This window comes from Frateuria edaphi, from assembly GCF_021117405.1.
GTDB lineage: Bacteria > Pseudomonadota > Gammaproteobacteria > Xanthomonadales > Rhodanobacteraceae > Frateuria_A > Frateuria_A edaphi.
On record NZ_CP088251.1, the window covers coordinates 3,552,501 to 3,608,439 of the forward strand.

The 55,939-nt window shown below is 69.2% G+C and carries 49 protein-coding genes (2 of these 49 only partly in view); 27 read left to right on the forward strand and 22 right to left on the reverse strand.

Annotated features, from left to right (window positions below; all coding sequences use genetic code 11):
* Together LQ772_RS16385 and LQ772_RS16390 are read left to right on the forward strand one after the other, a co-directional pair.
* Positions 1–1,238 carry the 3' portion of an OapA family protein gene (locus tag LQ772_RS16385; RefSeq protein ID WP_231322419.1) on the forward strand. The gene continues 205 nt to the left of window position 1, outside the view, so only the last 1,238 of its 1,443 coding nucleotides appear in the window; its start codon lies beyond the left edge, outside the window; its stop codon occupies positions 1,236–1,238.
* Between the two features lie 9 nt (positions 1,239–1,247).
* Complete coding sequence (locus tag LQ772_RS16390) at positions 1,248–2,378, forward strand: anhydro-N-acetylmuramic acid kinase (protein ID WP_231322421.1); 1,131 nt, start codon at positions 1,248–1,250, stop codon at positions 2,376–2,378.
* A 10-nt stretch (positions 2,379–2,388) separates the two neighbouring features.
* Here the strand turns inward: LQ772_RS16390 and LQ772_RS16395 are convergent, their stop codons facing one another.
* The 3 genes from LQ772_RS16395 to LQ772_RS16405 all read right to left on the reverse strand — a co-directional run bounded on the left by LQ772_RS16395 (position 2,389) and on the right by LQ772_RS16405 (position 4,868).
* Complete coding sequence (locus tag LQ772_RS16395) at positions 2,389–2,646, reverse strand: hypothetical protein (protein ID WP_231322422.1); 258 nt, start codon at positions 2,644–2,646, stop codon at positions 2,389–2,391.
* A 163-nt stretch (positions 2,647–2,809) separates the two neighbouring features.
* Positions 2,810–4,108 carry an AmpG family muropeptide MFS transporter gene (locus LQ772_RS16400; RefSeq protein WP_231322424.1) on the reverse strand — a complete coding sequence of 433 codons (1,299 nt, stop codon included), beginning with the start codon at positions 4,106–4,108 and terminating at the stop codon, positions 2,810–2,812.
* Positions 4,098–4,868: an exodeoxyribonuclease III gene (locus tag LQ772_RS16405; protein ID WP_231322426.1), complete on the reverse strand. Its 771-nt coding sequence runs from the start codon at positions 4,866–4,868 to the stop codon at positions 4,098–4,100. Before LQ772_RS16405 ends, LQ772_RS16400 begins: the two co-directional genes overlap by 11 nt.
* Positions 4,869–4,942: 74 nt before the next feature.
* On the opposite strand from LQ772_RS16405, the gene pyrE reads away from it, so the two are divergent.
* Positions 4,943–5,590 (forward strand): orotate phosphoribosyltransferase, encoded by a 648-nt coding sequence (gene pyrE, locus LQ772_RS16410; protein ID WP_231322428.1) that lies wholly within the window; start codon positions 4,943–4,945, stop codon positions 5,588–5,590.
* Positions 5,591–5,690: 100 nt separating this feature from the next.
* Entirely contained in the window at positions 5,691–6,332 is a 642-nt protein-coding gene (locus tag LQ772_RS16415; protein WP_231322430.1) for a DUF4124 domain-containing protein, read from the forward strand.
* A 262-nt stretch (positions 6,333–6,594) separates the two neighbouring features.
* On the opposite strand, the gene LQ772_RS16420 is transcribed toward LQ772_RS16415, so the two are convergent.
* The 3 genes from LQ772_RS16420 to coaBC are packed head-to-tail and all read right to left on the reverse strand — an operon-like array spanning position 6,595 to position 10,606.
* Entirely contained in the window at positions 6,595–8,910 is a 2,316-nt protein-coding gene (locus LQ772_RS16420; protein WP_231322432.1) for a phosphomannomutase/phosphoglucomutase, read from the reverse strand.
* Between the two features lie 38 nt (positions 8,911–8,948).
* Positions 8,949–9,404, reverse strand: a complete 456-nt coding sequence (gene dut, locus LQ772_RS16425; protein WP_231322433.1) for a dUTP diphosphatase — start codon at positions 9,402–9,404, stop codon at positions 8,949–8,951.
* A complete protein-coding gene (coaBC, locus tag LQ772_RS16430) occupies positions 9,401–10,606 on the reverse strand; it encodes a bifunctional phosphopantothenoylcysteine decarboxylase/phosphopantothenate--cysteine ligase CoaBC (protein WP_231322435.1) in 1,206 nt (401 codons plus the stop codon). The genes dut and coaBC overlap by 4 nt, the downstream gene beginning before the upstream one ends.
* Positions 10,607–10,704: 98 nt before the next feature.
* On the opposite strand from coaBC, the gene radC reads away from it, so the two are divergent.
* From radC to LQ772_RS16450, 4 genes are all read left to right on the forward strand, one after another.
* Complete coding sequence (gene radC / locus LQ772_RS16435) at positions 10,705–11,376, forward strand: RadC family protein (RefSeq protein ID WP_231322437.1); 672 nt, start codon at positions 10,705–10,707, stop codon at positions 11,374–11,376.
* A 489-nt stretch (positions 11,377–11,865) separates the two neighbouring features.
* Complete coding sequence (gene argS / locus LQ772_RS16440) at positions 11,866–13,554, forward strand: arginine--tRNA ligase (protein WP_231322438.1); 1,689 nt, start codon at positions 11,866–11,868, stop codon at positions 13,552–13,554.
* Positions 13,554–14,246 carry an SPOR domain-containing protein gene (locus tag LQ772_RS16445; protein WP_231322440.1) on the forward strand — a complete coding sequence of 231 codons (693 nt, stop codon included), beginning with the start codon at positions 13,554–13,556 and terminating at the stop codon, positions 14,244–14,246. Before argS ends, LQ772_RS16445 begins: the two co-directional genes overlap by 1 nt.
* Before the next feature lies 1 nt (position 14,247).
* A complete protein-coding gene (locus LQ772_RS16450; RefSeq protein ID WP_231322441.1) occupies positions 14,248–15,000 on the forward strand; it encodes an SDR family NAD(P)-dependent oxidoreductase in 753 nt (250 codons plus the stop codon).
* A gap of 39 nt (positions 15,001–15,039) precedes the next feature.
* Here the strand turns inward: LQ772_RS16450 and LQ772_RS16455 are convergent, their stop codons facing one another.
* Complete coding sequence (locus LQ772_RS16455; RefSeq protein ID WP_231322443.1) at positions 15,040–15,825, reverse strand: 3-hydroxybutyrate dehydrogenase; 786 nt, start codon at positions 15,823–15,825, stop codon at positions 15,040–15,042.
* Positions 15,826–15,972: 147 nt separating this feature from the next.
* Positions 15,973–17,853, reverse strand: coding sequence for a biosynthetic arginine decarboxylase (gene speA / locus LQ772_RS16460; protein WP_231322445.1), 1,881 nt, complete (start codon positions 17,851–17,853; stop codon positions 15,973–15,975).
* A gap of 262 nt (positions 17,854–18,115) precedes the next feature.
* Between speA and speE the strand changes: the two genes are divergently transcribed.
* Positions 18,116–18,967, forward strand: a complete 852-nt coding sequence (gene speE, locus LQ772_RS16465) for a polyamine aminopropyltransferase (protein ID WP_231322446.1) — start codon at positions 18,116–18,118, stop codon at positions 18,965–18,967.
* Positions 18,968–19,043: 76 nt separating this feature from the next.
* Here speE and LQ772_RS16470 read toward each other — a convergent pair whose 3' ends face one another.
* Positions 19,044–19,244, reverse strand: coding sequence for an antitermination protein NusB (locus LQ772_RS16470; RefSeq protein WP_231322447.1), 201 nt, complete (start codon positions 19,242–19,244; stop codon positions 19,044–19,046).
* Between the two features lie 162 nt (positions 19,245–19,406).
* On the opposite strand from LQ772_RS16470, the gene LQ772_RS16475 reads away from it, so the two are divergent.
* The 5 genes from LQ772_RS16475 (at position 19,407) to LQ772_RS16495 (ending at position 24,193) form a co-directional block, all read left to right on the forward strand.
* On the forward strand, positions 19,407–20,435 hold the full coding sequence (locus LQ772_RS16475) for a hypothetical protein (RefSeq protein WP_231322448.1): 1,029 nt from the start codon (positions 19,407–19,409) through the stop codon (positions 20,433–20,435).
* A gap of 129 nt (positions 20,436–20,564) precedes the next feature.
* Positions 20,565–21,194, forward strand: a complete 630-nt coding sequence (locus LQ772_RS16480; protein WP_231322450.1) for a ParA family protein — start codon at positions 20,565–20,567, stop codon at positions 21,192–21,194.
* A gap of 8 nt (positions 21,195–21,202) precedes the next feature.
* On the forward strand, positions 21,203–21,673 hold the full coding sequence (locus LQ772_RS16485; RefSeq protein WP_231322452.1) for a SixA phosphatase family protein: 471 nt from the start codon (positions 21,203–21,205) through the stop codon (positions 21,671–21,673).
* Positions 21,673–22,227 carry a YceI family protein gene (locus LQ772_RS16490; RefSeq protein WP_231322454.1) on the forward strand — a complete coding sequence of 185 codons (555 nt, stop codon included), beginning with the start codon at positions 21,673–21,675 and terminating at the stop codon, positions 22,225–22,227. The genes LQ772_RS16485 and LQ772_RS16490 overlap by 1 nt, the downstream gene beginning before the upstream one ends.
* 76 nt (positions 22,228–22,303) lie before the next feature.
* Positions 22,304–24,193 carry a phospholipase D-like domain-containing protein gene (locus LQ772_RS16495; RefSeq protein WP_231322457.1) on the forward strand — a complete coding sequence of 630 codons (1,890 nt, stop codon included), beginning with the start codon at positions 22,304–22,306 and terminating at the stop codon, positions 24,191–24,193.
* Positions 24,194–24,315: 122 nt separating this feature from the next.
* Here LQ772_RS16495 and LQ772_RS16500 read toward each other — a convergent pair whose 3' ends face one another.
* Both LQ772_RS16500 and LQ772_RS16505 read right to left on the reverse strand, forming a co-directional pair.
* Positions 24,316–24,831 (reverse strand): energy transducer TonB family protein, encoded by a 516-nt coding sequence (locus tag LQ772_RS16500; protein WP_231322459.1) that lies wholly within the window; start codon positions 24,829–24,831, stop codon positions 24,316–24,318.
* A 16-nt stretch (positions 24,832–24,847) separates the two neighbouring features.
* Entirely contained in the window at positions 24,848–26,131 is a 1,284-nt protein-coding gene (locus LQ772_RS16505) for an acetyl-CoA C-acetyltransferase (RefSeq protein WP_231322461.1), read from the reverse strand.
* A gap of 126 nt (positions 26,132–26,257) precedes the next feature.
* Here LQ772_RS16505 and LQ772_RS16510 point away from each other — a divergent pair, with 126 nt between their 5' ends.
* Positions 26,258–27,382: a hypothetical protein gene (locus tag LQ772_RS16510; RefSeq protein ID WP_231322463.1), complete on the forward strand. Its 1,125-nt coding sequence runs from the start codon at positions 26,258–26,260 to the stop codon at positions 27,380–27,382.
* A 161-nt stretch (positions 27,383–27,543) separates the two neighbouring features.
* Entirely contained in the window at positions 27,544–30,066 is a 2,523-nt protein-coding gene (locus tag LQ772_RS16515) for a sensor domain-containing protein (protein WP_231322465.1), read from the forward strand.
* Positions 30,067–30,084: 18 nt separating this feature from the next.
* On the opposite strand, the gene LQ772_RS16520 is transcribed toward LQ772_RS16515, so the two are convergent.
* The 5 genes from LQ772_RS16520 to LQ772_RS16540 all read right to left on the reverse strand — a co-directional run bounded on the left by LQ772_RS16520 (position 30,085) and on the right by LQ772_RS16540 (position 34,778).
* Positions 30,085–30,549 carry a GNAT family N-acetyltransferase gene (locus LQ772_RS16520; RefSeq protein ID WP_231322467.1) on the reverse strand — a complete coding sequence of 155 codons (465 nt, stop codon included), beginning with the start codon at positions 30,547–30,549 and terminating at the stop codon, positions 30,085–30,087.
* Between the two features lie 199 nt (positions 30,550–30,748).
* Positions 30,749–32,122 (reverse strand): nitrogen regulation protein NR(I), encoded by a 1,374-nt coding sequence (gene ntrC / locus LQ772_RS16525; protein WP_231322469.1) that lies wholly within the window; start codon positions 32,120–32,122, stop codon positions 30,749–30,751.
* Between the two features lie 71 nt (positions 32,123–32,193).
* Positions 32,194–33,189, reverse strand: coding sequence for a two-component system sensor histidine kinase NtrB (locus LQ772_RS16530; protein ID WP_231322472.1), 996 nt, complete (start codon positions 33,187–33,189; stop codon positions 32,194–32,196).
* A gap of 204 nt (positions 33,190–33,393) precedes the next feature.
* Complete coding sequence (locus LQ772_RS16535; RefSeq protein ID WP_231322473.1) at positions 33,394–33,873, reverse strand: group I truncated hemoglobin; 480 nt, start codon at positions 33,871–33,873, stop codon at positions 33,394–33,396.
* Positions 33,874–33,887: 14 nt separating this feature from the next.
* A complete protein-coding gene (locus tag LQ772_RS16540) occupies positions 33,888–34,778 on the reverse strand; it encodes a DUF3034 family protein (protein WP_231322476.1) in 891 nt (296 codons plus the stop codon).
* Positions 34,779–34,951: 173 nt separating this feature from the next.
* Here LQ772_RS16540 and LQ772_RS16545 point away from each other — a divergent pair, with 173 nt between their 5' ends.
* Complete coding sequence (locus LQ772_RS16545; protein ID WP_231322478.1) at positions 34,952–36,463, forward strand: DUF2235 domain-containing protein; 1,512 nt, start codon at positions 34,952–34,954, stop codon at positions 36,461–36,463.
* A 69-nt stretch (positions 36,464–36,532) separates the two neighbouring features.
* Here LQ772_RS16545 and glnA read toward each other — a convergent pair whose 3' ends face one another.
* Positions 36,533–37,942: a type I glutamate--ammonia ligase gene (gene glnA, locus LQ772_RS16550; RefSeq protein ID WP_231322480.1), complete on the reverse strand. Its 1,410-nt coding sequence runs from the start codon at positions 37,940–37,942 to the stop codon at positions 36,533–36,535.
* A 260-nt stretch (positions 37,943–38,202) separates the two neighbouring features.
* On the opposite strand from glnA, the gene LQ772_RS16555 reads away from it, so the two are divergent.
* Positions 38,203–39,000 (forward strand): undecaprenyl-diphosphate phosphatase, encoded by a 798-nt coding sequence (locus LQ772_RS16555; protein WP_231322482.1) that lies wholly within the window; start codon positions 38,203–38,205, stop codon positions 38,998–39,000.
* A gap of 18 nt (positions 39,001–39,018) precedes the next feature.
* Here LQ772_RS16555 and LQ772_RS16560 read toward each other — a convergent pair whose 3' ends face one another.
* A complete protein-coding gene (locus tag LQ772_RS16560) occupies positions 39,019–39,726 on the reverse strand; it encodes an energy transducer TonB (RefSeq protein WP_231322484.1) in 708 nt (235 codons plus the stop codon).
* A gap of 209 nt (positions 39,727–39,935) precedes the next feature.
* Between LQ772_RS16560 and LQ772_RS16565 the strand changes: the two genes are divergently transcribed.
* A complete protein-coding gene (locus LQ772_RS16565) occupies positions 39,936–41,843 on the forward strand; it encodes a CHASE3 domain-containing protein (RefSeq protein ID WP_231322486.1) in 1,908 nt (635 codons plus the stop codon).
* A 9-nt stretch (positions 41,844–41,852) separates the two neighbouring features.
* Here LQ772_RS16565 and LQ772_RS16570 read toward each other — a convergent pair whose 3' ends face one another.
* Positions 41,853–42,812 carry a LysR family transcriptional regulator gene (locus tag LQ772_RS16570; RefSeq protein WP_231322488.1) on the reverse strand — a complete coding sequence of 320 codons (960 nt, stop codon included), beginning with the start codon at positions 42,810–42,812 and terminating at the stop codon, positions 41,853–41,855.
* Between the two features lie 148 nt (positions 42,813–42,960).
* Between LQ772_RS16570 and LQ772_RS16575 the strand changes: the two genes are divergently transcribed.
* The 3 genes from LQ772_RS16575 to LQ772_RS16585 all read left to right on the forward strand — a co-directional run bounded on the left by LQ772_RS16575 (position 42,961) and on the right by LQ772_RS16585 (position 49,037).
* The gene (locus LQ772_RS16575; RefSeq protein ID WP_231322490.1) at positions 42,961–44,157 is read left to right on the forward strand and encodes an efflux RND transporter periplasmic adaptor subunit; all 1,197 of its coding nucleotides are present in this window, start codon (positions 42,961–42,963) and stop codon (positions 44,155–44,157) included.
* A gap of 88 nt (positions 44,158–44,245) precedes the next feature.
* On the forward strand, positions 44,246–47,434 hold the full coding sequence (locus LQ772_RS16580) for an efflux RND transporter permease subunit (RefSeq protein WP_231322491.1): 3,189 nt from the start codon (positions 44,246–44,248) through the stop codon (positions 47,432–47,434).
* 202 nt (positions 47,435–47,636) lie between these two features.
* Entirely contained in the window at positions 47,637–49,037 is a 1,401-nt protein-coding gene (locus tag LQ772_RS16585) for an efflux transporter outer membrane subunit (RefSeq protein ID WP_231322494.1), read from the forward strand.
* 137 nt (positions 49,038–49,174) lie between these two features.
* On the opposite strand, the gene LQ772_RS16590 is transcribed toward LQ772_RS16585, so the two are convergent.
* On the reverse strand, positions 49,175–49,636 hold the full coding sequence (locus LQ772_RS16590) for a nuclear transport factor 2 family protein (RefSeq protein WP_231322497.1): 462 nt from the start codon (positions 49,634–49,636) through the stop codon (positions 49,175–49,177).
* Between the two features lie 205 nt (positions 49,637–49,841).
* Here LQ772_RS16590 and LQ772_RS16595 point away from each other — a divergent pair, with 205 nt between their 5' ends.
* From LQ772_RS16595 to LQ772_RS16615, 5 genes are all read left to right on the forward strand, one after another.
* Positions 49,842–50,957: a sensor histidine kinase gene (locus LQ772_RS16595; RefSeq protein ID WP_231322499.1), complete on the forward strand. Its 1,116-nt coding sequence runs from the start codon at positions 49,842–49,844 to the stop codon at positions 50,955–50,957.
* The gene (locus tag LQ772_RS16600) at positions 50,954–51,694 is read left to right on the forward strand and encodes a LytR/AlgR family response regulator transcription factor (RefSeq protein WP_231322502.1); all 741 of its coding nucleotides are present in this window, start codon (positions 50,954–50,956) and stop codon (positions 51,692–51,694) included. The genes LQ772_RS16595 and LQ772_RS16600 overlap by 4 nt, the downstream gene beginning before the upstream one ends.
* Positions 51,695–51,921: 227 nt before the next feature.
* Positions 51,922–52,893 carry a TolB-like translocation protein gene (locus LQ772_RS16605; RefSeq protein WP_231322505.1) on the forward strand — a complete coding sequence of 324 codons (972 nt, stop codon included), beginning with the start codon at positions 51,922–51,924 and terminating at the stop codon, positions 52,891–52,893.
* A 15-nt stretch (positions 52,894–52,908) separates the two neighbouring features.
* Positions 52,909–53,700, forward strand: a complete 792-nt coding sequence (locus tag LQ772_RS16610) for a hypothetical protein (protein ID WP_231322508.1) — start codon at positions 52,909–52,911, stop codon at positions 53,698–53,700.
* A complete protein-coding gene (locus LQ772_RS16615) occupies positions 53,700–54,605 on the forward strand; it encodes a TolB-like translocation protein (RefSeq protein ID WP_231322511.1) in 906 nt (301 codons plus the stop codon). The genes LQ772_RS16610 and LQ772_RS16615 overlap by 1 nt, the downstream gene beginning before the upstream one ends.
* Positions 54,606–54,614: 9 nt before the next feature.
* On the opposite strand, the gene LQ772_RS16620 is transcribed toward LQ772_RS16615, so the two are convergent.
* Together LQ772_RS16620 and LQ772_RS16625 are read right to left on the reverse strand one after the other, a co-directional pair.
* Entirely contained in the window at positions 54,615–55,757 is a 1,143-nt protein-coding gene (locus LQ772_RS16620; RefSeq protein ID WP_231322513.1) for an AI-2E family transporter, read from the reverse strand.
* Positions 55,754–55,939, reverse strand: the 3' portion of a protein-coding gene (locus LQ772_RS16625) for a hypothetical protein (protein ID WP_231322515.1). It continues 111 nt past the right edge of the window; 186 of the gene's 297 nt are visible here — the last part of the coding sequence; the start codon falls outside the window, past its right edge; the stop codon is at positions 55,754–55,756. The genes LQ772_RS16620 and LQ772_RS16625 overlap by 4 nt, the downstream gene beginning before the upstream one ends.

Here is a 55,939-nt window from a genome sequence, read left to right on the forward strand (position 1 = left end):
TGCCCGCCTGGGCCAGCGCGATGCGGCCCGATCCGCAGCCCGCCGCCCACACCCTGTTGCCGCTCACGCTGCCGAAGGTTTCGCCGGTGGTCGCGTCCACCCGCGCGATGGAAGACTGGCATGTGGTGCAGGTACAGCCCGGCCAGACACTGTCGGATATCTTCCAGGACCAGGGCCTGACGCTGGCCGACCTGCAGCGCGTGATGGACGCGGCCGGCGCCGCCAAGGGCGCGTTCCACAACATTCGCCCGCATCAGGAATTCGACTTCCTGCTCAGCGGCGACGGCAGCCTGAAGGGCATCCGCTTCGACAAGGATGAAGCCAACCGCGCGGTGGTCCGCTTCGACGGCGATCAGGCCACGCTGAACATCCAGCCGCGCGCGATGGAGACTCGCGAACACGTTTCCCACGGCACCATCACCAGTTCGCTGTACGCCGCCGCGGCCAGGGCGGGCATGAGCCAGGGCATGGTCGGCAAGCTGGCGGACCTGTTCAAGTACGACATCGACTTCGTGCAGGACCTGCGCGACGGCGACAGCTTCACGGTCATCTACGATGACGTCTACCGCGACGGCAGCTACTTCGCCGAGGGCGATATCGTCGCCGCCGAGTTCGTCAACCAGGGCCATCGCTACACGGCGTACCGCTTCAAGAAGGCCGACGGCCGCTACGGCTGGTTCAGCGAGGACGGCCGCCCGATCCAGAAGTCGTTTCTGCGCATCCCGGTGGACTTCACGCGCATTTCCTCGCGCTTCAGCGCCGGCCGCATGCACCCGATCCTGGGTCGCATGCGCGCACACAAGGGCGTGGACTATGCGGCCCCCAGCGGCACGCCGATCCATGCCGCCGGCGATGGCGTAATCAAGTTCAAGGGCTGGATGCGCGGCTACGGCAATTTCGTGGTGATCCAGCACAACACGAACATCAGCACGGCCTACGGCCACATGTCGCGCTTCGCCAAGGAGCGCGTGGGCCAGCACGTCAGCCAGGGCCAGGTGATCGGCTACGTGGGCATGACCGGCCTGGCGACCGGCCCCCATCTGCACTACGAATTCCGCGTCAATGGCGTGCAGCGCGATCCGCAGACGGTGACCCTGCCCAAGCCGCAGCCGCTGCCGGCTGCACAATTGGCCCGCTTCGAGAGCCAGGTCGTGCGCCCGCAGCTGGCGCGCCTGAAGGCAATGGACGCCAACGTCAAGCTCGCCCAGCTGCACTCGGCCACGCGCAACGACGACTGACGCCGGCCCTTGGCTACCGCGGATGACGCATCGGCCCTCTATCTGGGGCTGATCTCTGGCACCAGCGCCGACGGCATCGACGTCGCGCTGGTGTCTTTCGAACAAGGCTTGCCGCGACTGCGCGCGGCCCTCACCCACCCGTGGCCCGCTGCCTTGCGCGAGCGCGTGCTGGCGTTGGCGCAGGACCTGACCGCTTTCAATCTGGACACCTACGGGCGGCTGGATGTCGCCGTCGGGCGCCACTTCGCCGATGCCGCACAGGCGCTACTGGAGATCAACGCGATCGCCCGGTCCGCCGTACGCGCGATCGGCTCGCACGGCCAGACGGTGCGCCATCGCCCAGGCGGCGAGGCGCCCTTCACGCTGCAGATCGGCGATCCCACGGTCATCGCCGAGAACTGTGGCATCGACGTGGTCGCCGATTTCCGCCGCGCCGATGTCGCGGCCGGCGGCCAGGGCGCGCCGCTGTTGCCGGCAGTGCACGCCATGTTGCTCGGCCAGCCGGGGGCCACCCGCGTGGTGCTCAACCTGGGCGGCATCGCCAATATCACCGTGCTTGGGCCTGAAGGGCAGGTGCTCGGCTTCGATACCGGCCCCGCCAATGGCCTGCTGGATGCCTGGTGCCTGGAACAACGCGGCGAGCCGTTCGACCGCGACGGCGCGTTCGCCGCTGCGGGCAAGGTGGACGCGCCGCTGCTCGAGGCCCTGCTGGCCGATGCCTACTTCGCGCTGCCACCGCCCAAGAGCACCGGCCGCGAGCATTTCCACCTCGCCTGGTTGTTGCGCCAGCCGCGCGTGGCGCTGTTGTCGCCGGCCGACGTGCAGGCCACCTTGCTGGAATTGACGGCGCATACGGTGGCCGACGCGATCGAGGCCCATGCGCCCGCGGCGACGGACGTACTGGTGTGCGGCGGCGGCGTACACAACTCTCGATTGATGGCGCGACTGGCCGAGTGGTTGGCGCCTCGACGCGTGGCAAGCACCGCCGAGCACGGCATCGATCCGGACTATCTGGAAGCGGCGGCGTTCGCCTGGCTGGCGCGCCAACGGGTACTCGGGCTGCCCGGCAACCTGCCGGCGGTTACCGGCGCGCACGGCCAGCGGGTGCTCGGCGCGCTGTACCTGGCTCCGCGGGAATGATCGCGGCGGTTTAGCTCAGCTTCGCAACGCGGGCGGGCGCCAGCTGCGTCGGTCGAGTCAGCGAAAGCGCCTGGATGGCTTCCTGGAAGGCCGCCTTCTCGGTCAGATCCCAATGCCCACCCAACACCAGGCTGCCCGGGTCGAGCATGGCCTCGCTGGAGATCTGCCCGGCGGCGCTCAGGCCCAGGCCGTGCCGCAAGGCATGCAGCACGACATCGTTGATGGACCAATGGCGGTCCTTCGCGAGCATCTTGATCCGCTCGGCCATCAAGCTGTCGATGTGTCGTATGACGAGGTCCGGCACGTGCGTCGCTCCGTGTCACGCATGCCCAGCTGGCAGCGCATGGTGGCACAGACCCGTGGGGTTTGCAGCAGGCCTCTCGGCACGCCCGGCACCCCTACCCGGGCGGCCCCGGTGCCGGTCGCCGAAGCTAGCCTTCGGCCTGTTCGGCGGCGCGGAAGCGGCGCCACAGCAGGACATACAGCAACATCGCCGGGATCAGTGCCACCACCGTGAGCACGAAGTAACCGCCATAGCCCGCGGCCGTGGCGATGCCGCCGGCGAAAAAGCCCAACAGCTTGCCCGGCAGGTTCACCAGCGAGCTGAGCAGGGCGTACTGGGTCGCGGTGTGCTGGCGGTTGACCAGCATCGACAGGAACGCCACCGTCGGCGGGCCCAGCATCCCGAGCGTGAGGTTCTCGGCGGAGATCACCAGGGTGAGCGCCACCAGGTTGCCCGGGTGGCTGATCAGCACGAGGTAGAACAGGTTGCTGCAGCCGCAGAGCACGATCGTCACGCCCAGCGAACGCCACGCACCCCAGCGCGCTACCGCCGCGCCGCCAAGGAACACGCCGACGATGCCGATCCAGACGCCGTAGATCTTGGTGATCGCTCCGATCTCGGTCTTGGAGAACTGCATGTCCCGATAAAACGGGCTCATGATGCCGCCGATGGTCGCCTGCTCGGGAACCTTGAACAGCAGGATGAACAGCAGCACCAGGCCCGCCGCCTGCCAGCCATAGCGCCGGAAGAAATCGGCAAACGGATCGACCACGCTCTCGCGCATGGCCACGCGCCAGCTCTCCGGGCGCGTGCGCAGCACGTCCGGCTCGCGCGCCAGCAAGGTGGTGGCGATCGGAATCGCCATCGAGGCGGCCATCACGAGGTAGACCACGGACCAGGGCACATGGTCGGCCATGATCAGCGCCACCGCACCGGCCAGCAGTAACCCGATGCGGTAACCCAACGCGTAGGTCGCCACCAGCGCGCCCTGCACGTGCGATGGCGCGATCTCGATGCGGTAGGCGTCCACCGCGATGTCCTGCGTCGCGCCGAAGAACGCCACCAGCAGCGTGGCCGCCACGAAAGGCCACAACTGGCTGGGCGTCAGCAGCGCCATGGCCAGCAGCCCGGCGGTGACGCACAACTGCGCGAACAGCAGCCAGCCGCGGCGCTGGCCCAGCCGCGCGAAGCCGGGGATCCGCCAGTGGTCGAGCAGTGGCGCCCACACAAACTTGAACGCGTAGGTCAGACCCGCGCTGGCGATCATCGTGATCTCCTCCAGCTTGATCCCGTTTTCCTTCAGCCAGTACGCCAGCGTGCCCGCCACCAGCAGGAACGGCAGGCCCGACGAGAATCCCAGCAGCGCCATCGTGCCCGCCGCCGGTTGCGCGAAGGCGCGCCAGATCGACGGCTTGGATGGTGCAGCGGCGACCGGCTCAGTCGGCATAGTCGACCGTGTACGGCGCATGGTCGGAGAAGCGCTGTTCGCGGTAGACGGAGCAGGCGCGCATGCGCTCGCGCAGGCCCGGCGTGCAGACCTGGTAGTCGATGCGCCATCCGACGTTGTTCTCGCGCGCCCGGCCACGGTTGGACCACCAGGTGTATTCGACCGCATCCGGCTTGATCGCCCGGAAGCTGTCGACCCAGCCGCGGGTATGGAACAGCAGGTCCAGCCAGGCGCGTTCGGCAGGCAGGCAACCGGAATTCTTCTGGTTGGACGTCCAGTTCTTGATGTCGTTCTTCGTGTGGACGATGTTCCAGTCGCCGCAGATCACGTAGTCGCGGCCGCTGTTGAGCCACTCATCGAAGATGGGTGCCAGGAAATCCATCGCCTTGAACTTGAACTGCTGGCGTTCCTCCCCCGAGGAACCCGAAGGCACGTACAGCGAGACCACCGACAGGTTGCCGAAGCGCGCCTCGATGTAGCGTCCTTCGCAATCGAACGGCTCCCAGCCGAGCTCGGTGAGCACCGCGTCGGGCTCGCGCCGCGCGTAGATCGCCACGCCGCTGTAGCCCTTCTTGCAGGTCGCGTCGCGATAGAAGCAATGGTGGCCGTCCGGGCGGAACATCGCATCGGTGAGCTGGCCTTCCTGCGCCTTGGTTTCCTGCAGGCAGACCACGTCGGCCTGCTGCGTGCGTAGCCAGTCGAACACGCCCTTGCTGGCGGCCGAGCGGATGCCGTTGGCGTTGAGCGTGACGATTCTCATGCGGGGCGGACTCTTCGGCTTGGGGAACCCATGGATAATAGCCGTCGATTCCCGAATCTCCATGCCGACAACCCATGCAACCCTACCAACGCGACTTCATCGAACTGGCGCTCGCACGCGACGTGCTGCGCTTCGGCGACTTCACACTCAAGTCCGGCCGCCAGAGCCCGTACTTCTTCAACCTTGGCCGGATCGATTCCGGCGCCGCGCTGGCGCGGCTGGGCGAGGCCTACGCCGCCGCGCTGGTGCGTGCAGGGCTGCCGGTGGACATGCTGTTCGGCCCGGCCTACAAGGGCATCGCCCTGGCCGCCGCCACCGCCATCGCGCTGGCCACCAGCCACGGCCGCGACCTGCCCTGGGCGTACAACCGCAAGGAAGCCAAGGACCACGGCGAAGGCGGGCTGCTGGTCGGCGCACCGCTGGCAGGACGCGTGCTGATCGTCGATGACGTGATGACTGCCGGCACCGCGGTCCGCGAGTCGCTGGCGCTGATCCGTGCGCATGGCGCTACCCCGGCCGGCGTGCTGATCGCGCTGGACCGGCAGGAGCGTGGCCAGGGCGAGCTTTCCGCCGCGCAGGAAGTGGCTCGCGACCATGGCATCCCGGTGATTGCCATCACCGGCTTGGACGAGGTGCTCGCGTATGCCGGCGAGCGCCCGGAGCTGGCCGCCGAACACGCGCGCCTGCTCGACTATCGCGGTCGCTACGGCGTGTCCGCATGACCCAAGTGGCGAACGACGTCACACGCCCGACCGCGCCCTTCGTCCACGCTTTAGGCGGTTGCCGCACGGTGGCTATACTGCCCGCCAGGAGGGGGTATCCATGCGCAAGCTCGTTTACGTCGTTGCCATCGCCCTGGCGACGACGGTCCTGACCGCCCACGCCCAGAAGGCCGCCGGCATCCGCTACCACTGGCGCGACGCCAAGGGCCTGTCGCATTACAGCGACAGTCTCACCGCCGAGGCCATGAAATACGGGTACGACCTGGTCAACGACCAGGGCTACGTGGTGCGCCACGTCGAGCGCCAGCTGAGCCCCGAGGAACGCGCCGCCGCGGACAAGGTCGCCGCCGAACAGGCCGCCCAGCGCCGCGCGGAGGAAGCGCGCCGCCGCGCCGACCTGCAGATGCTCAACGCCTATGGCGACGAGGCCTCGCTCAAGCAGGCGCAGCAGGAGGAACTGGACAGCATCGACCAGCAGATCAACACCACGCGCCTGAACCTGCACAGCCAGGAAAAGACCCTGGCCGACCTGCTCGGACGCGCCGCGGATATCGAGCGCGCCAAGGAGAAGGTGCCCAAGTTCCTGGTCGACAGCATCGCCGACCAGCGCAATGTGGTTTCCAGCCAGCGCGGTACGCTGGAGCGGCTGCAGGATCGGCGGGACAAGGCCGAAAAGGATGCCGCACAACAGCTGGAGCATTACCGCGCGTTGAAGAAGTCGCAGGACGAGCAGCGGCACTAGCAGCTGCCGCGCCATGCAGGCCTTTCGCGGGGTGCCCTCCGCGTGCCGCCGGAACGGCAGTTGCAGGCGGATCGATCGAAAACATCTGCTCGCGAAGCGCCTTTACGAAGCGCATGGTGCCGTCAGGAAATGCCGCCTCCGCGGCGCAGGAGAATCTTCCATGCAGGCGCGCACTGTGCGCGACCGGTAGTCCCACGGTCGCGCACAGATGCGCGGAAGCAACGGTTTTCGGCGAGCGGTGGGCGGCCCACCGCTGCCGTCGTCAGAACGGCAGCTTCAGGCCCGGATCGACCAGGAACAGCTGTTCGCGGAACGCCTGCTGGATGCGCTTGAGCGCCGCCGGGTTATCCGCATCGAAGCGCAACACCAGCACCGGCGTGGTGTTGGAGGCGCGCACCAGGCCCCAGCCGTCCGGCCAGTCGGCGCGCACGCCGTCGATGGTGGTCAGCGTGGCGTCGCCGAAGGTGGCCTTGTCCTTGAATTTCTCGATGAAGCGGTAGTGCTCACCCTCTTCGAGCGGAATCTTCAGCTCCGGCGTGGAGACGCCCTTGGGGCAGGTGGCGAAGACCTGTTCCGGCGTGCGCCCCTCGATGTCGCCGGCGAGGATCTCCAGCAGCCGCGCGCCGGCGTAGATGCCGTCGTCGAAGCCGAACCAGCGCTCCTTGAAGAAGAAGTGGCCGCTCATTTCGCCAGCCAGCTCCGCCTGCGTCTCGCGCATCTTGGCCTTGATGAGCGAATGGCCGGTACGCCACATCAGTGGGCTGCCGCCAGCCTCGAGCACCTGGCCCTTCAGATGACCCGTGCACTTGACGTCGTAGATGATCGTGGCGCCCGGCTGGCGCGACAGCACGTCGCGCGCGAACAGCATCAACAGACGGTCGGGGTAGATGATCTCGCCCTCCTTCGTGACCACGCCCAGGCGATCGCCGTCGCCGTCGAAGGCGATACCCAGGTCCGCGCCGGTCTGGCGCACGGCATGGATGAGGTCGTCCAGGTTGTGCGGATCGGATGGATCCGGATGATGGTTCGGGAAGGTGCCGTCCACCTCGCAGTACAGCGGCACCACTTCGCAGCCGATGCCCTCGATCACCTGCGGCGCCAGCGCGCCTGGGATGCCGTTGCCGCAGTCGACCACGACCTTCAGGCGCCGCTCGGCCTGCACGTCGGAAATGATCCGCTCGATGTAATCGGGCACGACGTCGACGTGGCGCAGGCCGCCCTGGCCGCCTGCCTCCAGCGCGCCGCTGGCGATGCGCTGGTAGAGGTCCTGGATCGCGCCCTCGGACAGGGTCTCGCCGCCGACCACGATCTTGAAGCCGTTGTAGTCCGGCGGATTGTGGCTTCCGGTTACCGCCACGCCGCTGCCGGTATTGAAGCGGTAGGCCGCGAAGTACACCACCGGCGTGGGCACGGCGCCGATGTCGATCACGTCGATGCCTGCCTCGCGCAGGCCGTCGGACAGCGCGCCGGCGAGCTCCGGCCCGGACAGGCGGCCGTCGCGGCCGACGACGATTTCCGACAGCCCCTTCTCGCGCATGAGCGTGCCGATCGATTGGCCGAGCAGCCGCGCCACCCGCGCCGTCAGGGTCTTGCCAACCACCCCGCGCACGTCATACGCGCGGAAGATGCTCGGGTCGACGGCGTCGGCCGGGCTCTCTGCGGGCGGCATCGCGCCAGGGCGTACCACCGGCGGCGCGGGCTCATGCTTGGCGGGAACTACATCGGACACCATCATCTCCTTGGGTTGGACTTCCTGGCGCGGGGCCAGTCGACCCCGCAACCAGAACAGGTAAAGGCCGCCGCCGATGCCCAGCAGCGCCAGCAATGCCGCCAGCGGCCAGGCGCGCGGCAGCAGGATGAAGGCCGCCGGCAACGCCGCCCTTACGCTGAAAGCGCTGCCCGGTACCGGGGTGGCCTCGTCCTCCGCTTCGGCCGACGAGGCGCCACGCGAAAGAAGGCTGAGCTCGCCGCGATCGTCACCCTGGCGCAGGTCGATGCGGCCGCCACCGGGCGCAATGGACTCGAAACGGCGTTGCAGTGGCGTGAACGGCAATTCCACCCAGATCCAGGCCTGGGGGCGCTGCGCCGGGCCCAGCGGTTGGACCAGGCTCAGCCGCCGCACGCCTTTTTCCGACACGGTCTGCATGGGCAGGCTGTCATCGGCCTGCGCACCCATCAGTTGCGCCGCCTTGGCGTAACCGAACTCGCGATAGTTGGCGTGCAACACCTCGTCCAGGCCTGCGCTGTAGACCTCGACATCCAGCGCTTGCGGCAGCCGCGCGCGCAATGCCTCGGCCAGCTGCGCGCGGTCGCCCTGCACGATCGCCGGATCGAGCGCCGCGACCGCCTGGGCGACCTGCTTGCGCTCACCCGCGATCTCCGACGCCAGCACGCGCACGGCCTCGTCCTGGGCGGCGTGCACGCGCGCCACGTCACCGCTTTCGCTGGCGATCAGCCAGGTCTGCCAGGCGCAGAACAGGCCCAGCAGCAGCAGCACGGTGCCGCCAGCCAGCGGCAGCAGGCGCCGCCATGCCTCGGCGCTGTCGGCACCCCGTCCCCTTGCGATGTTTCTCGCCATCTCGCCCCCGCCAATCGCAACTCAGTTGATGCCTGGCTTCACTTGATGCCGGTCGAGCCGAACCCGCCGACGCCACGCCCGGAAGGCGCGAATTCCTTCACCACTTGAAGCCGCGCCTGCGCCACCGGCACCAGCAGCAGCTGGGCGATGCGGTCGCCCACGCCGATGGTGTACGGCGCGTTGGACCGATTCCAGCAGGAAATCATCAGCGGACCCTGGTAGTCCGCATCGATCACGCCGACCAGGTTGCCCATGACCAGCCCGTGTTTGTGGCCCAGTCCCGAGCGCGGCACGATCAGCGCGCACCAGTTCGGGTCGCCGATGTGGATGGCGATGCCGCTGGGCACCAGCACGCTCTCGCCGGGCGCCAGGGTGACTGGCGACTCGATCGCCGCGCGCAGGTCCATGCCGGCGCTGCCGGCGGTGGCCGCCTCGGGCAGCGGAATGGTATCGCCCAGGCGCGGGTCCAGGACCTTCAGTTCGACGTCGATCATGCGCGCGCGGCCCGGTGGCGCGTCGCGATGCATTCGACCAATCGCGCCGCCAGTTCGCGCTTGGACGCGCGCGGCAGATCCTCGCCGCCACCGGGCCAGAAGACACTCAAGGCGTTGTCGTCGGCCTCGAAGCCCAGGCCTGCGCCAACGCGATTGGCGGCGATCATGTCCAGGCCCTTGCGGGTGAGTTTGTCCTGCGCATACGTTGCCACGTCGTGCGTCTCGGCGGCGAAGCCGACCAGGAACGGGTGCGGCTGCATGGCGGCGAGATCCTTGAGGATGTCCGGATTCTCGGCCAGGTCGAGCACCAGCGGGGCGCCGTCGTGTTTCTTGAGCTTGCGTTCGGCCACCTGCGCGGGGCGATAGTCGCCTACCGCGGCGGCACCGACGTAGACGTCCGCCGAGATGGCGGCGCCGAGCACCGCCTCGCGCATCTGCGCGGCGCTGCGCACGTCCACGCGGCGCGCCACGCCGGGGGGCGTCGGCAGGCTGACCGGGCCGGCGACCAGCGTCACCTGCGCGCCCGCGGCAGCCGCCGCCTCGGCCACCGCGAAACCCATGCGGCCGGAACTGCGGTTGCCGATGAAACGCACCGGATCGATGTCTTCGTAGGTGGGTCCGGCGCTCACCACAACCTGCAGGCCGGCAAGCGCGCCATTGCCGAAGGAGGCAGACAATGCGTCGCGCAGATCGGCAGGTTCCAGCATGCGGCCCGAACCGATGTCGCCGCAGGCCTGTTCGCCCGCGGCCGGACCCAGCACGGTTACCCCGCGCGATCGCAGCACGGCCAGGTTGGCCTGCACCGCCGGGTGTGCCCACATCTGCTGATTCATCGCCGGCGCCACGTACAGCGGCGCATTGCTGGCCAGGCACAGCGTGGTGAGCAGATCGTCGGCGTGGCCATGCGCCAGGCGGGCCAGAAGGTCGGCGCTGGCCGGAGCGATCAGCACCCGTTCGGCCCAGCGCGCCAGTTCGATGTGGCCCATCGCCGCTTCCGCGCCCTCGTCCCACAGCGATACCCGCACCGGCTGGCCGGACAGTGCCTGGAACGTGGTCGTGCCGACGAAGTGCGTCGCTCCCTCGGTCATCACCACGCGCACCTCGGCGCCCTGCTCGCGCAGCCGGCGCACCAGTTCGCAGGACTTGTAGGCGGCGATACCGGCCGAGACGCCGAGCAGGATGCGACGTTGGGCAAGACTCATGTAGGACGGGCCTGACAACCGGGCGATGCGCTAGCTTACCGGATTCATCAAAGGCCACTGCTGCCACCGGTCGCACTCCGACAGGCAGGATCGACCGGATGAGCATCCGACACTGGCCCAGCGGCGAACGTCCGCGCGAAAAGCTGCTGGAGCACGGCAGCGCCACCCTCTCCGACGCCGAACTGCTGGCGGTGCTGCTGGGCAGCGGCGTGCCCGGCAAGGACGCGATCGCGCTGGGTCGCGAACTGCTCACCGAGGCCGGCGGACTGGGCGCGCTGCTCGGTCGCGCCGATGGTCCCGGTCCCACGCCCGGCCTGGGACCGGCCAAGCGTGCGCGCATCGCCGCGGCGCTGGAACTGGCCCGCCGCAGCCTGGCCGAGCAACTGCGGGCGCTGCCCAGCCTGGGCAGCCCGCGCGACAGCGGCGACTACCTCTCCGCCCGCCTGCGCCATTTGCCATACGAGGTGTTTGGTTGCCTCTATCTGGACAACCGCCATCGCGTGCTTGCCTTCGAAGAGTTGTTTCGCGGCACCGTGGACGGCGCCAGTGTGCATCCGCGCGAGGTGGTACGTGCGTGCCTGAAGCACAACGCCTGCGCGGTAATTTTCGCGCACAACCATCCAAGTGGCGTGGCCGAGCCCAGCGCCGCCGACCGCGCGATCACCCGGGAGTTGCGCGAGGCGCTGCAACTGGTCGGCGTACGCGTGCTCGACCACCTGGTGATCGGGGCCGGCGCCCCGGTCTCGATGGCCGAACGCGGCCTGCTTTAGTCCGTCGTCCGCCCACAAAAAAGGCGGCGCGCTGGGGAAAGGCGCGCCGCCGGGAAGCGTACCTGCCGGGGAGAAGGCGGGGTACGGGAGTCAGCGTGGCATCCGTCCATGACAGGCCGATGACGACCAAAGGCCTTGACAGTCGCGAAATCATGCGAAACCAGTTATGCACAGCACGACTGGATCGGCCTTGCCGGCCAACAGCTGCCGATCCGCATAAGACAGCGTTCGCAATCCGTTGTTTTTAAAGGCTTGTGATCTTTACAAGCCGTTTACCCCTCGCCGCACCGCCCGGTCGCGGCACCTTGACGCCGCTTTCCCCACAGACTTATCCACAGACTTGTCCCGGCTCGGGCGAGGGCGCACGGCCGACAAGACAATGCCCTCGCTTTGTCCGCCACTGCCCGGTTCGCTGCCCCGGCAGCGAAGATCGATGGCTGACCGGCTCTGCTAGGATTGTTGGTTCCCATCGCCTACCGATCCCACGCCGTGAAACAAGCGCTGCGCGACCTGCTGCTGCAGGCCATCCGGACCCTGCAGGACCAAGCCGTCCTGCCCGCCGACCTCGAGCTTCCGCCCTTCGTGGTGGAGCGCGCGCGCAGCCGCGAGCATGGCGATTTCGCCACCAATGCGGCGATGCTGCTGGCGAAGCCCGCGCGCGCCAAGCCGCGCGAGCTGGCCGAAAAGCTCGTCGCTGCCCTGCCCCCCAGCGCGCTGGTGGAAAAAACCGAAATCGCAGGCCCTGGCTTCATCAACTTTTTCCTGAGCGCGGGCGCCTACCACGCCGAAGTGCGACGCATCTTCGCCGAAGGCGAAGCCTATGGCCGCAACGCCGTGGGCTCGGGCACCACCGCGGGCGTGGAATTCGTCTCAGCCAACCCGACCGGCCCGCTGCATGTGGGCCATGGCCGCGCCGCGGCGATCGGCGACTGCCTGGCTCGCCTGCTGGAAGCGACCGGCTGGAGCATCAAGCGCGAGTTCTACTACAACGACGCCGGTGTGCAGATCCAGAACCTCGCGATCTCGGTACAGGCGCGCGCCCGCGGGTTGGCCCCGGGTGACGAAGGCTGGCCGGAGGACGGCTACCGCGGCGACTACATCGCCGACGTGGCGCGGGCGTACCTCGCCGGCGAATCGGTGGTGGCCGACGGCCACACCGTTACCGGCGCCAAGGACCCGGAAGACCTCGAAGCCATCCGTCACTTCGCCGTCGCCTCGCTGCGCCGCGAACAGGACCTGGACCTGAAGGCTTTCGGCGTCGGCTTCGACACCTACTTCCTGGAATCTTCGCTCTACACCGACGGCAAGGTGGACGAGACCGTGCGCGAGCTGGTCGCCCATGGCCACACCTACGAGGACGGCGGCGCGCTGTGGCTGCGCACCACCGACTACGGCGACGACAAGGACCGCGTGATGCGCAAGTCCGACGGCACCTACACCTACTTCGTGCCGGACGTCGCCTACCACCGCTCCAAGTGGCAGCGCGGCTACACCCGCGCGATCACCGAGCTGGGCTCGGACCACCATGGCTCGCTGGCGCGCGTGAAGGCCGGCCTGCAGGCGCTCGACTGCGGCATCCCGAAGGGCTGGCCTGAGTACGTGCTGCATCAGATGGTCACCGTGATGCGCGGCGGCGAGGAGGTGAAGATCTCCAAGCGCGCCGGCAGCTACGTGACCCTGCGCGACCTCATCGACGAGGCCGGCCGCGACGCCACGCGCTACTTCCTGATCTCGCGCAAGGCCGACTCGCAGCTGGTGTTCGACATCGACTTGGCCCGCTCGCAGAGCAACGACAACCCGGTCTACTACATCCAGTACGCTCACGCGCGGGTCTGCTCGGTGCTGCGCCAGGCCGGCGAGAAGGGCTTTGCCGTCGACCTCGAGCAAGGCCAGGCCGAGCTGGCACGGCTGGACAACGAGCACGAGCAGATCCTGCTCACCGAACTGTCCAAGTACCCCGAAATCGTCGACGCCGCCGCCGCCAACCTCGAGCCGCACCTGCTCGCCGGCTGGCTGCGCGAACTGGCCAATGCCTTCCACACCTACTACAACTCGCACCAGTTCCTGGTCGAGGACGCCGCCCTGCGCAACGCGCGCTTGGCGCTGGTAGTGGCCACGCGACAAGTATTGAAGAACGGGCTGGGCCTGCTGGGCCTTTCCGCCCCGGAGAGCATGTAATGGCAGCACGCAAGGGCAAGGGCCGGCAGGCCGTACGCAACCGCAAGGGCGGCTTTCCCGCCTGGGGCTGGGCCGTGATCGGCATCGTCGTGGGTGTGATCGCGATGGTGGCGCTGACCCGCCGTTCGATGTTGCCGATGGCGCCGAACGGCCCGCAGCCGAACCCGCAGGCCACCGCGCAGGGCGACGGCGACAAGGGCCTGGCGCCGGCCGAGAGCGCGCCGAAGAAGCCGCAGTACGACTTCTACTCGGTGCTGTCGGAGAAGGAAGTACGCATCCCCGACGAGCAGATCAGCGCCCAGGCGCGTGCCGAGCAGCAGCAGAAGCAGCAGGCCGCGCAGCAGGCCGCGGCAGCCGCGGCGCAGCAGCAACAGGCGGCCAACGCCAACGCGCCGGCCGCGGTCACCGAAAACATCCAGGCGGCACCCGCCTCCGCGGTGCCGCCGCCGGCCGCTGGCAGCGGCTACCTGCTGCAGGTCGGCGCCTTCCCCGCCGCCACCGACGCCGAGGCGCTGAAGGCCAAGCTGGCGCTGCAGGGTTTTGTCGCCAACGTGCAGACCGTGCAGGTCGGCAGCCAGACCTTCCACCGCGTGCGCCTGGGGCCGTACCGCTCGGCCACGGAGCTGGAGTCGGTGCAGAACCGCCTGGCCGGCGCGGGCTACAAGGCGATCGCGCTGAAGGAAGGCCGCTGACATGAGTGCCAGGGTCGCCTGGATCACCGGCGCCACCTCCGGCTTCGGTGCCGCGACCGTGGACCGCTTCATCGCGGGCGGCTGGCGCGTGGTGGCCAGCGGCCGCCGCGCCGAGCGGCTGCAGCAGCTGGTCGACCGGCACGGCGCCGATCGCGTGCACACGCTGGCTTTCGACATTCGCGACGAAGCGGCCATGCGAGCCGCATTCGCGGGCCTGCCCGCCGACTTCGCGGCCATCGACCTGCTGGTGAACAACGCCGGCCTGGCGCTGGGCACCGTACCGGCGCAGCAGGCGGATCTCCGGCAATGGAAGCAGATGATCGACACCAACGTCACCGCGCTGGTGACGCTGACGCGCCTGCTGTTGCCCACGCTGATCGAGCGGCGCGGCGCGATCGTCAACATCAGCTCCACCGCGAGCACCTATCCCTATCCGGGCGGCAACGTGTACGGCGGCACCAAGGCCTTCGTCTCGCAGTTCTCGCTGGGGCTGCGCGCGGACCTGCACGGCACCGGCGTGCGCGTGACCTCGGTGGAACCGGGCATGGCCGAGACCGAGTTCACCCTCGTGCGCACCGGCGGCGACCAGGCTGCCTCGGACAAGCTCTATGCCGGCGCGCAGCCGATCACCGCGGGCGACATCGCCGAGACGCTGTGGTGGATCGCCAACCTGCCAGCGCATCTCAACGTCAACCGCATCGAACTGATGCCGACCAGCCAGGCGTTCGGCGGCTTCCAGGTTCACCGCGAATAGCCGCAAGGTGGGCTTTTCAGCCCACCCTGCGAAAGCCCGTCACTGCATATGCCAGCCGTGGCTGACCACGAAGCTCTGGCCGGTCAGCGCCGCGCTGGGGAAGGTAGCCAGGAACAAGGCGGTCTGCGCCACGTCTTCCAGCGTGGTGAACACGCCATCGACCGTGTGCTTGAGCATCACGTTGCGGATCACGTCCTCTTCGCTGATGCCGAGCTCCTTCGCCTGTTCCGGGATCTGCTTCTCCACCAGCGGCGTGCGCACGAAACCCGGACAGATCACGTGCGAGCGCACGTTGTGCGGCGCGCCTTCCTTGGCAAGCGTGCGGGCCAGGCCCAGCAGGCCGTGCTTGGCGGTGACGTAGGGGGCCTTGAGCACGGAGGCCTCGTGCGAGTGCACCGAGCCCATGTAGATCACCACGCCGCCGCGGTCGCCCCGGTACATGTGTTTCAGCGCCGCGCGGGTGGTGAGGAAGGCGCCGTCCAGGTGGATCGCCAGCATCTTCTTCCAGTCGGCGAAGGCGAAGCTTTCGATCGGGTTGACGATCTGCACGCCGGCATTGGAAATGAGGACGTCCAGATGGCCAAACGCCCGTACCACCGCTTCGGTACCGGCATCCACGGCGTGCTCGTCGGTGACGTCCATCGCCACACCCATCGCACGGCCGCCGGACGCGTGGATCTGCGACGCCGCGGCTTCGGCCGCCTGCTGGTTGATGTCGGCGATCGCCACCATCGCGCCTTCGCGTGCGTAGAGCTCGGCGATGGCCTTGCCGATGCCGCTGGCGGCGCCGGTGATGAGGGCGACCTTGCCGTCGAGACTGGCCATGGCTTGTGCTCCGCAGGGGGGAGTCCGGGATTGTAGGCTGCTCGCGGGCAGTCGCCATCGGACCTTCGTGCAAGGCGGTCTCTCTGCGGCGCGCAGCTGCGCGCGACCGGGAGTCCACGGCCGCGCGCTGCCCCACCTGGAAGGGGGTCAGTCGGCCAGGTAGGTGTACGCGGTGAGCCCTGCGTCCAGGTCCCGGTACAGCGCGTCGCCCGGCTCGCCCTCGATCCCCGCCGCCGCGATGCGCTCCCGGTAGCTGTGCCGCAGCGCGGCCAGGTCGTACCCGACGTAGTCGAGCATCACGTCGGTGGTATCGCCGCGGCGCACATGGTCGAACACGTAGCCTTCGCCGTTGGCGCGCACGTTCACCGCGTCGGTGTCGCCGAACAGGTTGTGGATGTCGCCCAGCGTCTCCTGGTAGGCGCCCACCATGAACAGGCCCAGGCAGTAGTCCTCGCCCGGGCGGGGGCGATGCAGCGGCAGGCTCACGTCCACGCCCTCGGCGTCCACGTAGTGGTCGATGCGGCCGTCCGAATCGCAGGTGAGATCCACGATCACGCCACGCCGGGTGGGAGCTTCGCCCAGGCGCGTGACCGGCACGATCGGGAAGATCTGGTCGATGGCCCAGATGTCCGGCACCGACTCGAACACCGAGAAGTTGAGGAAATACTTGTCCACGAGCTTCTCGTCCAGCTCGTCCAGCAAGGCGCGATGCGCGCGGTCGGCAGGCGACAAGCGCCCGCGCACCGCGTTGGCGACCAGGTAGAACAGCTCGTCCAGCCGCGCGCGATCGGACAGGCCGAGCTGGCCCAGCGCGAACAGCGACTGCCCCTCGGCCAGGTGGTGCTGCGCCTCGTGGTAGAGCTCCAGCGGCGGGCGGTCGCCCAGCGCGGCATGCACTTCGCGCAGGTGGCGCAGCACGGTCGGCTCGCCCTCGCGTGGCGGCGGCAGCGCGCCGGTCGGCACCTCCTCCACCTCGGTCACATCGGACACCAACACGGCGTGGTGCGCGGTCATCGCGCGACCGGCCTCGGTGAGGATGTGCGGCGCGGGCAGGCCTTCGGCGGCCACCGCGTCGGCCAGTGACTGCACGATGGTCAGCGCGTACTGCTCCATCGAATAGTTGATCGAGTTGTGGCTGCGCGAGCGCGAGCCCTCGTAGTCCACGCCCAGGCCACCGCCGACGTCGACGATGTCCAGCGGCACGCCCTTGCGCGAGAGCTCGACGAAATAGCGCGTCGCCTCGCGCATGCCGTTGGCGATGTCGCGCACGTTGGAGATCTGCGAACCCATGTGGAAGTGCTGCAGCCTGAGCGTGTGTTTCAGGCCCGCCGTGTCCAGCGCGGCCACCAGCTGAAGCACCTGCACCGGCGAAAGCCCGAACTTGCCCTTGTCGCCGCCGGTGTTCTGCCATTTGCCGGCACCGATCGAGGCCAGGCGCACGCGCACGCCCAGCAGCGGCTCGACGTCCAGCGCCTTCGCTTCGGCGATGACGTGCTCGAGCTCGGAGAGCTTTTCGATCACGATGAACACGCGCAGGCCGAGCTTGCGCCCGATCAGCGCCAGGCGGATGTACTGGCGGTCCTTGTAGCCGTTGCAGATCACGATCGAGTTTGGCCGCGCCAGCGCCAGCACCGCCATCAGCTCGGGCTTGGAGCCGGCCTCCAGGCCGAAGCCTTCGCTCCCCGCGGCAACCAGTTCCTGCACCACGCCGCGTTGCTGGTTGACCTTGATCGGGAAGATCGCGGTGTAGCCGCCGGCGTAGCCGGTCTCCCCGATCGCCCGGGCGAAGGCGCCCTGCATGCGCTTGAGGCGATCGGCCAGGATGTCGGGAAAACGCACCAGCAGCGGCAGGCGCAGCCCTTGGGCGCGGGCCTGCTCGACGATCTGCGGCAGCGACAGCGAGGGGCCGTTGGCGCCGCGCGGGCGCATCACGATGCCGCCTTGGGCATCGATGTCGACGTAGCCGTCGCTCCAGTAGGGCACGGCATACAGTTGACGGGCGTCGTCGACGGTCCAGGACGTGGACATGGCAAGGGTCTCCTTCAAGGCAAACGGGATCCATGCACGTCGCAGCGGCGAGCCTTGACGCATTGCTCGATCGAGCAGAAGGCCCACCGGCCGGAAGCCTCGCACGCCGCGGGGCCGGTCAGGCTCTCGAGGGCGGCTCGTGGCCGGCCCGGGCGCATTGTAGCGGCGGTCGGTGGCAACAGGTGGTCAACGCGCACATTGCGTGCGCACGGTTGCCGCTACAATGCCGCTCTTTTCTCGTCTCCCCATGCAGGACAGCACCATGTCGCAACTCAGCTGGTTCACCGAGGCTCACCAGGCCTCCGGCTCTTCCATCGGCTTCCGGGTGGAAAAACTGCTGCATGCGGAGAAGACCCCGTTCCAGACCATCGAGGTCTACCAGACCACCGACTGGGGCAACCTGATGGTGATCGACGGTTGCGTGATGCTGACCAGCCGCGACAACTTCCTCTACCACGAGATGATGACCCACCCGGCGCTGTTCACCCATGCGCGCGCCAAGCGCGTGGTGATCATCGGCGGCGGCGACTGCGGCACGCTGCGCGAGGTGCTCAAGCACGAGGAAGTCGAGCACGCCGCGCAGGTGGAGATCGACGAGCGCGTGACGCGCCTGGCCGAGCAGTATTTCCCCGAGCTGTGCGAATCCAACGGCGACCCGCGCGCGGAGCTGCTGTTCATCGACGGCATCAAGTACATGGCCGAGGCCGAGCCCGATTCGCTGGACCTGATCATCGTCGACTCGACCGATCCGGTCGGCCCGGCCGAGGGCCTGTTCAACGCCGCCTTTTACGCCAGCTGCCACAAGGCACTGCGCCACGGCGGCATCCTGGTGCAACAGAGCGAATCGCCGCTGGCGCACCTGGAGCTGATCAAGTCGATGCGCTCGGCCATGCGCACCTCCGGCTTCGGCGCGGTCAAGACGCTGACCTTCCCGCAGCCGTGCTACCCGACCGGCTGGTGGAGCTGCACGATGGCGCGCAAGGGCGCGGACCTGTCCGGCTTCCGCGAGCGCGGCGCGATCAGCAAGGGTTTCCCGACCCGCTACTACAACGCCGATACGCATCGCGCGGCGCTGGCCCAGCCCGAATTCATGCGCGAGTCCTTGGGCGAATAGTGGCCGCAGGGTGGGCTTGAGCCCACCATCCCGCATTACCGCAACGGTGGGCTGAAGCCCGCCCTGCGGGATCGGGTCAGAACATCTTCTGGCGCACCTTCGGCACCAGCACGAGCACCAGCGTGGCGATCGGTCCGAGCACCAGCGACAGCAGGAACCACAGCAGGCCGCTGCGGTTCTTGCCCTGGGCCAAACCCGCGTTGATCAGCGCCAGCGTGCCCCAGCCGACGAACCACGGCGCGGCCTGGGCATCGGCCAAACTGCTAAACGAATTCACGGCATCTCTCCGGTCGTTGCGGGGTGCACGCAAGCGCGCGTCGGGGAAGCGACCATGCTAACCATCCCCACCCGCCCGTGCGCGTCGCGTCGGCCGGCGGATCAGGCTGGCTTAATCCATGCCGGCTATGCTGCCGCTTCATTTCGCCCCAAGGAGAACGCGATGCCGGGACTGCGTCAACTCGCCCTTGCCCTGGTCTGCACGGTCGGCGTCGGCATCGCGCCGTCGCCCGCACTGGCGAAGAAGGCCCACGCCTCCGCGCAGGAAGCGCGCACCAAGGCGCTGGTCGCCTTCCAGCGCGACCTGGTCAGCGTGCTGGCGCCGCGTGCCGATGCGTTGCCGCTGCTTGGCGCGGCATTGCTCGCGCGACCGTTGCCCGACCAGCCGAAGTGGAACGACTTCCACAGCCTGATCGCCCGCGCGGTGGCCGCACCGGGCCACGGTCCGGCCCAACGCTGGGTCCAGCTGGCCGACTGCGACGCCAAGGCCGATGCCTGCCCCAATGCCGACGCGCTCTCGGCACTGGTCGGGCAAGCGCCGGACAACGCGGCCGTGTGGCTGCTCAAGCTCGGCCAGGACCTGCGCAACGACAAGCGCGACGACGCTCGCGCGGATCTGGCCCACGCCGCGCAAGCCAAGCTCTATGACGACTACACCGGTACCAGCCTGCAGGCGCTCGCCAGCGGCGTAAGCGTGCTGCCGCCCCCGGATGCCACGCTCGACCCGCACGCCGGCGCCGGCGCGGCCGGCGTGCAGGCCATGATCGTTTTCGGCGTCGCGGGCACGCAGCCGCAGCCGGGCCTGCGCGCCGCCGCGGAACTGTGCCAGGCGGCCGGCGAGGACCAGGCGCTGACCGCCGATTGCCGCCAGCTCGGCAAGACCCTGGAATGGGGTTCCAGTCCGCTGGCCCGCTCGCTCGGCCTGCACCTGCGCGAGGTGCTCGCCAGCGACGGGGACGAACGCGCGCAGGCCCAGCGCGAGCGCCGCGACCTCATCTGGCAGGTGCAGCAGTTCACTCAGCTGGCCGCGCGGGCGCAGGCCGACAAGGCGCAGGCACAGCATCTCCTGTCGCTGGCCCGCCACGGCGGCACCGAGATGAGCCTGATCCTGGCCGCACTGCGCGATGCCGGGATGCCGACGACGGCGCCGGCCGACTGGAAGCCGCACAAGGCGGAAGACGACGCGCACTGACCCGGCTCTCTCAACGCGAGGGCATCCAACGCATCGCGTCCCTCCGGAATTTGCCCGGCTCCGCGCTACTCGCGGTTCCCCTGCCCACCAGCTACGCTTGCCCCACCTTTGGCGAAAAGGGGCGATCCGATGCTGACCGTGCTGGTGGCATGCAGCAAAGGCGGTTGCGGCAAGAGCACGCTGGTCACCCAGCTGGCCTCGCACTGGGCGCAGGAGGGCAAGCACACCGCGATCGTCGACACCGACCGCCAGGGCTCGAGCTTCCGCTGGGCCGCGCTTCGACCCGACGGCATGCCAGGGGTGCTGGGCCTGGAAGGACGTCGCGGCCTGCACAGGCTGCCGCCGGATACCGAACGGGTACTGATCGACACGCCTGCCGGCAGTGGCGAGCGCGAACTCGAACCGCTGCTGGAGGTCGCCGACGCGGTGCTGGTGCCGGTGCTGCCCTCCTCGTTCGACCTGCACGCGACACTCGGTTTCCTCGATCTGCTCGCGGCCGTCCCGCGGATCAAGCGCGGCAAGCTGCCGGTGGCGCTGGTCGGCAACCGCCTCAAGCCCTGGACCCACGCCAGCCAGGATGCACTGGCGCAACTGGCCGAGTCCTCTTCCTTCCCGGTCGTTGCCGAACTGCGCGACAGCCAGGCCTACGTCCTGCTCACCGCGCTGGGCAAGGGCATCTTCGACTATCACTCCGAACAGGTGCGCAGCCAGCAACAGGACTGGCTGCCGCTGCTGCGCTGGCTCAAGCGCCAACATTGAGGAATGCCATGCAGGAACTGATTCTTTTGCGACACGCCGAGGCCCAACCGGCAACCGGCGACGACGACCACGACCGCTCGCTCAGCCCACGCGGCGAACAGGAGGCGCTCGCGGCCGGCCGCTGGCTCGCCTCCCACGGCGCGCGGCCCGACCGGGTCCTGTGCTCGCCTTCCCTGCGCACCCGCCGCACGGCCGAACTGGCGATGCGCGCGCTGGTGCCGGACGCCGCGGTCGGCCTCGCTGAGGAGGTCTATGAGGCCACCCCGGGCGAGTTGCTGGCCCTGCTCGACCAGCACGCCGACGCGCGCTGCGTGCTGCTGGTGGGACACAACCCGGGTATCGAACGGCTGGTCGCACTGCTGGTGGAAGGCCGCTCGGACGAGTTCCGCGGCATGCCCCCGGCGGGATTGGCGGTGCTGCACCTGCAGGGGGCGCTGGAGCCGGGCAACGCGCGGCTGGATGCATTCTGGTCGCCCTGATGCGCCTGCCTGTCGCGGCCGTTCTGCTGGTCCTCGCCTTCGCCGTCCATGCCGCGCCCAAGCGTGTGTGGCACCTCCAGAGCCCACCCTCGCACGTCGATTTCGGCGTGCGCCTGCTCTGGCTGCACACGATCCACGGCCGTTTCGAATCGGTCGCCGGCACCGTCGAACCCCGTGGAGACGACCGTGTGGTGGTCGACGCCAGCGTCGCGGTGGACAGTCTTGCGATGGACTCGCAGCGATTGCGCCACTGGGTGCTCGACGAGGAGTTCTTCGACGCCGCGCAGTACCCGACCCTGCATTTCGTCTCCGAGCCGGTGCCACGCCGTGCGCTTGACGACGGCGGTGCGCTGGAGGGGCAGCTGACGATGCGCGGCGTGACCCGTCCGGTGCGCTTCGAACTGTTGCCGGCGCGCTGCACCGCCGACGCCTGCATGGTCGAGGCGCGCGGGGAGCTCGAGCGCAGCGCGTTCGGCATGCGCGGCCATCGCACCGTGCTCTCCGACCACGTGCAGCTCGCGCTTGCGATCGCGATCACGCGCGCACCGGACTAAAGGCGCGCGCCGCGTCGCGGCTGAACCGGGTCGCGCATGCCTCGACGTGCGCGGCCGCCCCCGTATCATGCGCGGCATGCCGCTGCGCCATTTCACCCTGATCATCCTGTTCGTCGCCACCGCACTGCTGGAGGGTTGCACGCTGTCGCGCGCGCAGATCCGCCGCGCCGACGCGGTGGTCGCGGCGACCACGCCGACCACCTCCAGTTGCGACCGCGCCGACCATTGCGCCAGGCCCTCGCCCCTGCTCGAGGGGGCGCGGCAGGCCCTGGCCGCCTCCACGCCCGGCCATCCGCGCCATCTGGTCGCGCTGCTCGGAGACAGCGAGCCGGCGATGGTGGCGCGGCTGGATCTGATCCGTGGCGCACGCCGCACGATCGACGTGCAGACCTACATCTGGGATCGGGACGACGCCGGCCAGCTGGTGCTGGACGAACTTGTCCAGGCGGCCCGCCGTGGCGTGCAGGTGCGCATCCTGGCCGACCAGCTGTCCTCCTTCGGCGACCTGGCGCTGCTCGACCGCCTCGCCCGCGCCAGCCCGAACCTCCAGGTGCGGCTGTACAACCCGACCTTCCACGAAGCGACCACCTCGCCGCTGGAGTGGGCCGCCGGCATCGCCTGCTGCTTCTTCAAGTTCAACCAGCGCATGCACAACAAGGTACTGGTGGTGGACGACACGGCCGGCATCACCGGCGGGCGCAATTACCAGAACCGCTACTTCGACTGGGACGACGATTTCGACTACGTCGACCGCGACGTGCTGGTCGGCGGTCCCGCCGCGCAGGCGATGGCCAGGAGCTTTGCACTGTTCTGGCGGCACAAGCGTGCCGTGCCCTTGACCCATCTGCGCGACGTCAACCACTACATCCTGGCCCACCCGGCCGCCCCCGGCTGGCCGGCGCCGAACTACGACCATCCGCAGCGCGTCTATCGGGTGGAGCAGGAGGCCAGCGACGATGCCTGGCTGCGCGCGCACGTGCTGGCCGATAGCTTGCAGACCGACGCGGTGGAGTTCTTCAGCGACCTGCCTGCCAAGACCGACCAGCCGCTCAAGCGGCAGGCTCGCCAGTTCACCGCGCACGTCATGCAGATGGTCGGTGCGGCGCGCCAGGAGGTGGTGCTGCAGACGCCCTACCTGGTACTGAGCCGCCGCGCGCGCCGCCTGTTCGAGCGCCTGCACGAGGCAACCCCCCCGCCGCGCATCGTGGTGTCGACCAACTCGCTCGCGTCCACCGATGCCTTCGCGGTCTACGCGGTGTCCTACAAGCACCGCAAGCGCTACCTCAAGGACTACGGCTTCGAGATCTACGAGCTGAAGCCGCATGCCGCCGATGCCGCGGCCGCGAACGCGTTTGCCAGCCTGGAATGGGTCGGCGACGGCGAGCACGCCAGTGGCGATCCCGCGCGCGATGCCTCGCAGCGCTACGTCGGCACCGAAAGCCGCGGCCTGCTCGGCAGCCACGGCAGCAGTCAGCGCCCGGCGCCGCTGGTCAGCGAGGGGCGCCGCTTCGCCCTGCACGCCAAGTCGATCGTGGTCGACGATCGATTCGCGATGGTCGGCTCGCACAACTTCGACCCACGCTCGGACCACTACAACACCGAGGCCGGCGTGATCGTCTACGACCAGCGCTTCGCCCAACAGCTGCGCCAGGCGATCCTGCGCGACACCCAGCCACAGAACGCCTGGGTGATCGCGCCCCGGCGGCCGGTAGTGCCGGTGCTGACCAAGCTCAACCAGGCCATCGGCGATCTTTCCGAAAGCCTGCCGTTGTTCGACTTCTGGCCCTACCGCTACGCCACCAGCTACCAGCTCAAGGCCGGCTGCACACCGATGCGACCCAGCGACCCGGCGTTCTACAGCTGTTACGAGCCGGTTGGTGATTTCCCGGACGTGGCGCTCTCGCCGAAGCTGATCTACACGCGGCTGATCACCGCGTTCGGGTCGAGCGCAAGCGGGATTCTGTAGCGACGTCTCGATTCCCTCGCCCCGAAGGGGGCGGAGGTAAAGGTGCGATCCCGCACGGCGTTATGACGCGAGAGCCACTCCCTGAGCCCGACCCGCTCACGGGAGCGGCGAAGGGGATCGATTCAAGGTGGCGTGGCCGGCGCCGTGCTGTCGAAGCGCATCGGCAGTTCGCCCTGTACGCCGGTGGCGCCGGCCGGTACTGCAAAGCGCCAGCGCCTGACCGTGGCCAGTGCGTGCGCATCGAGCACCGGGTCGCCGCTGGAGCGTGCGATGCCGGCGGCCTTGACCCGACCGCCGCCGTCGGTGTCGATTTCGAGCACCACGCGGCCGTCCAGGTGGCCACGCAGTTCGGCCCACGAGGAAGGGCCCGGCGGCGTATCGAGCGGCACCAGTTCCACGGGCAGCGTCGGCGCCGGATGCGCCACGGTTTCCGATTCCGGTTGCGCGCCGATCACGCGCGGCGTGGTGTGCGCGCGATGACGAAGCGGCGTGCGATGGCGTGGCGCGACGACGCTTGCCGCCGCGCGCGGCGGCGGCCCGGTCCAGTCGTCGGTGAAACCGCTCAACCAGTCGGTGCCCAGGATGCCGATGAACAACCCAAGCACGCTGAGGATCGTGGTGACGCGCAGGCGCGGCATGGCGACACGCTGGACCTCAGCGCTCCAGGATCGCGACCACGCCCATGCCGCCGGCGGTGCACACCGAGATCAGGCCGCGGCCGCTGCCCTTCTGCGCCAGTTCCTTGGCCAGCGTGGCGACCAGCCGCGCGCCGGTGGCGGCGAACGGGTGGCCGGTAGCCAGGCTGGAACCGTGCACGTTGAGCTTGGCCGGATCGATGCTGCCCAGCGGCGCATCCAGGCCGAGCCGGTTGCGGCAGTAGTCGGCGTTCTCCCAGGCGCGCAGCGTGCACAGCACCTGCGCGGCGAAGGCCTCATGGATCTCGTAGAAATCGAAGTCCTGCAGCGTGAGGCCGTTGCGCGCGAGCAGCCGCGCCACCGCCACGGTCGGCGCCATCAGCAGGCCCTCGCCATGGACGAAGTCGACCGCGGCCACCTCCGCATCGCGCACCCACGCCTGCACCGGCAGGCCCCGTTTGGCCGCCCAGTCCTCCCCAGCCAGCAACACCGCGGCGGCGCCGTCGGACAGCGCGGTGGAGTTGCCGGCGGTCAGCGTGCCGTGGCCAGAGCTGCGGTCGAACGCGGGCTTGAGCGTCGCCAGCTTCTCCATGCTGGTGTCGGGCCGGAGGATGTTGTCGCGCTTGACCCCGCGGAAAGGCACCACCAGGTCGTCCATGAAACCCGCGTCGTAGGCGGCGGCGAGCTTCTTGTGGCTCTCCAGTGCGATCCGGTCCTGCGCCTCGCGGCCGATGTGCCACTCGCGCGCCATCTTCTCGCAGTGATCGCCCATCGACATGCCGGTGCGCGGCTCGGCCACGCCCGGGAACGAGGGTTTCAGTTCCCCCAGCGAGAAGCCCCGCGTGGCGGCGGCAAGCTTGTCCTGCCAGCCCTTGGCGCGGTTGATCGAGAGCAGCCGCTTGCGCAGGCGCTCGCCGTAGACGATCGGCACGTCGGACGTGGTGTCGGCCCCGGCCGCGATGCCGGCCTCGATCTGTCCCACCGCGATCTTGTTGGCCACGATGATGGCGTTGTCCAGCGACGTGCCGCAGGCGCGCGCGGTGGTGATGCCTGGCGTGGTGGGCGCCAGGCCCGAGCTCAGCAGCGCCTCGCGCGCGAGGTTCCAGTCCGAGGAATGCTTGATCACCGCGCCCAGCGCCACCTCGCCAAGCTCCACGCCGTGCAGTCCGTAGCGTTCCACCAGCGCGCCGAGCACCTTGACCGACATGCCGAAGTTGCCGACGTCGGCGTAGGCGGTGTTGTTGCGGCAGAACGGGATGCGCACACCGCCGATTACACCGACGCGCTTCGTGGTTGTTTCCATGTCGAGGGCGGTCCTGGGGTCTGGAATCTCCAAAGGCTAACCCGCAGGCCCATGCGGCGGAAGCCCAAAAGCGTGAACGGGGGGCGCTCCGTATAATCGACGGTTCCCCGCTGTCTGGAATGTCCGATGGATGCGCAGCCGCTGATCGCCCTGCCTGCGGTACTCGCGCTGGAATGTTCGCCCGGTTCCTCGCCCGCGGCCATGACGCTCAGCCGCGACCAGGCCGATGCCCTGGCTGCGCTGATTGCCGAGGACCTGCACGCGCTGGTGCCGCGCATTGGCGAGGCACGGCTGGCGCTGGCCGGCGCGCTGTTCGATCCGGTCGAACTGCTGCGTCCGGGCTTCCCGGTGTGGGCCACGCTGGACGACCTGGCCCGCCGCGTCCCGCGCGGCCATCTGGAGAACGTCGTGGCCTTCGGCAGCCACGAGGAGCAGATGCCGGCGCCGACGCTGGTGCCCGAGCCGGGGCACGCCGGTGGTGCCTTGCGCCTGCTGCCGCTGTCGGTGCTGGCGCCCGAGGCGCTTGCCCGGGACCTGGCCCAGGACATGGAAGTGCAACTCGTCGGCCGCGGCGAAGCCGGCGCGCGCACCGCCGACTGGTTGATGCGCACGCTCGGCGTGCAGCTCGAGCACGCCCGTTACCTCAGCCGCAACGACCTGCTCGCGCTGACCTGCGTGCAATACGAGCACGTCAACCTCGCGCCGCTGTGGACCCTGCTGGAGGCCGCGTTGCTCACCCCGTACCAGCCCGAAGCCACGCTCAGCGCGCGCGGGCTGCCGCTGCGCTATGCCGAGGGTGCGGTGCATGCGGGCGCACCCTCGGCATGGCTGGCGCGCCAGCCTGGCGAGACGGCGGATCGTGCGCACGGCTTCGCGGGGCTCGTGTTCGAACTGCGCCAGTACGCCGCCCTGCTCCAGGCGCATCACCTGCCGCTGAAGCTCGAACAGGGCGAGGCGGACGCGGGCTGGTTGCTCGAAACGATGGCCGTACCGGACCCGGCACTGGCACCGCCGGCCCTGTTCGCGCACGAGGCGCCGGGCCTGGGCATCGTGGCCATCACCGCCGCCCAGGCCGGCGCCGATGGCCACGCGCACCTGCTCGTGCACGGTTATCCGCTGGCGCCGCAGGCATTGGGTCCGCTGGTGGCGGTCCTTGCCGCGCGCTACGGCATCGAGCCCGCGCTGCAGGCGATGGGTCACGTGGCACTGGACGCTAACGGGCTCACCGCGCCGTCGCCGTCGAGGCGCTGACCGGGTCCCGCATGCAGGAACGCGCGTGCGCGACCGCGACGCGCAGGGGGCGCGCACAGGTGCGTCCGGCAAGAAAACCCAAGTGCCGGCCGGTTGTGGCATCCACCCGGCGGCAGGCGCATGATGGACTCCAGAGCAGGGGTGCGCGCTCGGGGGAGTCCATGAACCAACCCCGTTCACCGGACGAGTCATTGGCCGACCCGCCCGACGATGCCGGCCAGTCCGTCAGGAACTGGCCCGAGTACGTACTGCGTGGCGTGCCCGCGCTGATCGCCTACTTCGATCCGGACCTCAACGTGCGCTACGCGAACGAGCCGCCGCGGCGCTGGCTGGGCGTGGCGCCCGAGGGCCTGGCCGGCCGCGCGGTCGCCGAGCTGCTCGACGAGGCCAGCGCAGCGCGCGCGATCGAGGCCCTGCAGGCGGCGCTGGGCGGCCAGCCCCGTACGGTCGACGGGGTGCTGTTCGCCGGCCGCGCGCACCGCTACATGCACGCCAGTTTCCAGCCCGACGCGGATGCGCAGGGTCGCGTGCACGGCGTGTTCGCCGTCTTCATCGACATCACCGAACGACACGCGCTGGAACTGAAATTGCGCGAGAGCGAGCAGCGCTTCTTCGGCGCCTTCCAGCACGCCGCGGTTGGCATGGCGCTGGTGCGACCGGATGGCCGCTTCCTGCGCGTTAACGAGGCGGTCTGCCGCATGCTCGGTTACAGCGAAGAGGAATTCCTCACCCTGAGCATCGCCGACGTCACCCACCCGGACGACTACGGCAACGACCTGGCGCAGATCGAGCAGATGCTCGAGGGCCGCACCGATGCCTACCAGATGGAGAAGCGCAACCTGCACAAGGACGGCCACGTCGTGCACTTCCAGCTCAGCACCTCGCTGGTGCGCGACGAACATGGCAAGCCGCTCTACTTCGTCTCGCAGGTGGAGGACATCAGCCAGCGCAAGCAATACGAGGAAGCGCTGTTCCGCGAACGCGAGCTGGCCGAGGTGACGCTCAACTCGATCGGCGACGCGGTGATCGCAGCCGACCTGGAACTGCGCGTGACCTCGCTCAATCCGATCGCCGAGGGCCTCACCGGATGGACCGCGGCCGAGGCGCGCGGTCGACCGATGGACGAGGTATTCCGCCTGCGCGACGCACGCACCGGCACCGCGCTGGAGAACCCGCTGCGGGCGGCGATCGAGCGCAACGCCATCGTCGACCTGGAGGGCAAGGCGGTGCTGCTGCATCGCAACGGTTTCGAAACGCCGATCGAGGATTCCTCCGCGCCGATCCACGACCACGCCGGCCACGCCATCGGCGGCGTGCTGGTGTTCCGCGACGTCAGCGAGACCCGCGCGCTGGCGTTGAAGATGATCCACCTGACCCAGCTCGACACGCTGACCGGCCTGCCCAATCGCAGCCAGATGCAGGGACCGATCGAACAGGCGGTGGCGACCGCGCGACGCCGCCAGCAGCGCTGCGCCCTGCTCTACATCGACATCGACCATTTCAAGCAGATCAATGACCAGCACGGCCCGGCCAACGGCGATCGCGTGCTGCGCGCTTTTGCCCAGCAGCTGCGCCAGGCGCTGCACGACGACGACCTCCTGTGCCGCCACCACGGCGACGAATTCGTGGTGCTGCTGCCGCAGGTGGAAGCGCCCGGCCAGGCCGCCAGCGTCGCACAGCGGTTGATCGCCCATGGCGAGCGCACCACGGTGGCCGGCCTGCCCGAGCTGGTGCTGCACATGTCCGTGGGCATCAGCCTGTGCCCCGACGACGCGGCCGACGCCGACGAACTGCTGCGCAATGCCGACAGCGCCATGTACGAGGTCAAGGTCGGCGGCCGGCACAGCTATCGCTTCTTCACCGCCTCGATGAACGAACGCGCGTCGCTGCGCCGGCGCATCGAAGCCGAGCTGCGCCTGGCGATCGCGCGCGAGCAGCTGTCGCTGCACTACCAGCCCAAGGTGGACGCCATCGACGGCCGCATCGTCGGCGCCGAGGCGTTGTTGCGCTGGTACGACGCCGACGGCAGCGAGCGCTATCCGCCCGAGCAGTTCGTGGCGGTGGCCGAGGACGTGGGGCTGATCGTGCCGATCGGTGCCTGGGTATTGCATGAGGCCTGCCGCCAGGCCGATGTATGGCACCGCGAGGGCATGGGCGTGCCGATCGCAGTCAACGTCTCGCCGCTGCAGTTCCAGCACGCCACCTTCCTCGCCGAACTGCAGGCGGTGCTGGCCAACTGTGCGCTCGACCCGGCCCTGCTCGAACTGGAACTGACCGAACGCACCGTGATGGCCGGCGGCGATGCCACCATCGCGCTGCTCCAGCGCATCAAGCGTTGCGGCGTGCGTCTTTCGCTGGACGACTTCGGCACCGGCTACTGCAGCCTGTCCTACCTCAAGCACTTCCCGGTCGACGCGCTGAAGATCGACCGCGCCTTCGTGCGCGACGTGGAGAGCGATCCGGACACCGCGGCGATTACCCAGGCGATCATCGCGATGGCGCGCAGCCTGGCCAAGACCGTGGTCGCCGAGGGCGTGGAGACCGAGGCGCAGGCCGACTACCTGCGGACCGCCGGCTGCGAACAGCTGCAGGGCTTTTTGTTCGGCGCGCCGATGACCGCGACAGCCTTCGGCAAGCTGCTGGCCGAACAGCACCTGCGTCGCTGGGCGTCGGATTCCCCGTGACCGCGGGTGGGCTACGGCCTAGGTGCGCGGCAGGGCTTCCTCGTACATGAAGTAATGGCAGGGTTCCATGCCGAGTTCGGCGTAGGTGCGCTGGGCACGCTGGTTCTCCGTTTCCACGTACAACCGCAGCCCGACCGCGCCGGCGGCCCGCGCCTTATCGCGCACCGCCGCGTACAGCGCGCGGAACACGCCGCCGCGGCGCGCGGCGGGCACCACGTAGACGCTCTGGATCCACCAGAAGTCGCCGCAGCGCCAGTCGCTCCACTCGTAGGTGACCAGCAGGCTGCCGACCGGCATGCCGTTGCGCTCGGCGAGCAGGTAGAAGCCGCGGCGCGGTTCGTCGAACACGCCCTCGACACCACGCGCGAGCATCGCACGGTCGAGCGTCTTGGCTTCGGTCTCCTGCGCCATGGCGGCGTTCCAGTCGACCAGGTTGGGGATATCGGCGCGGGTGGCGAGGCGGATGGTGGGGGGTGCGGGCATGGGTCCTCCGGGGCTGGCGGGGATTATCGGCCAACCACGAGGCGCAGGCCGGCGTTCCCGCGAGCCCCGCCCCTCACCCTGCCCGTTCTCCTGAAGGAAGAGGGCTCCAGATCACGCAACTCCACCCTCTCCCTCAAGCCCGCTCCCTCTTCCCTCCGGGGAGCGGGCTGGGGTGGGGGGCACGCTGGCCTCGGACCTGTCATCGGGAGCGCTTGCGCGATGCACCCAGCTTCCGCGTCAGTGTATTGCGCCCGACCCCCAGCGCCGCCGCCGCGTGCTGCCGATGTCCGCCATGCGCCGCCAATGCCGCCTCGAGCAATGTGCGATCGAGCGCCTCGCGGGCACGCGCGTGGATGTCCGCTTCGCCGCGCGCAAGCGCTTCACTCGCCCACGCGTGCAAGGCGCCGGTCCAGTCGCCGGCCGCGATCGGCGCGGCGGCCGCGCCCAGTTCGGCCGCCTGGATCTCGGCGCCAGGCGCGATTACCGCCAGACGGCGGCACAGATTTTCCAGTTCGCGCACGTTGCCCGGGAAGTCGCGCTGTTCCAGTGCCTTGAGCGCCGCGCGCGCGAACCGTTTGGGCGGCAGTTTGAGCTCCTGCGCCGCGGCGGCGAGGAAGTGCCGGGCCAGCACCGGAATGTCCGCGCGTCGCGCGCGCAGCGGTGGCAGTTCGATGCGCACCACATCCAGCCGATGTTTGAGGTCCGCGCGGAACTGACCCGCCGCCACGCGCGCATCCAGGTCCTGGTGCGTGGCGGCGACGATGCGCACGTTGCCGCGGATCAGCTCGCGCCCGCCCACGCGGTAGAACTCGCCGCCGGCCAGCACGCGCAACAGGCGCGTCTGCAGCGCCAGCGGCATGTCGCCGATCTCGTCCAGGAACAGCGTGCCGCCCTCGGCCTGCTCGAAGCGGCCGGCCGCGCGCCGCGCTGCGCCGGTGAACGCGCCCGCCTCGTGGCCGAACAGTTCGCTCTCCAGCAACTCGCTCGGGATCGCCGCCGTGTTGAGCGCGACGAACGGCTTGCCGCGCCGCGCGCTCTCCTCGTGCAGCGCGCGCGCCACCAGTTCCTTGCCGGTGCCGGTCTCGCCGGTAACCAGTACGTTGAGGTCGCTCGCCGCGACGCGACCGATCAGGCGGAACACTTCGCGCATCGGCGCGCTTTCGCCGAGCAGCGCATGCATGGGCGTGGCGAGTGAGGCCGCCGGGGCCGCTGGCTGTTCGGTCAGCGCGCGGCGCACCACTTCCACCGCGTGGTCCAGGTCGAACGGCTTGGCCAGGTAGTCGACCGCGCCCGCGCGGTAGGCGGCCGCGGTGGTGGCGACATCGGTGTAGGCGCTCATCACGATCACCGGGCCGATGCCCTCGGCGCGGAGGCCGGCAAGCAGGCCGAGGCCGTCCTCGCCCGGCATGCGCACGTCGGTCAGCAGCAACGCGGGCCGCGCCTCGCGCAATGCCGCTCGCACCGCCGCCGCATCGCCGAATTCGCGCACCCCCAGGCCCACCTCACGCAGCGCTTCGGCCAGCACGTAACGGATGCTGCGGTCGTCGTCGACGATCCAGACCTCGGAAGTCATGGGCTACCCCCGCGCAACGTCAGGAGCACGCACGTGGGCTCCTGCAAAAGAGAAATGGCAGATCGCGCCGCTCATCCGTGCTCCAGCGGCAGCCACAGGGTGAAGGTGGTGGCGCCCGGCGCGCCTGCGTGGCGCAGCTCGCCGCCATGCGCGTGCGCGATCTCGCGCGCCAGCGCGAGGCCGAGGCCGGTGCCTTCCGCGCGACCGGACACCAGCGGCTCGAACAACGTGTCGCGCAAGGTGGCCGGTACGCCGGTGCCATCGTCGATTACGTCCAGCCGCAGCGCGGTGCGCAGCACCCGTTCGCCCACGCGAACGCCATGCTCCGCGCGCGTGCGCAAGGTCAGGGTTCGCGCGCCCGCTTCGCGTGCGTTGCGCGCCAGGTTGAGCAGCAGTTGCTGCAGCCGGTCGGCGTCGCCGCGCAACTCGGGCAGGCTGGGGTCGTAGTCCTGGCGGATGGCCAGCGGCGACGGCTCGGCCTCCAGCAACGCCACCACCCGCTCAAGCACCGCATGAAGGTTGAGCCCCTCGCGCGGCGGCGCGCCGGCGGGACGCAGCAGGCGGTCGGTCAGCGCGGCCAGCCGGTCGGCTTCGGCGATCACCATGCCGGCCAGCGCCTTCAGGTCGGCCTCCGCGACGCGCCGCTGCAACAGCTGCGCCGCACCGCGCAGGCCGGCCAGTGGATTCTTCACCTCGTGCGCGAGGCCGCGCAGGCTGGCCGACACCGGGGAATTCTCGGCGGCGGGTGGGGCGAGCACGTGCACTTCCAGCAACAGGCGTTCGGCATCGAGCGGCTGCAACGAGATGTTCACACGCCGCTCCGGGTCGCCCAGGCGCAGGTCCCGCCATTGCACGACGCGCTGCTCGTCGCGCGCGCGCGCCGCCAGCGTCGCCACCATCGGCTCACCCAGCAACGCCGCCAGCGACTGGCCGATGGCGCGGCGCGGCCCCAGATCCAGCGCGTCGGCGAGCGCGGGGTTGAGCCAGGCCAGGCGCAACTGCGCATCGACCAGGCCCAGTCCGGTCGTCGCCTGCTCCGCCCATGCGCGCCAGTCGGCCTCGTTCATTGCACCATGATGGGTGTTGCGCCTTGTTGGTGCAACGGCGCGCGGTCCTCCAGCCGGTCCTGGAACAGGCGGCTGAGAGACGACCTACGCTGGCGCTATCGCGACGAGCCCCAGCGAGCGTCGCGCGCTGGGGCCACAGCTGCCGGCAAGCATGGTTTTCGAATGGGAGGATCTCCTGCCAACGCCCATGCGTCGCCTCCGGGCTTACTTCGTCACCACCTCACGATGCATGGGCGCCAGCGTGGCCAGCAGCTTGTTCTGGGCGCGGGACGGAATGCCGTGCTTGTCCATCGCCTTCTGCAGGTCTTCCACCAGCGCGTTGAACTGGCTGCGATGGATGTCCAGCCCGCGGTGGATCCGCTCCATGTTCTTGCCGGTGTAGGTGCACGGCCCATCGAGGATCACGCAGAACTGGTCGACCAGTTCGGCCTTGACGTGCTCGCGGTCGACCGGCTCGAAGAACGGCCGCGTGCGTGGGTCGGCCATCAGGTTGGCCATGAAGTCGTCCATCAGCGCGACCAGGCCGGCCTTGCCGCCGAACTGGTCGAACACCGGCTTGAGCGCCGGGTCGCGCGGGGCCGGATCGGCCACCGGGTGGGAGGCCGGCATGGCGCTCTGCGCCCGGGCCGCCCCGGCGGCGAGGACGGCGGCAAGGAACAACGGAAGAAGTGTCTGCTTGAGCATGGGGTTGTTCCTTGTCAGAAGCCGAGCTGGACGGAGGCGTAGAGGCCGCGCTGACGATCCCCGGTCACGATGCGGCCGAGGTCGGCATAGGCCAACGTGAGCGACACGTGCTTGGTCGGCGCCCAGGCGACGAAGGCGTCGTACCAGTCGTCCTCCTTGGCGATGCCGAGGTTGTCCGGCTTCATGCGGTATTCGGCGCCGATCGCCCACTGCCGACTGAGCAGATAGGCCGCCGAGGTTTCCAGCTCGGCCTGGTACCCGTCGTGCCTGTCGCCGCCGAAACCCAGGATGCCGATCTGATTGGCCTTGGTGAAACGCACCGTGGCGTTCACCAGCAGGCTCTGCGCCAGGAACAGCTTGGTCGCATCGATGTAGTAGTCGGTGCCCTGCGAGCGCGTGGCGCCGACGAACTTCACGATCGCGTCCTGGTTGTTCTTCTTGTGCTGCGCGCCGACGGAGACCTGCGGCAGCCAGCTGTCCTGCTCCAGCACTGCGTCGCCGAACAGGCGCACTTTCACGCCCACCACGTCCTGCCTGAAAGTGAAGCCGCGGCCAAGGCCGAGCGCCGCGCCGACTTCCTCGGTATCGAAGCGCTGCTGTGCGTAGGAAAGCTCGACGCGGTTGTACAGGCCGACCATCACGCCGGCGTCGTCCAGGTGGTAGTCGGGCAGGTTCACCCGCGTGTAGAAGGCATTCGCGCCGATCTGGTCGCGCGTGCCATAGCCGCCGATCACCGCCCACGGCGTCAGGCCACCGCCGGCGGCGCCCTCGACCTGGCTCACGCCGCCAGTAAGCAACAGCTTGCCGCTGCTGCCGGCATCGTCCGCCATCGCCAGGCCCGGTGCGGCCGCCGCGACGAGAAGTGCGCCGAACAGGCGGGCGCGATTCCCCCGTTGGTATTGCATGGTGTCTCCCTGTCCGTGGCACGCGAGCGCGCCGTTGGAGGAATTACGGACGCGTCCCACGATCGGATGCAGCGGTGTCGATCGCCGGGCACGCCGGCGTGCGACGGCGACGACGGTTCGGCCACCCGGGCGGGCGTACGGTCGGCCCTGCGCGATCCGGGGAGGACACGGCCATGACCCAACTCATCGTCTGTTGCGACGGCACCTGGAACACCCTCGAACACACCGACCAGGGCCTGCCCGCGCCCACCAACGTGGCCAAGCTCTACAACGCCGCGGTGAAGGACGAGCAACAGCTGGCCTACTACCACCCCGGCGTGGGCACCAACGGCGGCTGGCTCGACCGCATGGTCGGCGGCGGCACCGGCGCCGGGCTGGAGCGCAACATCATGAGCGCCTACCAATGGCTCGCCGTGCGCTACCACGAGGGCGACCGCATCTTCCTGTTCGGCTTCAGCCGCGGCGCCTATACCGTGCGCAGCCTGGGCGGCCTGCTCGCCCATGGCGGCCTGCTGGACCTTTCCGATGCCACGCTCGCCCCGGCCGAGGTGTGGTCGCGCGTGGAGCAGGTGTTCGAGGCCTACCGTTCCGGCAAGCCGTTTGCCAACCCGGACGGATGGGCTTTCCACGGCGTACCGCCCGGGCAGCCCACGGCGGGCACCATCGGCGTGCACTTCATGGGCGTGTGGGACACCGTCGGCGCGCTGGGTATCCCGCTGGAGCTGTCGGTGCTGCGCTTCATCGGCGACCCGCGCCGCTACCAGTTCCACGACACGAAGATCAGCCTGATGATCGCCAACGCCCGCCATGCGGTGGCGATGGACGAGCGCCGCGCGGATTTCATGCCGACGCTGTGGACCCATATTCGCCGCCCCGACCGGGTGCACCAGGTGTGGTTCCCCGGCGTGCACGGCGACGTCGGCGGCGGTTACGCGCAGGCCGGGCTGTCCGACATCGCGCTGGCGTGGATGCTCGACGAGGCGGCCGGCTGTGGCCTGCGGCTGCGCGACAACACGCGTGCGCAGCTGCGGCCCGATCCGCAGGGTGTGCTGCACGATTCGCGGCAGGGGATGTTCAAGCTCGGCCGCAACCAGCCGCGGGCGGTGGCGCAGATGGACAGGACCAGTGTGCTGGCCGGCCTCCTGCACCCGAGCGCCCTCGCGCGACAGGCCGACCCACCCCTTGCGCAGGGCGACTACTGGCCTACCCGCACGCTCGCCGCGGGCACGCGCGTGAGCATGGACGTGTTCGCCTCCACCCACTGGAACGCCACCGGGCTGTATCTGGAGGCCGGTGTCACCTACCGCTTCGGCGCCTCCGGCGAATGGCTCGATGCAAGCGCGAAGTTTTCCCCCGCCGGCGGCGAAGTGGATGGCCACCATGCCTCCGACATCGCGCGCCTGGCGGCCTCCGCCCTCGGCTCGATGGAGCACGTCTTCAACATGGCCAGCCACGGCGACAGCGACTTCTGGTTCACCCGCCGCGTGGAGTCGGCGCCCTGGTGCGCACTGATCGGCTTCGTCGCCAATGGCGAAGGCGACGACCGCGGCGAGACCTTCGTCATCGGCGAGGGCTGCCGCTTCACCCCGACCGCCAGCGGCTACCTCTACGCCTACGCCAACGACGCCTGGCAGGCCTACGCCAACAACCACGGCAGCGTGGCGCTGGCGATCGAGCGACCCTGACCTCTTCGCGGAGCCTGCAAAAAAAGACGGGCGCCGAAGCGCCCGTCCCGCCGAACCATCCCGCCACGCTCAGATCGCGTAATACATCTGGAATTCCAGCGGATGCGTGCTGGCGCGGTAGGCGGTGACTTCCTTCATCTTCACCTCGATGTAGGCATCGATGAAGTCGTCGGTGAACACGCCGCCGGCCTTGAGGAACTCGCGGTCCTTGTCCAGCGCGGCGAGCGCCTCGTCCAGGCTGGCGCAGACCTGCGGGATGTTCTTCTCCTCTTCCGGCGGCAGGTCGTAGAGGTCCTTGTCGGCCGGCGCGCCCGGGTCGATCTTGTTGATGATGCCGTCGAGGCCGGCCATCATCAGCGCGGTGAATACCAGGTAGCCGGAGTTCATCGGATCGGGGAAGCGCACCTCGATGCGGCGGCCCTTCGGGCTGGACACGTACGGGATGCGGCAGCTCGCCGAGCGGTTGCGCGCCGAGTAGGCCAGCATCACCGGCGCCTCGAAGCCCGGCACCAGGCGCTTGTAGCTGTTGGTGGTCGAATTGGCGAAGGCGTTGATTGCCTTGGCATGCTTGAAGATGCCGCCGATGTACCACAGCGCCATCTGCGACAGGCCGCCATAGAGCTCGCCGGCGAACAGGTTCTGCCCGTCCTTGGCCAGTGACTGGTGCACGTGCATGCCCGAGCCGTTGTCGCCGACGATCGGCTTGGGCATGAAGGTGACGGTCTTGCCGTTCTGGTGCGCCACGTTCTTGATGACGTACTTCATCGTCATCAGCTCGTCGGCCTTCTTCACCAGCGTGTTGAACTTGACGCCGATCTCGCACTGGCCCGCGTTGGCCACTTCATGGTGATGCACCTCGACCACCTGGCCGAGCGACTCGAGCACCTTGCACATGTCCGCGCGCAGATCGCCCAGCGAATCGACCGGCGACACGGGGAAGTAGCCGCCCTTCACGCCCGGGCGGTGGCCGGTGTTGTTGCCGTCGTACTTGTAGCGCGAGGACCACGCCGCCTCTTCGGAGCCGATCTCGTAGAACACGCGGCCCATGTCGTTCTGCCAGCGCACCGAGTCGAAGATGAAGAATTCCGGTTCGGGGCCGAAGAACGCGGTGTCGGCGATGCCGGTGGACTTCAGGAACGCCTCGCCGCGCTTGGCGATCGAGCGCGGATCGCGGCCGTAGGCCTGCATGGTCGAGGGCTCGAGCACGTCGCAGTGCAGGATCAGCTGCGTGTGCGCGGAGAACGGATCCAGGTGCGCGGTGTCCGGATCGGGCAGCAGCACCATGTCCGACTCGTTGATGCCCTTCCAGCCCGGGATCGAGGAGCCGTCGAACATCTTGCCGTCCTCGAAGGTCGACTCGTCGATGGCGTGCGCCGGGAAGGTGACGTGGTGGTGCTTGCCGAGCATGTCGGCGAAGCGCAGGTCGACGAACTCGACGTCGTGTTCGGCGATCAGGTCGAGCACTTTCTGGGCGGTCATGGGCGAGCCTCGGAGCGGGAAAGGATGCGGCCGTTACTGCAATGCCCGTGCCAGCCGTACGCCCTGCGGGAGCGCACCTTGTACGCCACCACCATGGCGCTTCGGAGCGGGATCGCGCTCGCGCACAGGGCGCGCTCCCACGGGCATGTTGCACCTCTTTGGCACGACTTATTGCACCATGATGAGTCAATTCGGCCTCACGCCGCCGTGCCCGCTTCCCCGTAAGCTATGCCGCTTTACCGTTCGCCGGAGAGCCCTTAGTGAGCGACCTGATCCGCGTCATCCTGCTCGGCATCATCGAGGGCATCACCGAGTTCCTGCCGATCTCCTCGACCGGGCACCTGCTGATCGCCGAGCAACTGGGCCTGGGCCAGCGCTCGGACCTGTTCAACATCGGCATCCAGGCCGGCGCGATCCTGGCGGTGACGCTGATCTACTGGAAGCGCCTGTGGCAATTGCTGACGCAGTGGCGCGACCCGGCCAACCGCGATTACCTGGCCAAGCTCACGGTGGCGTTCCTGATCACCGCGGTGCTGGGCTTCATCGCGGTCAAGCTCGGCTTCACCCTGCCCGACACGGTCACGCCGATCGCCTGGGCACTGGTCATCGGCGGCTTCTGGATGCTGGGCGCCGAAGCGGTCGCCGCGCGCAAGCCGGACCGGCGCGAGGTGACGTGGACGGTCGCGGTGCTGGTCGGCATCGCGCAGATGCTCGCCGGCATCTTCCCCGGCACCTCGCGCTCGGCCGCCACCATTTTCGCCGCGCTGCTGGCCGGCACCAGCAACCGCGCCGCGGCCACCGAGTTCGCCTTCCTGGTCGGCATCCCGACGATGTATGCGGCGACCGGCTACGAACTGCTCAAGGTCGTGAAGAACGGCGGTGCGGCGCACGAGGACTGGAGCGCGCTGATCGTCGGCTTCGCGGTATCCGCGATCGTCGCCTTCGCCGCGGTGAAGTGGTTGCTCGGCTACATCCGCACGCACCGCTTCACCCCGTTCGCGATCTACCGAATCGCGCTTGGCGTGGCGCTGCTGCTGTGGTTGCCCTCGGGCGGCTGAAGCCTCCCGCCGGCCCGGTCAACCCGGCGGGCCAGCGACCCATTGGACCGGACTGTCCAGCGCGATGGCCTGCCCGGAGAGATCAGGTGTTTCGCGGGCGTCTGCGGCAGGGTCTTTCGGCCGGTTGGCCTCGGCCTCGGCGATGCCCGACGGATTCCGCGTCCTGAAGGTGACCGGGATCTGCATGCGAGTGGCGACGGGTTTGCCGTCGACAAGCTCGGGCAGCGCGCGGCTGAGGCGTATCGCCTCTTTCACCGCCAGCGCGAACTGTTTTCGTGCGAGCGGACTGCTGAACTCGGAGTCGACCAGCTTGATGTCGGTCAGGCTCCCGTCCGGTTGCACCGTGGCCGCCATCGTCAGTCGCCCGTCGCCCTGCTCCATCGGCCATCGGGGCGCCCGAAGCGCAAGTGCCGGGCCATTCTTGACGTAGCGCACGGCCACGCCGTAATTGCCGTCCGGACGCTTGACCAGGACCAGGTCGACCCAGGCATAGGTACGAGCCGTGACCGCATGGCCCGCCCGCACGGGTGGCTTGAAGCGCCAGTGCTTGATCGCCTCCTGGGCGGGCGCGTTCAGCACGGCCGGAATCTCCCCGGGCAACTCGACCCGGGCCACCTGTCCGGCCGTATCGACGTCCAATCCGGCCTGCAGGTGATACGTCTGCACCACCTGTCCATCGACCGCGCGTGCCGTCCCTGCGGACAGCATGAGTGCGGCCCACAGCACGGCTCCGCTTGCCAGCCCAATCCTCATCCCTGCACCCTCCCCGGCACATGCACGCGACGGCAGCCTACACCGGCGAAGGCGGGGCGCGGGAAGTGGCCGTGTCACGAAGGGCCTTCCGCACTGGCCCCCACGCTCCGCGCACGCCCGGTGTGCCTAGGATGATCGCGCGCGCTGGCCAGTCCGGCCCGGCCGCATAGGACGGCGTCCCGATGGCGGCAGAGAAACCACCAAGCCTGCTCTGGTCGCGAATCATGCTGGCGGCGGGTTTCGTCTTGCTGACCTCGCTGCTGGCCGGTGCCTACGTGCTGGCGGCGGCGCGCGAGGAAGGCATGGAGCAGCAACAGCACATCCAGGCGGTGCGCGCGTCGCTGCGGCGCACGATGTTGACGATCCAGGGTGCCGAAACGGGCCAGCGCGGTTACCTGCTGACCGGCGAAAAAGCGTATCTCGCGCCGTACACCCGCGCCCGCAGCAACCTGGCGGCATTGCTGCGGACGCTCGATCGCGAGGTGGAGGATCCGCAGCTGCGCCGGAACCTCCCCGAGTTGCGTGCGTTGATCTCGGGCAAGCAGACCGAGCTGGCGCAGACGCTGTCCTACTACGACCGTGGCGACCACGCGACGGCGGCGAGACTGGTCCGGTCCAATCTGGGCATGCGGCTGATGGAGCGTATCCGCGCGCTGGTGTCCGCGATGCTGGCCGATTGCGATCGCAACATCGCCGCCGAGCAACGCAAGGAACGCGTGTTATCGCGCTGGGTGCTGACCGGCGCCTCGGCGTCCGCTCTGGCGATCCTGGGGCTGGCGGTGCTGACCCTGCGCGAGATGTCCCGTCGTCACCGCATCATGGTGCGCACGCGCGACGAACTGCTGGCCTCGAGCGAGGCGCTGCGGCGAAGTACCGAGCGCCAGGCGATGCTGGAAGAGGCGGTGCGCCAGTCGCGCAAGATGGAGGCGCTGGGCGCGCTGACCGGCGGCATGGCGCATGACTTCAACAACATGCTCGCGGTGGTGATGGGCAACCTGGAGCTGCTCAAGGCGCGCCTGGCCCGCGGCAACCACGATGTCGGCCGCTACGTCGGCTATGCGCTGGAGGCGACGCGCCGTGCCGGCGAACTGACCCAGCGCCTGCTGGCCTTTGCCCGCAAGCAGCCGCTGCACGCGGTGCTGGTGGCGCCGGACGAGGTGGTGGCCAGCACCATCGAGATCATCCGCCGCACGCTCGGCGGCATCTACAGCATCGAGCTGGAACAGGCGCCCGACCTCTGGAAGGCGCGGGTCGACGTCAACCAGCTGGAAAGCACGCTGATCAACCTGGCGGTCAACGCCCGCGATGCCATGCCCGAAGGCGGCCGGCTGACGGTACAGACAGCCAACGTTTTCCTCGACGAGGACTACGCCAGCGGCCACGCCGAGGTGACCAGCGGCGCCTACGTGATGATCGCGATGACCGATACCGGGCAAGGCATGACGGCCGAGGTCCGGCGCAAGGCGTTCGAGCCGTTCTTCACTACCAAGGCGGCGGGCAAGGGCACCGGCCTGGGGCTCAGCCAGGTGTACGGCTTCATCAAGCAGTCCGGCGGCCACGTGGACATCGAGAGCGAGGTTGGCAAGGGCACCACGGTCCGCATCTATCTGCCGCGTGCCGACGGCGAACCCGCGGCGGTCGACGCCATCCGTCCCGACCGCACGCGGCACGGAGTGCCGCGTGGCGACGGGACCACGCTGATCCTGCTGGTCGATGACGACATCGGCGTGCGCGTGTTCGCGGCCGAGGCGCTGACCGAACTGGGGTACCGCGTTCTGACCGCCTCCGGTGGCCACGATGGGCTGGCCGTGCTCGATGCGCACCCGCAGATCGACCTGTTGCTGACCGACGTGGAGATGGCGCAGATCACCGGGTGGGAGCTGGCCGACATCGCCCGGCAGTTGCGGCCGGGGCTGAAGGTCCTGCTGATGACCGGCTTCACGCGGGAGGCGACCGAGCGCGTCGGCGAACGCATCCCCGGCGCCGGCCTGCTGCGCAAACCCTTTACGCTGGAGGAGCTGGCCCACCGCGTGCACGCCTTGCTGTCGGAAGGCCCAAGCCTGCCGCCAGCCACCGGGCAGGCTCCGTGATGGCTGCCGTCAGGCGGCGGCCGCGGGCAAGCTCCGCTTGGCCGTTCCGGCCGGCACCGGTGCCTGGAACTGCGGCTCGTTGGTCCGCTCGAACAGTTCGCGCACCCATTCGATGAACGCCTGCACGCGCGCGGACAGGTGCTTCTTCTGCGGATAGACGATCCACACCGGCTTGCCGGTGGAGCGGGTATCGGTCATCACCAGTTGCAGCTTTCCCCAGTCGAGCATGCAGGCGACCATCATGTGCGGGGCCTGGGTGATCCCCAAGCCCGCCGCCACCGCCTGGATCACCGACTCGGCGTCGTTGATCAGCAGGTGGCCCTCGACGTCCACCGCGACCGGGCCATTGGCGCCGTCGAACATCCACTGCCGCGGGCGGCCGTTGGGGTAGACGTAGTTGATGCAGCGGTGTTGCTTGAGGTCGTCGATGGACTGCGGTGCGCCGTAGCGCGCCAGGTACGCCGGCGAGGCGCAGACCACGTTGCGCAGGTAACCGATCTTGCGCGCGATCAGGCTGGAGTCTTCCAGCTCGCCCACGCGGATGGCGCAGTCGATGCCTTCACCATTCATGTCCGCCGGCAGGTCGCTCATCGACAGCTCCAGCCGGATGTCCGGATAGCGCTGCTCGAACTCGGCCAGGCGCGGAATCAGCGCGGCGCGCCCCACCGCCAGCGACACCGCCACGCGCAACTTCCCGACCGGTTTGCGGTTGGCGTAGCCCAGCGCTTCGGTAGCCTCGGCCAGGTCGGCCAGAATGTCCTTGCAGCGCGCGTGGAATACGGCGCCGTCGTCGGTCAGGCGCAAGGACCGGGTTGAGCGGAACAGCAGGCGCGCGCCCAGGCGCTCCTCCAGCCGGGACACGGCACGGCTGACGCCCGAGGGTGTCATGCCCAGTTGCGCGGCGGCGGCGGCGAAGCTCTTGGCCTCGACCACGCGGACGAAGGCTGAAATTGCTGCGAAGTCTTCCATCGAGCCTACTCCAGGGTGATTCGTGACTCGGTGTCACTATTGCATTGCACCAAGCCCGGGTTTTCTATACCGGTAAGTGTACCTATTCTCCCGGGCCTTCGCCGGTTCTGTACCGACCGGTGCACTAATTTAGACCCGGGAGCGCAGTATGAAAAAGCGATGGATCCTCTTGAGCCTGGCCGTGGCAGTAGCGGCCGGCAGCTGGGCGGTGCTCGGCAGCCACGGCGAGAGCCACGCGCAGGAAGCCGGCACACCGCCGCCGCCCGCGGTCACCGTGGCGCAGACGCTGGTGCGTCCGGTCAGCGATACCGATGCCTTCACCGGTCGCCTGCAGGCCGTGGACACCGTCGAGGTGCATCCGCGCGTGAGCGGCTACGTCACTGCCGTGCATTTCACCGAAGGCGCGCGCGTGCGCAAGGGTGAGCTCTTGTTCACCATCGATCCGCGGCCGTACCAGGCCGAGGTCGACCGGCTGGCCGCCACGCTCGACCAGGCCCGCGCCGAGCAGAAGCTGGCCGCCTCCAACGCCGAGCGCGCGACGAAGCTGCTGGCGCAGCATGCGATTTCCACGCAGGAGGCCGACCGCCTGGCCACCGCCGCGGCCAGCGCCAAGGCACAGGCATCGGCCACCGGCGCGGCGCTGGAAGCGGCCCGGCTGGATCGCGGCTTCACCGAAGTACGCGCGCCGATCGACGGTCGCGTCAGCAACGCGCGGATTACCGCCGGCAACCTGGTGACGCCCGCCGACGTGCTGACCAGCGTGGTGAGTGTCGACCCGGTCTATGCCTACTTCACCATCGACGAGCACGCCTATCTCAAGCTCGACCAGCTGCGCCGCGATCGCGGCGTCGCGCCCCAAGTGGCGATGGGGCTGGTGGATGAAGAGGGCTACCCGCACGCCGGACGCATCGACTTCGTCGACAACCAGCTCGACGCCACCAGCGGCACCATGCGCCTGCGCGCGGTGTTCGACAACGACGATGGCCGCTACACGCCGGGCCTGTACGTGCGCCTTGAACTGCGCACGCCCAGCCGCCAGCCGCGCGCGCTGATCGACGAGCGCGCCGTCGGCACGGACCTGGGCAACAAGTTCGTCTACGTGCTGGAACCCGACCACAAGGTGGCCTACCGCAAGGTGACGCTGGGACCGCTGGCCGACGGCTTGCGCGTGGTCACGCAGGGCCTCACCGCCAAGGACGTGGTCGTGGTCAACGGCCTTCAGCACGTCCGGCCCGGCATGGAAGTCAGCCCCACGCTGGTGGCGATGGAGAGCCGCAGCCTGGACACCGGCAGCCAGTTGGCTGGCGCCGGCGGCAGCAACGGCAAGGTCGCTTCGCGCAACTGAAAGCACCCCCTGTAGGAGCGCCCTTGGGCGCGACCGAAATGGTGGTCGCGCCAAAAGCGCTCCTACAACGATAGATCCAGGAAACCAGATGAAACTCGCCCAATATTTCGTGGAGCGTCCGATCCTTGCCGGCGTACTGTCGGTGCTGATCGTGATCGCCGGCGCGATCTCGCTGTTCAAGCTGCCGATCGGCGAATACCCCGAAGTGGTGCCGCCGACGGTCGTCGTGCGCGCGACCTATCCCGGTGCCAACCCCAAGGTCATCGCCGCCACCGTCGCCACGCCGCTGGAAGAACAGATCAACGGCGTCGAAGGCATGCTTTACACCTCCTCGCAGGCCACCAGCGACGGCGCGATGACGCTGACGGTGACCTTCGCGCTCGGCACGGACCTGGACAACGCCCAGGTACAGGTGCAGAACCGCGTGGCGCAGGCGCTGCCCCGGTTGCCCGAGGAAGTGCAGCGGCTCGGCGTGACCACGCAGAAGAGCTCGCCGGACCTGACCATGGTCGTGCACCTGATCTCGCCCGATCAACGCTACGACATGCTGTACCTGTCCAACTACGCGCGGCTGCACATCAAGGACCAGCTCGCGCGCCTCGATGGCGTGGGCGACGTGCAACTGTTCGGTGCCGGCGAGTACTCGATGCGCGTGTGGCTCGACCCGGAGCGCCTGGCGATGCGCGGGCTGACCACCGGCGACGTGGTCAACGCGATCCGCGAGCAGAACGTGGACGTGGCCGCCGGCTCGCTCAATGCGCCGCCGGCGCCCAACGGGGCGGCCTTCCAGCTCAACATCAACACCCGCGGCCGACTGGTCACCGAGGACGACTTCGCCAACATTGTGCTGCGCACGACGAAGGACGGCGCGGTCACGCACCTGCGTGACGTGGCTCGCGTCGAACTGGGCTCGAACAACTACGCGCTGCGCAGCCTGCTCGACAACAAGCCGGCGGTGGCGCTGCCGATCTTCGCCCGTCCCGGCTCCAACGCGATCCAGATCTCCGACGAAGTGCGCGCCACCATGGCGCAGCTGAAGGCCGAGTTCCCGCAGGGCGTGGACTACAAGATCGTCTACGACCCGACCGTGTTCGTGCGCGGCTCGATCGAAGCGGTGGTGCACACGCTGTTCGAGGCGATCCTGCTGGTCGTGCTGGTGGTGATCCTGTTCCTGCAGACCTGGCGCGCGTCGATCATCCCGCTCGTGGCGGTACCGGTATCGCTGGTGGGCACCTTCGCGGTGATGTACCTGGCCGGCTTCTCGCTCAACGCCTTGAGCCTGTTCGGCCTGGTGCTGGCGATCGGCATCGTGGTCGATGACGCGATCGTGGTAGTGGAGAACGTCGAGCGGCACATCGAACACGGACTGAAACCGAAGGAAGCCACGCGCCGCGCGATGACCGAGGTGACCGGGCCGATCGTGGCCACCGCCCTGGTGCTGTGCGCGGTGTTCATCCCGGCGGCGTTCATCAGCGGCCTGACCGGCGAGTTCTATCGCCAGTTCGCGCTGACCATCGCCATCTCCACCGTGATCTCGGCATTCAACTCGCTGACCCTGAGCCCGGCGCTGTCCGCGCTGCTGCTGAAGGAGCGCGGCGCGCCGAAGGATCGCTTCAGCGTCCTGCTCGAGCGTGGTTTCGGCTGGCTGTTCCGGCCGTTCAACCGGATGTTCGTCAGCGGCGCGAACCGCTACGTCGGCGGCGTGCGTCGCGTGCTCGGCAAGGGCACGCCGGCGCTGGTGATCTACGGCGCGCTGGTGGCGCTGGGCGTGTTCGGCTTCATCCACGTGCCGGCCGGCTTCGTGCCCTCGCAGGACAAGCAGTACCTGGTGTCGTTCGCGCAGTTGCCGGATGCCGCCTCGCTCGACCGCAGCGAGGACGTGATCCGCCGCATGAGCGAGATCGCGCTCAAAACACCGGGCGTGGAAAGCGCGGTGGCGTTCCCGGGCCTGTCGATCAACGGCTTCACCAACTCGCCCAACAGCGGCATCGTGTTCGTGACGCTGAAGCCGTTCGAGGAGCGCACCGATCCGGCGCTGTCCGCCGGGGCCATTGCCGGTGCGTTGAACCAGAAGTACGCGTCGATCCAGGACGCCTACATCGCGGTGTTCCCGCCACCGCCGGTGATGGGCCTGGGCACGATCGGCGGCTTCCGCATCCAGATCGAGGACCGCTCCGACCAGGGCTTCGAGGAACTGTTCAAGCAGACCCAGAACCTGATCGCGCAGAGCCAGAAGACGCCGGCGCTGGCCGGGCTGTTCTCCAGCTACCAGGTGAGCGTGCCGCAGATCGACGCCGAGGTGGACCGCGAGAAGGCCAAGGCCGAGGGCGTCAACCTGGCCGACGTCTACCAGACGATGCAGGCCTACATGGGTTCGCTCTACGTCAACGACTTCAACCGCTTCGGGCGCACCTACCAGGTCAACGTCTCGGCCGAGCCGGGCTTCCGCCGCGAGCCAGAGGACATCCTTCGCCTGAAGACGCGCAATGCCGCGGGCGAAGCGGTGCCGCTGGGTTCGTTCGTGCAGGTGCACCAGGGCGTGGGCCCGGACCGCGTGCAGCACTACAACGGCTACCCGACCGCCGAGATCAACGGCGGCCCGGCGCCCGGCTACAGCTCGGGCCAGGCGCAGGCGGCGATGGAGAAGCTGGCGAAGGACAACCTGCCCAACGGCATGAGCTTCGAATGGACCGAGCTCACCTACCAGCAGATCCTCGCCGGCAACACCGCCGTGCTGGTGTTCCCGCTGTGCGTGCTGCTGGTGTTCCTGGTGCTGGCTTCGCTGTACGAGAGCCTGACGTTGCCGCTGGCGGTGATCCTGATCGTGCCGATGGTGCTGTTGTCCGCGATCGCGGGCGTGTGGCTCTCGGGTGGCGACAACAACATCTTCACCCAGATCGGTTTGATCGTGCTGGTGGGCCTGGCCTGCAAGAACGCCATCCTGATCGTGGAATTCGCCCGCGAGGCGCAGATCCATGAAGGGCTCGATCGTCGCACCGCGGTGCTGGAAGCGGCGCGTCTGCGACTGCGTCCGATCCTGATGACGAGCTTCGCCTTCATCATGGGCGTGGTGCCGCTGGTCACTTCGCACGGCGCCGGTGCGGAGATGCGCCATGCGATGGGCGTGGCGGTGTTCTCCGGCATGCTCGGCGTGACCTTCTTCGGTCTGCTGTTCACCCCCCTGTTCTACGTGATCGTGCGCGGCTGGAGCGAGCGTGCGGCGGCGCGGCGTGCCGCGCGCCACGCGGCGCTGCCCGTCGCGATCGAGGAGCATTGAGATGTCTAACGTTACGACCAACCTGCGCCCTCTCCCCCATCCAGATATGGGGGAGAGGGCTGGGGTGAGGGGCCGCTCTGACCTCGGCCCTGCATCAGAGCTGGCTCTGATCAACTCCCCTGCGAGCCGCGCCCCCTCACCGCAACCCTCTCCCCGCAGGGGAGAGGGAGCAAAAACTGCGCTCCGCATCCTGGCTGTGGCCATGGCCGCACTGCTCGCCGGCTGCATCAACGTCGGCCCCGACTACCACCACCCGGTGGAGAAGCCGGTCGCGCTGCAGGGCGTGGACACCGCACGCCAGTCGACCGCCGACTTCCAGGCCGACTGGTGGAAGCAGTTCAACGACCCGACGCTCGACACCTTGATCACCCGCGCGGCAAAGAACGCGCCTGACCTGAAGATCGCCCTGGCCCGCCTGAAGGAGGCACGCGCCCTGCTCGGCACCGCGCACTCCGAGCAGTGGCCCGACATCGAAACCGGCGCCAGCTACACGCGCAGCCGCGGCCAGACGCCAGGCTTCAGCGAGCAACGCACCACCACGACCGCCTACCAGGCCGGCTTCGACGCCAGCTGGGAGCTCGACCTGTTCGGCGGCGTGCGTCGCCAGGTGGAAGCCGCGCGTGCCGACAGCGAGGCCGCGGCCGCCTCGTTGCAGGATGCCCAGGTCACGCTGTTCGCCGAGGTCGCGCGCAACTACTTCGACCTGCGCGGCACCCAGTTGCGCATCGAGGTGGCCCAGCGCGACATCGCCAACCAGCGCGAGGCACTGGAGCTGATCGAAAGCCGCGCTGCGCTCGGCACCGGTTCGGAGCAGGACGTGGCCAGCGCCCGCGCGCGCCTGGCCGGCGTCGAGGCCACGCTGCCGGTGCTCACCACGCAGGCACAGGCCGACAGCTTCCGCCTTGCCGTGCTGCTGGGCGAACGACCCGGCGCACTGGACATCGACCTCTCGAGCGCGCACTTCACCCCGATCGACACCACCCTGCCGATCGGCAACGCCGACGACGTGTTCAAGCGCCGCCCGGACATCCGCATCGCCGAGCGTGACCTGGCCGCGGCCAACGCACGCATCGGCGTGGCCAAGGCGGACTGGTTCCCGCACATCCGGCTGGGCGGCTTCCTCGGTTTCCTGGCGGGACGCAGCAACGACTTCGGCAGCCCGGACACGCGCGCCTGGTCACTTGCGCCCAGCATCAGCTGGTCGGGCCTGAACGTGCAGCGCGTGCGCTCCGGCGTGAAGGCGAGCGAAGCCCGCGCGGACGGTGCACTGGCCAACTACCAGCGCACCGTGCTGCGCGCGCTGGAGGACGTGGACAACGCGCTGGTCGGCTACAACCAGCAGCGTGTGCGCGTGCAACACCTGTTCGAGCAGGCCGACCAGAGCGAGCGTGCCGCGAAGCTGGCGAAGATCCGCTACGACGCCGGCGCCATTGACTACCTGGAACTGCTCGACGCGCAGCGCACGCAGCTTGTCGCCGAAGACCAGCTGGCCGAAGCCGAGGCCGGCATCAACCTGCGGGCCATCGCGCTGTACAAGGCGCTGGGCGGCGGTTGGCAGGCCTGCGCCGACGAACACTGCACGGCGCTCGCCGCCACGCCCTGACCCCAAGCGGAGGACCTCGCCATGCTTCCGCCGGATACCGGTGGTCGCATCGCGGCCTCGCGCCATCCGGAATTCGGTGCCGGCGAACAGATAGCGGGCCATGCCGGCCGGCACGACCGTGCGGTGTCCGGCGGCGTCTAGTTTCCGCCGGGTCGGGCGTGCTGGGAGTAGAGCGCATGCCAGCGGCCGCCGACGTAGACGAAGATGTCCGCCGAGCGCACGCCGCGGTCCGGCCCGAGTTTCGGGTCGTAGAAGGAAAGGATCGCGGTGTCCCCCTGCAGCAGCACGCTTTGGGCCGAGGGGTGCGCCTTGATCCACGCCTCGACCTCGCGGCGCTTCCGGTCGGAGCCGCGGTTCTGTGCCGCGTGCGCGAGAATCGCCTGGCGCGGATGCACCACACCGTCCGCGCCGACCGAACGGTAGGCGGGCAGCAGCAGCGTTTCGAGATAGGCCGTGTCGCCGTCCAGCTCGGCATTGAGCCAGTGCTGGTCGACCGCCTTCACCGCCGCGGCGGTGCGCGCGGTCTCATCGACCGGCGCGGCGCGCGCAACGCCTGCGAAGGCAAGGATGGCGATGGCAAGGGCGAGTGGGTGTCGCATGCGTCTTTTCCTCGGGGTCGGCGCGATTGCCGTCGTGGAACCCTGCGTCGCGCGCCGCGCCAGGCCACGGGATTTGTGACGAAGACGCCGGTGACGGTGACGGGCGGCATCCCTGCCGCGGTACGCGGCATGCCGGGATCAGGCAAGCCGGGCCGTGGCGCTTCTGGCACATCCGCCGGCGCGGCGGCTGCGTACACTGCGTGCGATGAGCCCCCTTCCGGCGACGCCCGAGGACACCCTCGAAATCCCACCGCCTGCGCGCCACGCGGGTCTGCTCGCGTTCGGGTTCTGGACGTTGCTGGCCTTGTCCTATGCGCTCAGCGGCGGCCTGTCCTCGATCAGCGAAGGCAACGATCCGGACTGGACGCGCGCACTGGTCTGGAACGCCGCCAACTTCTATCCGTGGATGGCGCTGGTGCCGCTGGTCGGCTGGCTGGGCCGGCGCAGTGCGGGCCCCGGCTGGAACCGCTTCCTCGCGCTGCACATACCGGCCGGCCTGGCGATCGCGCTGGCGCAGACGCTGCTGCACCTTGTCGTGTTCTGGTACGCCTGCGGTCCGGGTCGCATGCCCGTCGCCACGCTGGCCGCCTTCGTGCGCATGCAGTTCGCCTATACCTATCACCTGGCGCTGCTCACCTACTGGGTGATGCTGGTGGTATTGCGCGGGCTCGAATCGCGCCGGCACCTGCGTGACGAACGCCTGCGCAACGCGCGGCTCGAAACCCAGCTCGCGCAGTCGCAGCTGCAGGCGCTGCGCATGCAGCTGCAGCCGCATTTCCTGTTCAACACCTTGAATGCGATTTCGGCGCTGGCGCTGGCCGAGCCACTGCGCGCGCGGCTGATGATCGCGCGGCTCAGCGACTTCCTTCGCATGACGCTCGATCAGCGCCACGCGCAGCAGGTGCCGCTGGCGCGGGAGATGGAATTCCTGCGCTGCTACCTGGACATCCAGCAGGTGCGCTTCCAGGACCGCCTGTCGACCCGGCTGGACCTGGCCGAGGACACGCTGCGCGCGGCGGTGCCGAGCATGATCCTGCAGCCGCTGGTGGAAAACGCATTGCGCCACGGCCTGCTGGCCACGGCCCAGCCCGGCTGCCTGCACATCGCCAGCCGCCGCGACGGCGACCTGCTGCACCTGTGCGTGGATGACGACGGCCTGGGCCTGCCGCCGGACGGCCCGCTGGAAGGCGTCGGCCTGGGCAACACGCGGGCGCGGCTCCAGGTGCTGTTCGGTGCGGCGGCGAGCCTCCAGCTGAGCGGTCGCCGCGAGGGCGGCACGCGGGTCGAACTGCGTTTTCCCTTCCGCGAGCACGTCGCATGAGCACGATCCGTACCCTGCTGGTCGACGACGAAGTGCTCGCACGGCTGGCCCTGCGCCAGGCGCTCGCCGCGCATCCGGATGTCGAGATCGTGGGCGAATGCGGCAACGCGGCCGACGCCATGCAGGCGTCCGCCGCGCTCGCGCCGGACCTGCTGTTCCTGGACATCCGCATGCCCGGCCTGGATGGCTTCCAGCTCCTGCAGGAGCTCAAGCCCGATGCATTGCCGATGGTGGTGTTCACCACCGCCTACGCGCAGCACGCGCTGCGCGCGTTCGACGCGAACGCGCTGGATTACGTGCTCAAGCCCATCGACCAGGCCCGCTTCGACCAGGCCATCGCACGCGTTCGCCGGCACTGGCGCGGGCTGTCCGCACGGACCGCGCCGCCCGCGCAGCCGGCCGGCGCGACCCAGCGGATCAGCGTGCGCGTGGGCGAGCACATGCGTGTGATCGCGGTCGATACGATCGACTGGATCGAGGCCGACGGCAACTACGTGCACATCCACGTGGGCAAGCAGGCGTACCTGCATCGCGAGACCCTGGCGGGCCTGGTGGCCACGCTCGATCCGGCGTGCTTCCTGCGCATCCATCGCGGCACGCTGGTGAACGTCGAGCGCATCCGCGAGATCCATCCGCTGTTCCAGGGCAACGCCGAGGTGGTGCTGCACGATGGCACCCGGCTGGGCCTCAGCCGGCGCTTCCGCGCGCATGCGCGGGGCGCGCTGGGGATCGCCTGATCCAGTAGCCGCTCTCCCCCCGGGACAGGGGGTCGGAAGCGGTATCGCCCAAGCGCCTCGTTCGCTGGAACCCTCGCCCGCCCTTCGTACTTCTCTCGCGGGGGGAGTGGGCAAAGGCCTCGGGCAACCTGCCATTCGACCCCGCCCAACGACCGCTGGTCACAAACCAGCGGCGCGCTCGGCGCCGTCACGCCACGCTGGCGGTCCTCGCCGAACCGGACCGCCACATGACATCGCATCGCATCGCCCTGACCCTGGCGCTTGCCCTGGCCTGCACCACCACGACGGCCGCCGATCTGCTCGGCGCCGGCGTCATTTCCACCGGCCTGCAGGAAACCTCCGCGACGTTCTCGCCCGACGGCGACACGGTCTACTTCGTGCGTTCGGACTTCAGCGAGAAGGACGACACCATCCTGGTCTCGCACCGCCGCGACGGCCAGTGGTCCGCGCCGCAGGTGGCGAGCTTCTCCGGGCGATGGCATGACTCCGAGCCGACCCTCTCGCCGGATGGCGAGCGTCTGTACTTCGTTTCCAACCGCCCGCCGAGCCCGGGTGCGCCTCCGGTGATGGCGGAGATGGGCGGCCACCGCTTCGCCGGCACCCACCTGTGGTACGTCGAGCGCCAGGCCGACGGCCGCTGGAGCGCGCCGGTGCACGTGGACGGCGCGCTCAACGACGGCGCGATGATCTACAACCCGTCGGTAGCCGCGAACGGCGACGTCTACTTCTCCGCGCACCGCGCCGATTCGGGCAAGGCCTACCAGGTGTACGTGGCGCGGCATACGGCCGATGGCCATGCGCCGCCTGAGCGTGTCGACCTGGGCGACGTCGCGCGCAACCGCATGGACCCGGCCATCGATCCGCAGCAACGCTTCATCCTGTTCGCCGGCGACGAGGGCGATGCGCTGGGCCGCGCCGACATCTACATCGCCTTCCGCCAGGCCGATGGCCGCTGGGGCAAGCCCGAGCACCTGGATGGCGAGGTCAACAGCGATGCCCTGGAAAACGCACCGTCGCTCGGCCGCCGGTTCGGCGAGCTGTACGTCTCGAGCAACCGGCAGCCCACCGTCGACTTCCCGAAGTCGCGCGACGACGCTTCGTCGCTGGGCAAGCGCCTGTCCGGACCGCTCAACGGCTCGCGCAACCTGTGGCGCGTGGACATTTCCGGCGTACTGCGCGCGCACGGCATCTCGCCCTGACCCGTGGAGATCCGCATGAGCCGACCCCGCTGCCTTCCCACCCTGCTGGCCCTGCTGTTCCTGCCCGCCTCCGGCGCTGCCGCCGCGCCGCCGGCCACTGCGCCGGCGCTGACCCTGGCGCTGCGCGCCGGCGCGACGTTCGGCAACGTCTTCTCGCGCACGATCGCGCTGCACGCGACCGGCTTTGACGACGCGGTGCGGCGCGTCAGCGGGACCGCCACCTACACGGTGGTCGACGCTGCCGCCAACCCGCCGCGCCTGCGCATCGACTATCTCTATGACGGCCGCCCCGCGGGCAGCGGCACGGTGATGCTGCCCGATGGCGGTGCCGGCAATTGCTTCGACGGCAAATGCATGCCCAACACCGATGCCAGCGGGCTGGCCTACAACCCGCTGCTGTGGGGCCACGCACCGGCGACGTTGCGGGTGGGCCAGCGCTGGACGGTGGATATCGACGCGCCGTGGGAACTGGGGCCCGCCGGCCGGCAGACGGTCACCGTGGTGGCGTTCGATCCGGCCAGCCATACCGTGTCTCTGGAGCGCGAGGGCAGCGGCACGGGACCGTGGCTGGGCGACGCGCCGCAGGTCACGCTGACCCGCGGCGAGCGCTCGTATCCGCTGACGCGGCAGCCGGGTCGCGCGCACTGGCATGGACTCGCCACCTTCCGCGACGGCATCGTGCTCAGCGACGAGCTGATGAGCGAGCGGGCGGTCGTTCTCACGTCGCCGCAGCTGGGGCGGATCGAAGGCGTGGAGCGCCAGTACATCCTGCTCAATGCCACGCCGCCGCGCGGGACGACGCACTGATGTACAGCGCCGGCATCCGCGCCGCCCTCTGCCTGACGGCCGGCCTGCTCGCCACCGCCGCCGTACGCCCCGTCGTGCCGGCGCCCGCGACGCTGCAGCCCGTGACGCTGGGCGGCATCCTGCATGCCGGCAGCGACGACACGCTGGCCTTCACACCCGATGGGGCCACCGTCTTCTTCGACCGCAGCGAAGGCACGCACAAGACCATCATGGCGTCCCGCCGGGTGGACGGCCGGTGGGCCGCACCGCAGGTGGCGAGCTTCTCCGGCCACTGGTTCGACCAGGACCCGCTGGTGGCGCCGGACGGCAGCTACCTGCTGTTCAACTCGGATCGGCCGGTGCGGCCGGGCGGGAAGCCGCTGGTGCAGGACTATTTCGTCGGCGGCCGCGCACCCGGCTCCAACCTCTGGCGGGTCGATCGCAAGGGCGACGGCTGGGGCGAGCCGGTCTGGCTCGGACCGGTGATCAACGACGACGTCTTCATCGATTTCGCCAGCCTCGCCGCCGATGGCACGCTCTATTTCATGCGCTTCGACCCGAAGGCCAGGGTCATGCACACCTGGCGCTCGCGCCACCACGACGGCGGCTATCTGCCACCGGAGCGCGCCGGCCTCGGCGATCCGCAGGTATCGACGCACGATCCGGCGGTGGCGCCGGACCAGTCCTTCATCGTGTTCGACTACGGCAAGGTCAAGGGCGGGCTCGGGCGCCTGTGCATCGCCTTCCGCGAGGGCGACCACTGGAGCCGCCCGATCGACCTGGGCGACGCGATCAACCGGGACCTGCCCTGGGGCGCGCACCTCGCGCCCGATGGGCTCACCCTCTACGTCACGGGGCGATCGGGCATCGCGCAACTCTCGCTGGCCCCGTGGCTGGACCGGCACAAGGCCGGGAAGCCCGATTGATGCCGCGGCTCAGCGCTGCACCATCACCGCGAACCAGCCCCAGCCGCGCACGCGTTCGGTGATCAGCTTGGCGCTGGTGAGCATCGGTACCGCCAGCAGTGCGCCGGGGATGCCCCACAGCCAGCCCCACACCAGCAGCCAGATCAGGATGGCGATCGGCGACAGGCGCATGCGGTGGCCCTGGATCATCGGCGTGATCAGGTTGCCCTCGACCGCGGTAATGCCGGCGAAGGTGAGCGCCGGCAGCAGCGCGGTACCGAGGTCGTGCGCATGGATCATCCCGACCAGGGCCAGCACGATCGTGGTGGTGATCGCGCCCACGTAGGGAATGAAGTTGGCGGTCATCGCCACCACGCCCCACAACAGCGGGTCGGGCATGTCGTAGAGCCACAGCATCAGGGTCGTCAGCGCACCGAGGCTGGCGTTGATCGCCAACGCGGTGAGCAGGTAGCGCGACACCTCGATCTGGATGCTGCGCACGATTTCGACCGCGTGCCGCTTGTAGGCAAAGCCCGGCGAGATTTCCACCAACCGTCGCAGGAGCGAGTCGCCGTACACCAGGAAGAAGAACACCAGCAGCACCACGGTGAGCACGGCGGCCAGCACCTTGGGTGCGGTGGAGACGATGTCCCAGGCCGAGATCGCCACGGTCGAGGGTTGCGCGGGCGCCGCCCGCAACGGTCCGCCGACCAGCGTCTGGGTAGCGCGGTTGGCCGCCTCCAGCGGTTTGGTGACGCTGCGCAGCTTGGGCACGAAGCTGCGGATCGCCGCAGGTGCGCCGTGGAACCACCCCAGCGCCGGCTGCGTCAGCGCGCCGATGCCGGCGCCCAGTCCGGTCAGCAACACGACGACCAGCACGCTGGCGGTAAGCCAGCGGGGCAGCCGATGGCGTGCGCCCGATGCCACGATCGGATTGAGCGCCAGGCCGATGAACGCGGCCAGCACCAGCGGGATCAGCAGCACCCGCGCAACCGTCACGGTGTACAGCAACGCCATCACCAACAGCGTGTTCAGGACCACGCGCACCGCCAGAAGGTGCCGGCGCAGGCTGCGTGCGAAACGCAGTTGCGGCGACCCGGCGACCGGCGGCGGCACGGTCACCGGCGCCGCGTCGACCACGGCCGGCGCGGTGGCTGGGTCGGGGTGGTTCATACGTCCTCGGCGACGTTCTGCGCGGCGGTGTGGGCGGCAAGGAAGCTGGCACCGATGGTGGTGGCCTCGCTGACCAGCGCACCGAACAGATGGCTCATGCCGGGAAGATGCAGCGGCTTGGCGTCGGAACGCCCGAGCAGGAAGCCACCCGCGGCGGCCGCCCCGAGGATCACGAACGGATG

Coding starts and splice junctions, on each gene's coding strand:
- LQ772_RS16615 (WP_231322511.1), top strand. CDS start 53,700: ATGTACAGCGCCGGCATCCGCGCCGCCCTCTGCCTGACGGCCGGCCTG.
- LQ772_RS16585 (WP_231322494.1), top strand. CDS start 47,637: ATGGCCGCACTGCTCGCCGGCTGCATCAACGTCGGCCCCGACTACCAC.
- pyrE (WP_231322428.1), top strand. CDS start 4,943: ATGCAACCCTACCAACGCGACTTCATCGAACTGGCGCTCGCACGCGAC.
- LQ772_RS16565 (WP_231322486.1), top strand. CDS start 39,936: ATGGCGGCAGAGAAACCACCAAGCCTGCTCTGGTCGCGAATCATGCTG.
- LQ772_RS16540 (WP_231322476.1), bottom strand. CDS start 34,778: ATGCAATACCAACGGGGGAATCGCGCCCGCCTGTTCGGCGCACTTCTC.
- LQ772_RS16590 (WP_231322497.1), bottom strand. CDS start 49,636: ATGCGACACCCACTCGCCCTTGCCATCGCCATCCTTGCCTTCGCAGGC.
- LQ772_RS16520 (WP_231322467.1), bottom strand. CDS start 30,549: ATGCCCGCACCCCCCACCATCCGCCTCGCCACCCGCGCCGATATCCCC.
- LQ772_RS16415 (WP_231322430.1), top strand. CDS start 5,691: ATGCGCAAGCTCGTTTACGTCGTTGCCATCGCCCTGGCGACGACGGTC.
- LQ772_RS16500 (WP_231322459.1), bottom strand. CDS start 24,831: ATGCCGCGCCTGCGCGTCACCACGATCCTCAGCGTGCTTGGGTTGTTC.
- LQ772_RS16580 (WP_231322491.1), top strand. CDS start 44,246: ATGAAACTCGCCCAATATTTCGTGGAGCGTCCGATCCTTGCCGGCGTA.
- LQ772_RS16545 (WP_231322478.1), top strand. CDS start 34,952: ATGACCCAACTCATCGTCTGTTGCGACGGCACCTGGAACACCCTCGAA.
- LQ772_RS16535 (WP_231322473.1), bottom strand. CDS start 33,873: ATGCTCAAGCAGACACTTCTTCCGTTGTTCCTTGCCGCCGTCCTCGCC.
- coaBC (WP_231322435.1), bottom strand. CDS start 10,606: ATGAGTCTTGCCCAACGTCGCATCCTGCTCGGCGTCTCGGCCGGTATC.
- radC (WP_231322437.1), top strand. CDS start 10,705: ATGAGCATCCGACACTGGCCCAGCGGCGAACGTCCGCGCGAAAAGCTG.
- LQ772_RS16610 (WP_231322508.1), top strand. CDS start 52,909: ATGAGCCGACCCCGCTGCCTTCCCACCCTGCTGGCCCTGCTGTTCCTG.
- LQ772_RS16600 (WP_231322502.1), top strand. CDS start 50,954: ATGAGCACGATCCGTACCCTGCTGGTCGACGACGAAGTGCTCGCACGG.
- LQ772_RS16485 (WP_231322452.1), top strand. CDS start 21,203: ATGCAGGAACTGATTCTTTTGCGACACGCCGAGGCCCAACCGGCAACC.
- LQ772_RS16495 (WP_231322457.1), top strand. CDS start 22,304: ATGCCGCTGCGCCATTTCACCCTGATCATCCTGTTCGTCGCCACCGCA.
- LQ772_RS16620 (WP_231322513.1), bottom strand. CDS start 55,757: ATGAACCACCCCGACCCAGCCACCGCGCCGGCCGTGGTCGACGCGGCG.
- LQ772_RS16605 (WP_231322505.1), top strand. CDS start 51,922: ATGACATCGCATCGCATCGCCCTGACCCTGGCGCTTGCCCTGGCCTGC.
- LQ772_RS16475 (WP_231322448.1), top strand. CDS start 19,407: ATGCCGGGACTGCGTCAACTCGCCCTTGCCCTGGTCTGCACGGTCGGC.
- ntrC (WP_231322469.1), bottom strand. CDS start 32,122: ATGACTTCCGAGGTCTGGATCGTCGACGACGACCGCAGCATCCGTTAC.
- LQ772_RS16530 (WP_231322472.1), bottom strand. CDS start 33,189: ATGAACGAGGCCGACTGGCGCGCATGGGCGGAGCAGGCGACGACCGGA.
- LQ772_RS16505 (WP_231322461.1), bottom strand. CDS start 26,131: ATGGAAACAACCACGAAGCGCGTCGGTGTAATCGGCGGTGTGCGCATC.
- LQ772_RS16395 (WP_231322422.1), bottom strand. CDS start 2,646: ATGGCCGAGCGGATCAAGATGCTCGCGAAGGACCGCCATTGGTCCATC.
- LQ772_RS16480 (WP_231322450.1), top strand. CDS start 20,565: ATGCTGACCGTGCTGGTGGCATGCAGCAAAGGCGGTTGCGGCAAGAGC.
- LQ772_RS16510 (WP_231322463.1), top strand. CDS start 26,258: ATGGATGCGCAGCCGCTGATCGCCCTGCCTGCGGTACTCGCGCTGGAA.
- LQ772_RS16420 (WP_231322432.1), bottom strand. CDS start 8,910: ATGGCGAGAAACATCGCAAGGGGACGGGGTGCCGACAGCGCCGAGGCA.
- dut (WP_231322433.1), bottom strand. CDS start 9,404: ATGATCGACGTCGAACTGAAGGTCCTGGACCCGCGCCTGGGCGATACC.
- LQ772_RS16445 (WP_231322440.1), top strand. CDS start 13,554: ATGGCAGCACGCAAGGGCAAGGGCCGGCAGGCCGTACGCAACCGCAAG.
- LQ772_RS16405 (WP_231322426.1), bottom strand. CDS start 4,868: ATGAGAATCGTCACGCTCAACGCCAACGGCATCCGCTCGGCCGCCAGC.
- LQ772_RS16595 (WP_231322499.1), top strand. CDS start 49,842: ATGAGCCCCCTTCCGGCGACGCCCGAGGACACCCTCGAAATCCCACCG.
- LQ772_RS16490 (WP_231322454.1), top strand. CDS start 21,673: ATGCGCCTGCCTGTCGCGGCCGTTCTGCTGGTCCTCGCCTTCGCCGTC.
- LQ772_RS16400 (WP_231322424.1), bottom strand. CDS start 4,108: ATGCCGACTGAGCCGGTCGCCGCTGCACCATCCAAGCCGTCGATCTGG.
- glnA (WP_231322480.1), bottom strand. CDS start 37,942: ATGACCGCCCAGAAAGTGCTCGACCTGATCGCCGAACACGACGTCGAG.
- LQ772_RS16575 (WP_231322490.1), top strand. CDS start 42,961: ATGAAAAAGCGATGGATCCTCTTGAGCCTGGCCGTGGCAGTAGCGGCC.
- speE (WP_231322446.1), top strand. CDS start 18,116: ATGTCGCAACTCAGCTGGTTCACCGAGGCTCACCAGGCCTCCGGCTCT.
- speA (WP_231322445.1), bottom strand. CDS start 17,853: ATGTCCACGTCCTGGACCGTCGACGACGCCCGTCAACTGTATGCCGTG.
- LQ772_RS16570 (WP_231322488.1), bottom strand. CDS start 42,812: ATGGAAGACTTCGCAGCAATTTCAGCCTTCGTCCGCGTGGTCGAGGCC.
- LQ772_RS16450 (WP_231322441.1), top strand. CDS start 14,248: ATGAGTGCCAGGGTCGCCTGGATCACCGGCGCCACCTCCGGCTTCGGT.
- LQ772_RS16455 (WP_231322443.1), bottom strand. CDS start 15,825: ATGGCCAGTCTCGACGGCAAGGTCGCCCTCATCACCGGCGCCGCCAGC.
- LQ772_RS16515 (WP_231322465.1), top strand. CDS start 27,544: ATGAACCAACCCCGTTCACCGGACGAGTCATTGGCCGACCCGCCCGAC.